We start from the raw sequence: 47,703 nt of genomic DNA on the forward strand, positions 1-47,703 counted from the left end.
CATCTCCAGCACCGCCATACAGCATGTCGGTGCCGTCGCCGCCTTCCAGCACATCGTTGCCATTGCTCCCAGACAGGATGTCATTACCAGCACCCCCTATTACAGTATCGTTGCCTCCTGCGCCATTCAAGGTGTCATTGCCAGCCAGGCCATCAATCATATCGTTGCTGGCAAAGCCTGTGATGTTGTCAGCCCCTGCCGTGCCTTGCAATACTTTCTGTTTAACGGTAATTACATCCCAGCTCGTGCCATCATTGAACTCAATGGCATCCAGTACATAAGCGCCGGCTCCATCTTGATAAAAGTAGTTGCTGATGGTGATTTTCTCACCGGTACTTTGCAGGGTCAGGTAGAGATTGCTGGTATCGCCTGTCACCGTCACATCACCAGGAGTGATCCCTTCCATAAAGCGCAAGACATCATGGCGACCGACACTGGTATCATAGTTATTGATGCTGGTATGGCCCTCCCCGGCAGTAAATAAATAGGTGTCATTGCCGGCATCTCCTGTCAGGTAATCGTTGGTGCCTGCGCCACCTCTCAGCACATCATCTCCGCTGCCGCCATACAGTGTGTCGGTGCCTTCGCCTCCTTCCAGCACATCGTTGCCATTGTTCCCAGACAGATTGTCATTACTAGCACCACCTATTACAGTATCGTTGCCTTCTGCGCCATTCAAGCTGTCATTGCCATCGCTACCGCTCAGGTGGTCATTTCCTCCAGCGCCAGATAAAATGTCATCACCTCCCATGCCATCAATGGTGTCATCCGACTCAAAGCCTATAATATTGTCGTTACCCAAAGTACTTCGCATGACCATTTGTTTGACAGCTGCAATATCCCAGCTGGTGCCATCACTGAACTCAACAGCATCCAGTACCCAAGCGCTGGCAGCATCTTGATAAAAGTAGTTGCTGACGGTGATTTTCTCACCGGTACTTTGCAGGGTGAGGTATAGATTGTGGGTATCACGCGTTATTACTACATCGCTAGGATTGATCCCTTCCAAGAAACGCAAGACATCATAGCGGCCGGCACTGGTATCGTAGTTATCGATGGAAGTATTGCCGTCACCAGCGGCAAATAGGTAAGTATCGTTACCGTTATCACCTCTCAGATGATCGTTTTCTCCCATGCCACCGCGCAAAATATCGTCACCGTCGCCACCCATCAATAGATCGCGACCACCGCCACCTTGAAGAATATCGTTACCGTTACTTCCCCCAAGAGTATCATTCCCAGTACCACCATTGAGGATATCGTTACCGATATAGCCGTTTAACGCTATATTGCCTGGTTCACCAAAAATGATGTCATCATTGTTACCGGTGGTAATATCCCGCTCAATAATACTTACACCTAACTCCTGAAGAATGATTTCTGCTTGCTCACCACCGACGCCTTCATCAATCCAATTTCGCAGCATCTCAAGACCAGTCCAGCCATTTTGGTATAATATTTGCCCCGCATATTTGTTCAATTCGATTAAGTCGGTCAGCGCTGAAGCAGGATCCACATCTTTCTGATTATTAAGCAACAAATTCATTGCAGAAAAATCCACAGAAACTCCCGCTGTTTCGGTCACATTCAGGGTAATCTCATTCGAGTATGGTGAAAGGCGCGTCTGTAAAACCAGACTTCCATACACAGATTCTTTCAATGTTTCATAGCCTTGCTGCATCATCTCTGTTTGCGCAATTGATAAAGATACGAATACTCTTTTTGTACTTGTACCATCACTATTCCGCACCAGATTCACTATGTTCTGGGACCCATTGCCCAACGTTACTCGGTCCGCACCTACCGCTACAAAAGGCGAAGCATTAAAGCGCTCCAATATGCTGAGAATTCCTACTGTTTCCTGCTGCTGTTGCAAAAGTGATTGATATTCTTCACGCCCCTCTGCGCTAAGCGTATCCAGAACACTGCTATCTGTCGTACTCCAATAGCCAAGATGTTTATCATGATCTGACCATGATTGACCCGGTATCAAATAAAACAGGTAATAACCTTTGTCTGCAGCCCGCTCGACACTGGTTTTCATGGTAGAAGTTTCAGCCCAGGCAGTTAACAAGTCATCCAGCAATGCTTTCTGACCAGCATAGCTTGTCTGGCTGGCGTAACTTTTTACTAAACTAACTAGGACTGGGGACAAACTGACTGCTTCTCGCAGATCGCGCACCCAACCAGATCCTCTTGCCTCTGGCAGACCGAATGCTTCTTCTGTAAGTGGAATGCTATTAACAAACTCCCGATAAAATGGATTACTGGCAAGGTCCAAGTTGCCTGTCTGTCCCTCACCATCCACAGTCAAATGCGCCGCTGAGGCTGTTTGCACATTGCCATTGCCAAGATTGACATTTTTGCTGGTGGCGTTTAAATCAATACTGACTACACTCAGCTGTGATAATGAAAACAACTCATTAGCTGTTGAAATACCATTCTGGTTCAGGTCCCGCCAAACTCGCACCTGCGAAAATTGCGCATCGTTCTGGTTAAATAACCTATCCGCATTGGAATCCAGATCCGATAATGCATCAAAACCATTGATAGCTAATTTTCCATCAGATTTAACGGTATCAACCCCAAACAGCTCTGCCCCTGTATCGATGGTGCCATTGCCATTACGATCCAGCACCAGGAAACCATCATCTCTGTTCACCCAGCCGGTACCAGTTTTAATACCATCACCATCGTGATCAAAGACAATCGAGCCATTAATGCCAAAGGTTTCGATACCATCATTATCCAGATCAAGCACCAGCGGGTCTGTCCGAGGTGGCACCCAGTTCTTGAATTGGAGAAAGAGATTATTGACGGTATTTGGTACACCAACAAGATCACCCAGATCTTGCATGATATAAGTACCGAGACGACTAATCGCCCAGGAAAAGTTTTCTGCAACATTCTGGAAAAAGCGCGTCATATCGAAACTTGTAATATTCATATACAGATCTTCGAAAAGCTTCTCCCCAGCCAAACTACCAAAATAGCCACCGGTAAATCCAGCCACTCCCGTTATCACCATGCCGGTTCCCACACCAACATTGATACCAGGCGCAAGCAGAAGTCCAGCCACGAGCGCAGCAGATGCCGTTCCAGCGGCAAAGCCACCCACTAAACTACCAGCATGCGCAGCTAAAATAGCGCCTGCCTCGTTATGATTCCCATTGTTATAGGCATGCTGCGCCTGAGCTATAGCCAAACCAGTGCCTAAAACATCTCCGACTAAACCTGCCTTGTTGAGCAAATTGCCGTATTTGACGTACAGAGCCATATCGGTATTGGTCAAACGCATATCTTCTAATGATGCTAAGCGGGTAACATCAACGCTCGCAGGAATTTCCTTGGCAGGCAGGCTAAGCATTCTTCCCAAATAACTGTTCGTGTCAACATGTAACTTGCCTGTGCTATCGCGCCCCAAATTCACATCTGCTAGATCTGCATTGGATGTGGTACGAATGAGATCGACTAGCTCTGCCTTTGCAGCATTCTCACCGTATAACAGTTTCTCCACCTGATACCGATCTTGCCAATCCTTGAGATCAATACCGTTGACTTTCTGTCCCGGCTGGATAGTTTTGCTCAATAGGGCTGGAATTTCCGTTGCCACAGCAACACTGCCATCTGGCGCATGCGGCATGATCAGGCGAAAATCACCTGCATGGCTGTTCACAAGCCGTGCTGATGCCTCATCCCAAAAACTGGCGTTGTTGATGCGAACACCATTCGCATCGACTCCAAGATATAAAGCACCATAACCAATTCCTTCAGAATCAGCAGCCTTTCTTAATGCCTGGATAAAATCATCACTTTTTAAAAAAGTACTTATCTCTGTATCTGCAATTGTCTTTACAGTGGAGCCATTTGATAGAGATTCTGCAAGTTGCATAGCTGCAAAATTTCTAAATCCAGTAATTGGATCTGTAATTTCACCTACGCCCCCGCTATACAGCAATATTGTTGAATTTCCTGTACTGACATCTACGGTATTTGCCAACGCTCGAAGTTCATTAACGGACATTGGGTTATTGGCAGCATTTCGGGCAATAATTTCATTAACTGCGGATTGCGCATCCATTTTCCGAAGTTCCTATAGATTAGCGGCAAAAGTAACTATCAAGGTTTCGACATATTCGCGAGAAGAAGCAAAACCATAACCATTCAAAGCTTCCTCGATAAGAGGATGCAATTTAGATCTATCTGATTTCAGATTAGGAGGAGCAATAATTTCTACGACACGCCACTCTATATGATCTTTACCGCTTTCCAACTGCTTTATTCTTTGAAAAGCATAAAATCTGACATTCTCACCACTGATATTTAAATTAAATTCTGTAGGCTCTTGTGGTCTACCCCCACCTACCTTTTGGAGAACAAGATTCCGCTCCCGGTCAATGGTCTGCCATGTTCCATCTTCTTTTCTTTCATTCACAAACGCCATCTCATGATCTCCCGCTGCTATAAGTCATCATCACAAATGAGTATTAGGACTAGGAGCAAAGTTTCTCATCCTTTGCATCAACAATTTTTCTTGTTTCATTTTTAATTAGCTTTTCTGTTGTTGGGTATTAATCAATCTACACAAATATGCATGCAGCATAGCCATTTTATTCATGAAAAATCGGGTTATGGCGTAGAGAAATAAGAAAACAATTCAGGCCGGCAAACCCACAAGTAGCATCAATTTATCGAGATTATTAACGCCATAAAAAAACTTTACTTGAGGGTCAATTGATATTTTTGTTATGACAAATGCCGTGAGATCCAATCCCAGTAAAAGCTGGGTCAAATAAAATAGTAGAGACCTAAAACCGACTATCCCCGCCGCAAGCAGCGAGGTATTACGCCGTTTTTTCTTTGGGATGTCTGCTTTATGATTTCCCAACGCCCCAAAGGCGAGGAATGGGTAAATAGAAACCCTGGCATCCCAGGCCGGTGCTCATATCGGCCGATAGTTTCATGGAAAAAGACCATCAGAAGCGAACTCACTAGATACCATTGGATACCAAAATGGTGATTCAGGGGCTTCTGGCAGAAAGAAACGAAGAGCAGTGAGTCTATGTGGTTATGGTCAACACGCCCCCTCAATATCACTGGATACATGATCGCTGGCCTCTGTTGGTTAAATTGCCGCACCAAGGCGAAGCAGCGATTAATGATTGATCAGGTGAGAGACTAGTCGATTACTCACAAATACAGGGGGTAAGGTTGTGGATAACTGCTCTATGTCGTGCAAGGCAAATGCAAATTAGCGCTGCCTAAATAATAGGCAACGCTAACCGAGCTAGATAATTTTGGTTCTTCCGAAGAGATGATGTACTCTCTAGATTTTAGCCGTACGTGAGGAGGAGCTTACAATTATCGAGGTAGTAGCTCAGTTTAGGGCTCGGTTTAGTGTTGGGATTGCAAGCTGGCGAGCTTAGTTGTATCTTGCCCAACGATGAGCGCGCGACTAAACCGCAACTGATGATCGACAAATTCGTACTTAAATAAACAAAAGTTCATATAAAAAGAGAGTCACGCTATGCGCTATGTACTGGCCATGGATCAGGGTACTACGAGTTCGCGCGCGATCGTTTTCGATAGCGTCGCGCGCATTCACGCTATCGCGCAGCAGGAATATCGGCAAATCTATCCGAAGCCAGGTTGGGTAGAGCACGATCCGCATGATATTTGGCAGAGCCAGCTCGCGGTGGCGCAGCAGGCGCTCGTCAAAGCGAACATCACTGCGCGCGATGTCGCGGCAATCGGCATCACAAATCAGCGCGAGACTACATTGTTGTGGGATCGGCACACTGGCAAGCCGATCGACAATGCCATCGTCTGGCAGGATCGCCGTACGGCTGATTTCTGTGCGCAATTAAAATCACAGCATGAGCAATTATTTCGTGAGCGCACGGGGTTGTTGCTTGATCCGTACTTTTCGGGAACTAAGCTAGCATGGCTGCTCGATCATTATCAGGATGCACGTAAGCGCGCTGAAAATGGCGAGCTTGCTTTCGGTACGGTCGATACGTGGCTGTTGTGGAATTTGACGCGCGGCAAAATGCACGCAACCGATGTGACGAATGCATCGCGCACATTGCTGTTTGATATTCATCATAATCGCTGGGACGATGAATTGCTTGATGTGCTCGATATTCCCGCGCAGGTATTGCCACAGATTTTTGCTTCGAGCGCGGATTACGGTTACACCGCACCCGATATATTCGGCGCTCCGATTTTGATCGGCGGCGTCGCTGGCGATCAACAGGCTGCATTATTTGGGCAGGCGTGTCATGCGCCTGGCATGGTGAAAAATACCTACGGCACGGGTTGCTTCATGCTTATGCAAACGGGTGATCGCGCCTGCGAATCACAGCATGGTCTGCTCACGACAAGTGCAGCGCAGCTCGATACGCAACCGGTGTTTGCGCTCGAAGGCAGTGTGTTTATCTGCGGCGCTGTCGTGCAATGGTTGCGCGATGGCCTCGGCATTATCAAAAGTGCGGCGGAAATCGAAGCGCTTGCAATGTCAGTGCCCGACAGTGGTGGTGTGTATTTCGTGCCCGCATTCACGGGCCTTGGCTCGCCGCATTGGGACCCACGCGCGCGCGGTGCAATTTTCGGTTTAACGCGTGGCACCACACACGCGCATATCGCGCGCGCTGCGCTCGAAGCCATCGGTTATCAATCTGCCGAACTGTTGCTCGCGATGCAAAAGGACGCCGCTACACCGATCAAAGAATTGCGCGTCGATGGCGGTGCAGCTGCGAATAATTTACTGATGCAGCATCAAGCCGATTTGCTCGGGGTACCCGTCGTGCGCCCACGCATTATCGAGACCACCGCGCTCGGCGCTGCGTATCTCGCGGGATTGACTGCGGATGTGTGGAATGGCACCAAAGAAATCGCTGAGCATTGGCAGATCGATCGCGTCTTCGAGCCGATGATTTCGCGCGATGAAGCAGCGCAGCGGATGTTCGATTGGAGTAAGGTAGTAAGGGCGTGTAATCCGTGGGGAATGGATTAACATTGTGGCGCAACCCACCGCTTCACGAAGCAGCTACTCATTATTCCATTTCTATTATAGAAGAATTACTTTGAAGTTTATTTCTACCCATTTTAATGAGGCGTTAACAATATTTAATGAGGCGTTAACAATACTGACCCTGACACCTTACGTAAATGTACGGATTTAAATCTGTTAAAGCCGTTAGACTCGGTGATTTAGTTTTTAAAAGGAAAATTAAAAATAAAGTGGGAAATATATGAACACTAATCAAATTCTTTCATCCACTGCTTTACGTGCAAGCACGCAAGCGACCATTACAGCAAACTCAAGCCTAGAAATCTCATCTAAGGGTTGTTTTTTAAACGCGATTTTTTGTTTGGAGAGTGTCATGAAACGCTTTGGTTTGATGCTGTTTCTAGGTATGACTGCTTTAGTAGCTGGTTGCACCCAGCTGGGAGGAATAAAACAAAACCCCAGCATCTCTTTGGCTGACATCGAGCTTGTAGAACTCGGTCTCCTGGAGCAACGCTTTAACCTCAAGCTACGCATTCAGAATCCCAATGACATTGCTCTACGTATTAATGGCATGACTTTTGATGTTGAACTTAATGGAGTGGATTTCGCTAAGGGCCTGTCCGATCAGGTCGTGACCGTGCCCCGCATGGGTGAGAAGGTGATGGAAGTAAAAGCGACCAGCACTCTAGGAACGTTATGGAAGCAATTAGGCGAATTGGAAAAATCTAGCCGCGAGAAGGTGGAGTACCGACTCTCTGGGCGACTCTTTCTGGAGGGGCTAGGCAGCGTCCCCTTTGAGCGGAAAGGTGACGTATTTATGCCATTTAACGGTGCTGACTATTTGCAGAAGTTTTAACTCGCCATCATATGATCAAACTACTCCTACCAAGGCTAGCGTTGAGCAAGTGTCGAGCTTGATCCAAAGTAATCAGTTCTTTCTCCAGATGGAAGCCATCATGACCCTGAGTGATCAGTGCGCTGAGCTGCCCTGCCGAAATATCGATCACTCCCTCTCTCAATTGCTCGAGCAGTCCAAACAGACCGATTAGAATCACGCTTTCTTTTATCACCTAAATAACGCTAAATTTTCAGCAATAAGAACCGTTTAAGTAACTCATCATGCAGTAGCTCTCATCAATCCTATTGAGAAGAAATTGGAGCCCTGTGCTCGAAGCTCATACCAAAGTTCCAGAGGCAGGAAATGCGTGATATTCCACAGTGGCTCCATGGCGTAACAAATAAAAATCGCTTTTATGAGTCACTTTTATTTGTATCTGTATTAGGAGAAACGGACTTCTGCAGCTGAATGCAGCCTATTTGATGCACAAGGTATTGTAAGCGCCAGCTCAACAGCTGGCGCGGTCATCAATAAAACTATGTTAACAGTGCAACAGGTACGAGCAGCAAAAGGCGGTGTCATAGATGCCGAAATAATCGAACCTTAAAATCTACTGGTTTAGAACAATTCATTCATAAAAACTACATGGAGAAACAATAATGAATAAAAAGATCTTCAATAAGGTCTTCGCTGTCTGTGCGGTATTCGCTTTCACGACTGCATACGGTGGCGATACTACTTCTTCAAAATCAGTTTACCTGAGCGGATATACTTATAACCCTGATACCTATGAATATCTCTCTGTGTTCGGATCGTCCGACCAGCGCTTCCCTGATAACAGCTATGTATCAGTAAACGGGTTCAGTAATGAACAGTTTTTTTATTGCTATGGCTATGGTTCAGCTTTTGTGAATGCGATCGATGTGTCCGCCACTGTTTCTAAAGGCAGTATGCAAGTGGACTCTACTCAGCTCACTTGTTATCAGGGCACCCCACCCCAGACGATTACTATGAACTGTAGCGAGGATGAGCAGTACTCCGACAGTTATGTCGCTAATGGCTCAAGCACATACAATGGAGTCAGCTACAAGTATCATTCGAATTCAAAAAGTAACTCGGCTAAATGCACGCTAACGACCGACCAAGTAAATATTGATTACGGTCAGTCAGGAGGATGGATGTCTCGAACTCAGTACGTACAGAAGTCAAATTAAACCCATGTTGATTACTTTGGTTAATAACAGGCAAACCATTAACTAAGGGTTCTTAAATTCATCAGCAGGGTGGGCAACACAAACACCCTGCCAGCTTTCGCTCAATAACCTGCTTTCGCTCAATAATATGTCATCTGAATTTATGACAAAAGTAGAGGACAGATTCTAAAGCATCCTCATGAACAAGTAATTAATTTCAATAATTTATCAAATTTTTTATTAATAAATGGAGAATATATATGGTGCTTGTAGATCTGATTATGATATCGACATCAACAATGAGACTGCACCATATATGCCAAGAAAGTATCTCACAGAACCCTTGCTAACACCTGCGCCTGGATGCTGCACACTGCTCGCCGGAATGTTTTATCGGTTGCAGTCTTAGCGACACCGCGCTCAGCCAATCGATTACAAATCCTGCTATTGGTAGCCATGATTGCTACCTTTGCACTCTGTTACTGGGAATGACTGCACGATATAGCAACCGACATCTGCATTATCAGGCGAATACTGTTAAAGATCGTCATGTACTCTCGGCTAGCTATCTTGGTCTGAGCGTAGCAAATGATCAGCGTTTTGAGTTTCAGCTTAAAGACTTGAAAACGACACTAATTCTCTTAAACCAAATAGTGAATGCCCATAACGAAGATAGGTAATGTCGTAGGTATGCTTCAGGGTCTGTTCTATTTTGCTCGCTTCACATTCTTACAAGAGCAAAGTCTGGAGGAAAACACCCACAAGCAGCAAGAACACCTAATTTCGCTGTAAAGGAGATCGCGAAACACCAAACGTTGCTGGGATCTCGTGACCTGCCAGATGTTAAACTTAGATTGCTCATTAACTTTTAAGCTAGATTCTTTAGTTGATCGCTTATACTGTTATTAACAGTAGAAGCGATCAACTGAGGAATCTAGCTTAATATTTCTAATGGAAAATCTGAGCTAATCTAATTCGCCATCAAATTGACTTGAGATATTCGACGAGATCTGCCTTCTCTCCATCTGTCAAATTCAGCCCAAAGTGCTTGTCATAATGATTGACCACGGCAGGCAGGTCCGCTGCGCTCCCATCATGAAAATAAGGCGGATGTAGCTGAAGTCCTCGCAACGGCGTTGTCCGGTATTTTCCTGTAGCACTTCTGCTAGCATATACTGGTTCCGCACCCACTTCGGCTGGATCATGTAGTAATGGTTCGTCCCGATTCGGTCCTCGCCTTACATCAGTGAATTTCCGCCCCGCATGACAGCTAACACAACCGGCTTTGTTGCGGAACAAAAGCTTGCCCTGCAGAGCAGCTGCTGGATCAAAGCTATCTTTTGCAGCCTTCGGAGTTAGCAGGCTTAATTGATACTCAAGCAGTGCCGGTAGCTTCGGTGTAACCAGATCCGGAGTTTGCGTGATGGTGACACCTGCAGGAGGAAGTCGTGGATCGCTGAAGTTTCCTTTCCCACCCATCTGCCCTACGCCAACATAGCTATTCCAATAAGAGATAGGCCCATCCCCTGTGAATGTCTCGAAGCCGACGCCCTGCAATCCGAAGATCGAGGGAATAACAACCGGCAGCGTCGGGCTATTGAGCGGAACGATGCTGGTACCATCAAAGAAATGATGACGCGGATCATACTTACCTGGCCCCCAGGTCAAGAACTGTGCTTTAGTAGCATCGTCTATCGCTGGTGACAGTGAAACAATCGCACCCACATTCAAGTTGATGTTGGCCCATCCATCAAGCCGCTTGCCAATACCCGGCGCGAGCGAGTTATCGACGGTGGAGTGGCACAGGGCACATGTGATGCCAACTTTAGTGAGCTGGCCTGCTTCATCCACGCTACCCTGCACGCCGACGACTGCATTCAGGCGTAACAATTCCACTGTAACCGCTGGTTTTGTAAGATCAACCTGACCGGCCTTAAGCGCATTAATAAGCTCCTGCGGCAAGGCTTCAACATCGACCTTGAGGCCGACAGCTAATGCAGTAGCAGGAGAAACCTCAGTCTCTATGACCTTATGCATTCCAAATACGTCAGTCCACAACTGCTCACTGCCAAAGGTATCGAAGCGAAAAATCTCTTGACCTTCTTTTAGCTTCTGTACGCCATCAACAGAATTAATACTGAGTATAATTTTCCGTTCGTCATCATTACTAACTCTAATTTTCTGTTGGTCATCATTAACAGAAATATTAGCTTTAATTTCTTGTGCTATTGAATTTACCGGAGTAAATCCCAAAATACTGGAAGCCATTGCTAAAATGAACACGGTCGAAGTAATCGTTACATTCATTATGTTTCCTCCTCTTCAGCGGTTGTTATTTATATTCATTATGTTTTCTCCTCTTCTGCAGCATACCAATCATCTAATTTATGCTTCGGTTGAAATCCCCTCACTTGCGCTTTATGATAAGCCGAAACAGCGGAACGAGAGAAAAAATCTTCGTCTCTATACATGATCTCAGGACCACTGCCTGGAATAAATTTATTTTTCCTGACATTCTTGGTAAATGGTTTAGTTAATCTCATGTAGCCTCCTTCATTTACAAAAACAATTTCAAAATAATAAACCAGGTCATACCAGGTCATATTTGATAGAAAAATAGAAAATAATTAAATACGTGCAAACACGTACGGAGTAACCCTTATATTTCATGTTACAAGTTATAATCTATAAATAAATCAATGCCTTAAATAAAAATATGATCAGTCATATTTATTAAAAATTATTTCGATGTATCGAAATTTTTTTTCATTTCAAAAAATCAGAAGAATGAAAAATGCATCAAGAAAAATTACAAAGCGTTTGGCTTTCTTACTGTTTTCTTTGTTGGATTGAAAAGTTCTGTTCCTTTAGCCATTTCATTCAGTCAGGATTAAGCCAATTGCTATACAATGAGGCGATTAGAAGCATAATGAAGATTGAGCATTCCATGGTATGGCATGAAGAAATCAAAAAAAATGTTGGTCTGGCATTAGCAGAAGATATTGGCACAGGTGATCTGACTGCATTACTGGTCCCTGCAGATAAAGCTCTGACTGCTAGCGTTATCAGTAGGGAGCAAGCAGTATTGTGCGGTGCTGCCTGGTTTGAAGAATGTTTCCAGCAACTATCACCCAGTATCAAAATAAGCTGGCTAGCTCAGGAAGGCGAAACAGTTCAAGCAGATCAAAAGCTGTGCGAAATAACAGGAAACGCCAGAGCTTTGTTAACGGCAGAACGCACTGCATTGAATTTCCTGCAAATGCTTTCTGCTGTTGCTACCCAGACGCGGCGCTATGTCGATGCCATTTCAGGCACAAACGCAGTCATTGTCGATACGCGTAAGACTTTGCCCGGATTAAGATTTGCACAAAAATATGCAGTAAAATGCGGTGGCGGTAGTAATCATCGTTTTGGACTGTACGATGGTATTCTCATCAAGGAAAATCACATTCTGGCCGCTGGTGGAATTGAGCCAGCTTTACGAAAAGCAAAGGAAATCGCATCTCCTGACGTCTTTATCCAAATTGAGGTTGAAACACTGGATGAATTGCAACAAGCACTCAATGCTGGTGCAGCCATGATCCTGCTGGATAATTTCGATCCTGAAAGATTGCGCCAAGCTGTCGCTTTGAATCAACAATTCACGAGTAAACGCGCTATTCTTGAAGCCTCAGGCAATATCACTCAGGCGAATGTGCGCACAGTAGCGGAAACAGGGGTAGACAGAATTTCTATCGGCAGTCTGACTAAAGATATCAAGGCATTGGATTTATCCATGCGTTTCCTGCCGACTGCCTAGTTTATGTCAACAAATACAGAATTTTTTAATTTATATCACCATAGTTTTGTCCGTGTCGCTGTTGGCGTACCCGATATGCGCGTGGCTGATCCAGCATTTAATGCCTCTGCAACCATTACACTGATGACCCAAGCAGCTGAGCAACATGCCATCCTTGCCCTCTTTCCGGAGTTAGGATTGACGGCTTACTCATGTGAAGACTTATTCCATCAGCAGACTTTGCTTGCAGGCGCGATTGATGCACTCAGCAGGGTGTTAGAAGCTTCAGAGCAACTTGATCTGATCACAGTAGTCGGCTTACCTTTGCAAGTGAATCATCTGCTTTTCAACTGTGCAGCAATTGTTTATCGCGGCCGTATTCTCGGTGTCGCCCCTAAGACTTTCCTCCCCAATTATCGGGAATTCTATGAATTGCGGCAGTTCGCCCCTGCCACTGCAGCAGGCTGTGACACCATTACCCTATGCGGTCAAAGCGCGATTCCGTTCGGTGAAAAATTGTTGTTTCAGGCAAAAAACCAACCCCACTTCAGTTTCTTTACAGAAATCTGCGAGGATCTGTGGGTTCCTATTCCACCTTCATCTCATGCAGCACTGGCAGGTGCCACCCTGCTGCTAAATCTTTCAGCCTCTAACGTCACGATCGGCAAGCATGAATATCGCCATAATCTAGTGGCCAATCAGTCTGCGCGCTGCCTTGCAGGATATCTTTATACAGCAGCCGGCACGGGCGAATCGACTACGGATCTCGCCTGGGATGGTCATGCCATGGTTTATGAGAATGGTGTTCTTGTGGCTGAATCCAGCCGGTTTCATGAAGGTTCACAATTAATTTTTGCGGACCTGGATTTGGATCACCTGATTCAGGAGCGTATGCGGCAGAATAGTTTTGGCCAAAGTGCACAGTATTATCAAGAAAAAATTCGACAATTTCGTGAAATTTCCTTTGAGGTCAGCTTACCAACTACTATCCGGTTACTTTGTCAGCGCCACTATGATCGTTTTCCTTATGTTCCCGCTGATCCAGCCACACGCGATAGTCGTTGTTATGAAGCTTACAATATCCAAGTGCAGGGATTAGTGAAACGACTGAAACACACGGGTATCCACAAAATCGTTATTGGCGTCTCGGGAGGACTGGATTCCACGCATGCGCTCATCGTGGCAGCCCGAGCCATGGATGTATTGCACTTCCCGCGCACGAATATTCTCGCTTATACCATGCCCGCCTTTGCCACGAGCGAACATACTCTGGCCAATGCCAAAGCACTCATGCAGGTCCTTGGCTGCACTGCGCATGAACTCGATATCCGACCAAGTTGCGAACAAATGCTGCGGGATCTTGACCATCCATTCATTCACGGTGAACCAGTCTATGACGTCACATTTGAAAACGTGCAGGCAGGTGAACGTACCAATCACCTTTTTCGCCTTGCAAATCATCACCATGCCCTGGTGCTTGGCACCGGGGATCTGAGCGAATTGGCTTTGGGTTGGTGCACTTATGGTGTCGGCGATCACATGTCACATTACGCCATTAATGCCAGCGTACCCAAGACACTGATTCAATTTCTGATTCGCTGGGTTGTTGATACTGATCAGCTCGGTAATGAAGTAAGTTGTGTCCTTCGTGCAATCCTGGACACAGAAATCAGTCCTGAACTAGTTCCAGGAAAAATAGATAGCACTCAGCCTGCTCAGCGCACAGAGGCCATCATCGGTCCTTATGAGCTGCAGGATTTTAACTTGTATTACATTACACGATTTGGTTATCTGCCGACCAAAATTGCTTTTCTGGCCTATTGTTGTTGGCGTGACCGTACACAAGGCCGCTGGCCTAACATACCCGAGAACAGGCGCAATCAATACACTATTGGTGAAATCAAGCACTGGCTACAGGTTTTCGCCTACCGGTTCTTCCAGATCAGCCAATTCAAACGCAGTTGCATCCCCAACGCGCCCAAGGTGGGTTCAGGTGGCTCACTTTCCCCGCGGGGAGATTATCGAGCACCGAGCGACAGCGAAGCAACAGTATGGCTTGATAACATTGCGCGCATTCCTGATGTTGTGCCAGAAGACGATTTGTCCAGGCATGAAATGATTTGATTGCTAAGAGCTCACTACCTAAGATTTTATGAAAAAAATCATCCTCAAGGCAGGAAAAGAAAAATCCCTGTTGCGTCGGCATCCATGGATTTATTCGGGTGCAATTGGTCGGGTAGAAGGTAATCCGAACGATGGCGATACTGTGCAGATATACACGAACCAGGATGCTTTCCTTGCGCATGCAGCCTATCATTCCAAAGCACCGATTGCAGCCCGTGTATGGTCGTGGCAGCAAGATGAGCGTATTGATGAAGTATTCTTTTACCGGAAATTAACTCACGCATTGAGATTTCGCGAAGATCTGGGTTTGTCTCAATTTAGTACGGGTTGCCGCCTAGTGCACGGTGAATCCGATGGCTTGCCTGGCTTAGTAATCGATCAATACGATCGCGTGCTGGTTATCCAGATTGGCAGTGTGGGGGCAGAACGCTGGCGTGAAGTGATCCTGGATATTTTAAAAAATTTATTTAACCCAACCTGTATTTACGAACGTTCCGATACTGAGGTACGCGAATTAGAAGGCTTGACCAAACGTACCGGTGTGCTGTGGGGTGGATTGCCCCATGATCTGATAATTAAAGAATATGGTCTACATTTTGCAGTGGACGTAGTCAGAGGACAGAAAACAGGATTTTATCTGGATCAGCGCGATAATCGCGCCAAAATTGGCACATTGGCAAAAGACAAAGAGGTACTCAACTGTTTCTGCTACAGCGGCGGGTTTTCTGTATATGCCAAGCAAGGAGGGGCCAAATCACTCCTGTCCGTGGATTCATCGGAAGATGCATTGAAACTGGCACAACACAATTTTGCCCTGAACGGACTGGCAACGGATTCCCAAGAATGGCAATGTGCCGATGTATTTCAGATGCTGCGTAAATTGCGTGATCAGAATCGGAAGTTTGATCTGATCATTCTTGATCCACCTAAATTTGCGCCCACTGCTTCATTTGCAGCCAAGGCAGCGCGTGGATACAAGGATATCAATCTACTCGCTTTCAAATTACTCAGATCGGGTGGCATATTGGCAACCTATTCCTGTTCCGGTGGAATTAGTAGCGATCTGTTTCAGAAAATCGTTGCCGGGGCTGCTTTGGATGCAGGTGTTAGCGCACACATTATTGACCAACAGATGGCAGCACCTGATCATCCCATCTTACTTAGTTTTCCGGAAGGTGCTTATCTCAAGGGACTCCTGTTGAGAGTGACAGATTAAACTTTGCCGTAGCTGTAATTACTGGCAAATGAGCGCACATGCTACTATTGTCATGATTGAGTAATATAGTATTAAGGTATTTTCTTCCAATTTTCTATGTAATCAAACCACCCAATCAAATTACCCTTCGAAAGCTTTTTATACACTTTGCCAGATCAAAAAATATATTCCTAAGCTGGAGTTTTAAAATTGAATCCGCATGCAGCACGATCGATCTCTCCCTTCGTATTACTTAACACGCTCAAGGTCAACCGGGGCCTGATTTACAATCTGATCAAACGAGAAGTGATTGGTCGCTATCGCGGTTCCGTCATGGGCTTATTGTGGTCATTCTTCAACCCTATTCTGATGCTGACTGTTTATACATTTATATTCAGTGTGGTTTTCAAGGCGCGCTGGGCAGGTGGCACTGAATCCCGAACCGAATTCGCCTTAGTACTTTTTGCCGGGCTTATGCTTTTTAACTTATTTGCAGAGTGCTTAAATCGTGCACCCAGTCTGGTGCTGGGTAATGTCAATTATGTTAAGAAAGTTGTATTCCCGCTGGAAATACTTCCTGTCGTGGCCATGGGTTCTGCTGCTTTTCACCTATTGATTAGCTTATTTGTCTGGTTGGTTTTTTACTTGATTTTTTTTGGTATTCCCCAAGCAACTATTGCACTGTTACCTGTGGCGCTGATTCCTTTCTTTTTGATGACGCTGGGATTTAGCTGGTTCTTGGCCTCACTGGGAGTATATATGCGTGATGTCAGCCAGATTATTGGGGTAATGACGACTGCGCTCATGTTTTTATCACCAATTTTCTATCCTATTACTGCTTTGCCTGCGGAATATCACTGGTTTATGCAAATCAGCCCGTTAACGTTCATCGTTGAACAAGTCCGTGATGTGATGATTTGGGGCAAAGGATTGGATTGGGGTGCTTGGGCTATCTATATGTTGCTTGCCGTGATCAGTGCTTGGTTAAGTTTTGCCTGGTTCCAGAAAACACGCAAAGGATTTGCTGATGTCCTCTGAGATTGCCGGCAAGGTTGAGAATCTGAGCAAACTTTATTCAAAATGAGTGAAGATTTTGAAATTCAAATACCCTCAAGCAATTAGTTTTTAGATTCAATGCGAATAGGCTCGAGAATCGCTCGCCATGCCTCAAGCTTACGCCCAAAAGATATCGAAGCATTAGCCGGACTGGTTGAAGGTAATCGGTTATAGCAGAGTGCGTCGCTCTTAATTCTGGACATCACCAGCTGCTTGAAACAGGTTTCTGCTTTGGTACCATTAAAGAAAACATGGGTAATATTGCGATGGCTATGGAAAAAGTTCTCAAAATCGTTGGCTATTTGCGTTTCAATCTCAATCTTTGCGTCCAGGCTGCCGTTTCTTTTACAGGAATGAAGTACATCCCATAACGCAATACGCGCCGATCTCAGCACCTGAACCTTGTCGGCATAAGGTATCGCGGGATCAAATGAGAGCAATTCAGCCATGATACGCCAGAAAGCATTCTGTTTATGTGCATAATATTGTTCTGCAGCTAATGATGCGGGTCCCGGCATACTGCCAAGAATGAGGATCTTGGCATGCTCATCCGCTATCGGTGCAAAACTATAAATTCTTGTCATTAACTATCTGTTTATTGCTTGAAATACGTTATTCCCAGGGTCGTACTTGCGCCTGAAGCATCAACCTGAGCGCCCGCGTTAGCCGAGATGCGCAAAAAACTGCCCTCGCCGAAACGAATTTCCCAGTCAGTTAACGGTTTGCAAGCGCGCGCTTTCTTAATTTCATCCCGCACCTGCAAACAAACCAGTTCATAAATCGTTTTTGCCCAAACCGCCTCATTATCAGGAACAGGTCTATTTTTTTCTACCAGATTTTTATTTCTGCCACTACTCTCTGCGCGGAGATACGTAATACTGCGATGCCTGGGGGTGTCTTCCACTTCAATTAGGTAAAGCAATTTCCGGCCGCCAGCAAGAGGCACTTGCTTGATGAAAGTTGAATTCTCCCGCTGGAAATAGCCCGCTGCTTCCAGGATGACCGGAATATCTTCTGGTAAGGTACTCAGTGAAATACCTTCGATTTCAAGATCAAGAAAACGCTGCAACGGAAAAGAATCGCTGGATTCGGCACCTGTCGTTGCGAGCACGGTTGATGGCTTGAGCAGCAATAGAGTCATTAAAAAAAGCATACTGGAACATTGGTAAAGAAAATGAAGCATCTGTTAGTCCTCCCTTCATGTATGGGAAAGTCAGCAGCTGCTATCAGCTTATCACAGGAAATTTCAGCCTGGAAACTACCGTTGCCAGATTGCAATACGTTTCTCATTCCGGAATCTTAGCTGGAGGCAGTTTTCATCATCCGTCGATACCGGGCAAGATAAAGCGGTGCCCAGGCGTGCGGATTCAGTATTACGCTTTTACGCGCATAGATTCTGTCCGCCGCGAGCGATAAAAATACTCCCTGCACCTGCGTTACCCTGCAAAGCCGCCAGGATGAACTAGCGGGTATTGGTGATGATGATTCGTACCAGATCATTCATGGCATTGATGTTACGCCAAGATTCATCAGCGGGACTCGCTGCATGTTCGATCAGATTGAGATGAATGCCATTTGACCAGAAATCCGAACTACCCATCAGTACGACTACGCGCACGTCGCTTTGGCTAGCAGCCAGATATGCTTCCCGTAAGCGCCCACATTGGCTGCTGCTCATCGCTCCGTTATAAAACGCAAAATGCCGATAACCCACATGATTTCTCTGCTCGAACCAGATATCGCAGTACAATAAGTTGCATAGAGCTACCCTCATTACTAGTGGACAACGACTCGCCTCATCGAGCGGTATTGGCTGATAGAACCTGACAGGAGACGATTCCTCGCTGCTAATGTAATTTACTCATCCAAACCTGAATACTTGCAAGTTGTGCAAAATTTTTGGCATCCATCTCAAACTAAAAAATATTGCGGTTAAGTCATTTCAAACATAATTTCTGAGTCTAGCGGGACGTAGCGCAAGCTTGGCACCGATGAGTTCAGTGAAGTGGAACGGCTATGCAGCGCGTCATTCGTCAATATCTCTTTCCTTACCTTTTTCCTGCTTTAATCAATCCTATATATTGGAACTTTCCCAGGAAACCTGCATCTTACCTACGTCTCTTGGATTCAAGTTGTTAAATGTGATGCCCCTGGTTGACCCTTTTACCTTGATATTCGATAGTCATAAACGAATCGCCGTAAGCATAAATTTCATTATGAAGGAGAAATAACATGGCAACAGGTATTGTAAAATGGTTCAATGATACTAAAGGTTTTGGTTTTATTACCCCAGATAACGGTGGAGAAGATTTATTTGCACACTTCTCTGCAATCAATAGTAAAGGTTTTAAAACATTGCGTGAGGCTCAACGCGTGACCTTCGAAGTTACGATGGGACCGAAAGGGAAACAGGCAACAAATATTGTGCCTCAATAAGTATGAACACAGCTAAATAAAAAATAAAAACCCCGGATTAACCGGGTTTTTTATTTCTACTGAAAATAAGTAATTGCGTAACTTTACTTACTTTTTCGTTTCAATCCCTTCGCAGCAGATTCAAGTTGGAAATGTAAATGAAAAGTAAGCAAAGTTACCTTTTACTTGAAAGTTGTGACTAATGCGCTTGTTGCCACGCTTGAGCAGTAGCACTACTTAGCAAATACGAAGCAACAAAAGAAGGTGTCAGTCATTGCATCTTGCAAAATGAACGAATTGACCGACTCACAGTACTGTAATGAACATTAAAATATGCTGCAATTTCAAACATTGTGTAATGTCCCGTTTTGTATATCGCATTCATTGCCTCCCCTCTATCAGTAATGCCGGCAGCAATTTCGTCCATTGATTTCTTGGGCGATTTCTTCGATCGCTTGGTAATATGAATACTATTACTTTGCTGTAAACTAATATGTTTTTGTACCTCACCAATAAAAGCATTATCGCCTAAATAGGTTTGTTGTAATACTTTTCCAGAAAAAGGCTGATCAACACCCTGGCTGACATACACCTTGTATAAGCGAATGGCCTCTTTTCTTCGATTATCGAACAAACTGAGTAAATTATCAGCAGCAAGCCAGTCAGGACATGCATACTGACCTATGGTTGCGCTATAACTGGACCAGCTATAGTTTTCTGGAACATCAATTATACCGGCACGTACTGGATTGAAAATGATATAGCGCGATAGTTCAAGTAAGTAGTTATCCTTTTGCACAATAATCGCTTTATACCGACCCTGAAACACATGTCCCATTCGTTGACGCGTTTTGTTGAAAAATCTTGTATAACGTCCGTTTAGTCCTCGCATTATTTGCGATAGATTTGCCTTGGGCGTTTCTAGTAAAAGATGATAGTGATTATCCATCAGGCAGTAGGCATAACATATTGCTTGATAACGTGTTATCAGCTCTGCTAATAAATCAAGAAACTGCTGTCTATCTTCATCTTCAGCAAAAATAGCTTCTCCACCGTTCCCCCTTGACATAACATGGTATAAACCATTCGAAAATTCCAGTCTGATCGGACGTGCCATAAAACTATTCTTCCCTATATTCATTTATGGCTACGTATCATAAATGCACTTCATGCACTATACAATGACTGACACCTTTTTTCTGCTTTAATTTAGAAGGGTGCGCCCAACTTTGAGTTAACCCACGCCTGCGGACGTGGTGCTGCCGAAGGCGCGGTGCATTGTCGTTGAAGGCGCTGGACGGAGCCACAGTCGCGGGCGTCGGGTTCAACGACGAGTTAGCCACGTGTGAGTTCCAAGGCTAGTTCTTCAAGCTTTCGCACTATTGGGGCGAGAGGTATCCATTCTTTAGGCAGCTCGCCCCACCATCTGAACGTGGCTTGATTCATGCCTTTGGACACGGTGAGCGTGCTCGTAACTCCGTCATGGCCAAGCACAAATGGTGGCAGTGCAGGAAGAGAGACGTCGTCAAGAACCCTGAGAATGTCCAGGACCCGTGCCGCGTCGATGCGCTGACGTGGACGCTTTTTGAGTTCAGTCCAGGGAAGTAAATCCATCCAATGGCCCCGCTGAGCCCAAGCGAAATATTCACTTCCCTGCTGGCGCCGCGGTAGTTCGATTACGAAGACGGCATAGCCTTCCTTGAAGGCGGGTTCCACCTTGAATTCAAGTGCCAAAGTCATGGTTGAAGTGGTTAACTAGAATTAGACTTCCGAGATGACGCAATACATTACGTCAAGAATGACATCTAACACGACAAGGTACATGCTATCTCCTTATATTTTATAGAATTGCGTCGATTTAGCTTTCATCATAACAAACTTTGTTAGATCCACAAATATGATAAATGGGTTACGATTTCCGGGCCAGTATGTGATAAACCAGGGCTCAAACATTACAGCTATCGTACCGAGCAATCTTATATTGCCTGGATAAAGCATTTTATTTTCTTTCACAATAAACAGCATCCCGATACGATGAGAAAAAGGGAAATTGAATCGTTTCTGATTTATCTCGCAGATAAACAAAAAGTTGCTGCATCCACACAAAATCAGGCGCTGTGCGCGCTGCTGTTTTAATACAAGGAAGGATTAGGCCATGAATTAGCATGGCTTGAATCGATGCAACGAGCCAAGCGCCCGGCACGGTTACCTATTGTTGTATTGTTGTGCTCACAACGCTGTGTTTCCCTCTATAGTGTGAGAATTCTCAGCAAATACGCGGCAATTGTTCTCCGCTCAGCCAATCGATTATCCCTTGGCCACCAAAATTCGTTTCCATCTGCATGAAATGATGAGGATTTTCGATCACTTCCCCGATAATCGCTGCCTCACTGCCTAGGGGATGCGCTTGCATTGCTTGCAGCAAAATGTCTGCCGCTTCAGGTGCGCAGATGGTGACTAGTTTATCTTCATTGGCAATATAAAGCAGATTAAATCCCAAAAATTCGCAGGCAGCTCTCACTTGCTCACATGGGGGAGTTTAATTTCATTCAGCATCATACCCACACGCCAGACTGGTGTGCAATCTCATTCAGCGTAGTCGCGAGTCCACCATGTGTTGGGTCACGCAGCACATGAATCGTGGAAACAGCTTCGATCATGCTGGCTACCAATCCATGCAAGGCGGCGGTATTGGACTGAATAGTAGTATGAAAGGTGAAATTTTCGCGCAATGATAATATAGCAATGCCATGTCACCGAACGTGCCAGACACTAAGATCTTGTCACCAGCCGAGCACGTTCGGCTGAAATTTGAATACCATCCGGCACGATCCCTACACCGGTGGTGGTGATGAATATCCCATCACCTTTCCCTTGTTCCACTACTTTGGTATCGCCAGTAATAATGATATACCCGCATGTTGTACCGCTTTTGCCATCGATTCAACAATGCGCTTGAGATCAGCCAGAGGGAAGCCTTCTTCCAGAATAAATGCACAATAACATAATCGCCAGGCTCATCATCTTCAACCAAAGATAGCGAAACTTCTCGGCGCACACCGCCTGGATTGACGATTGCATAATCTTCCGCGACAATTCCTTCCACGCAAGCAGGGAGAGCAAAACACATAATGAAATTAAATAATCAGACAATAATAATGCATTTGAATAAAACAACCACCCGGATTATTGCCAGACCACCTCCAAAAATATAGTGACGTGATTCACCAGTATTAGTCAGATTAGAAAAATTTTCTTTACCATCTTGTCATTTTTTTCAAATGTATAGCAAATTATTTGTATTAATTTTATGCCTGGTAGGATCCAACCCATCCAGCGCACATGACCATATCTGGATTAATGTAGATACTCAAAATTTGACCTTATCAGTTATGAAAGGACGGGCGATACAAGCTGTTTTTGACAATATTGCAATTGGACGCTTTGGTGCCAGCAAAACCAGAATGATGGGTGATAATAGAACACCACTCGGTAGTTTCAGGATTGACCGGGTAAAAGAGCCAAGCCGTTACTACCGTTTCTTTGGCTTGGATTTTCCGAATCGAGAAGCCGCTGATCTCGCTCTGACAGAAAGCAGGATTACTAAAGAAACTTGGCAATCCATCATTAACGCAATTGAAACAGGAAGAACCCCTCCGCAGAATACTCCATTGGGCGGTCATCTGGGTATTCATGGACTCGGGCAAGGAGATCACGAGGTTCATGGGCTGTACAACTGGACAAATGGTTGTATTGCGCTAACTAATGCTCAGATTGATAAACTCAGCAAATGGCTTAAACCGGGGGTGGTTGTCGAAATTTGGTGAGAATCTGGTAGTTTCGATAAAGAGCAAAAAATATATTGAAGCAGTCAACACCGAATACCCCGGACAGGGTAAAAGTCTGAACTACCAGCATAATATCAGGTGGTCATTATTCCATTTCTAAATCAAACATGACGCGAAGGCGAGCCGCAGACAGTATAAATAATACGGCAAGGAGAAGCCGACAAAGTCAGGCTTGTTTTAGAAATGGAATTAGGCCACCTGCTAGAATATTTCGTTAAATTTCAAAATTTATTTTGCTTTTAAGCGTACGATTGCAGCGTAGGGATCACTGAGATTTTTCGTTCCTTCCATATCCAAGATAGTGGTAGTTAGTACATGGACCAGTATACCGCTCATCAAGTCGGGCGACCGCCCGGTATCACGAAAACATGCTGATTTTTGACTTCTGCGCCACTTTTCACCATGCTCATTCCTCACTCTCAATTTTTTCTATAATCTGGGCTAGAAAAAAATTCCATTTGAGTCACTCGTCCATCTGATTTGACAATACAGTCGATTCTCCGTAACTTTATATTTGATGGAAAAGATAGGAGGAGCATTCTCATGACCTTTCTTAAACTAGTCCCCTTTTTCTTCTTCGTTTTACTCTCGCCAGACATTTGTGCACAACCAGTACCGGCAGCTAAGCCAGCGATAGCGACAACGACAACGACCACGACCACTAAGCAATCTACTGAATCACCCTCGTCAGAAGAATCACTGCATGAGCTTCTAGTTACTATCAAAGAAACTGAAAAAGAGCGCGCTGCTCTCAGTGAGCAATTGAAACGCACTTCCGATCCAGCAGGCGTGCAGCAAATCCAAGAACAATTAGAATCACTCAATCAACGTTTACTCGATTTGAAGAACTCTTTTGAGGAGATGGTAACTGGAGGGCTAAGTCTTGCAACATTAACCCGGAAGTCCGAGGAGGCCCCGTTTGACTGGCAAAAGGAATTAGAGAAGATCGTACGGCCACTACTGGATGAGCTAAAGCAGTTGACCGAGCAACCGCGCAAGATAGAACAGCTAAAAAGTGAGCAAATGGTGCAAGAAGATCGCTTGCAGCTCGCTGACACAGCAATTGCCAAATTGGAGAAGGCCCTTTCGCAAACCACGGTATCATCGGTCAAGCGCGCTCTTAAAGAGCTGCTTAATCAATGGCAGGAGCAACGTGAAAATGCCGAAAACCGTTTACAGCGAATTAATACCCAACTGCAACGTTTAAGTACACCTAGTGACGAACTGGGTGAGGAATTCGTCGCCAGACTGCAAAAGTTTGCCAGCGGGCGTGGACTTAATTTAGTACTGGCGCTGAGTGGCTTTGTGTTGATCTATGTGGCGCTGATGGGCCTCGGGCGAATAATCAGTCGATTGCCAAGCCGAAAGCATGAACCTGGAACACGACGGCTTGCTCGGGCCGTTGCCCTGTTGCTCCGGGCGCTGACTGTGATCCTGGCTTCGCTTATCGCCATGCTTATTTTGTACGTTCGCGGCGACTGGCTGTTACTTGGACTCATGATTCTGCTGATGATCGGATTAACTTGGGGATTACAAAAGTCGTTGCCACGTTATATCCGAGAAATTCGCCTTCTGCTCAATATGGGCGGCGTCCGAGAAGGTGAGCGCATCCTATACAATGGGATACCTTGGAGAATTGCTTCACTTAACCTCTTTTCAACACTGTACAACCCTTTACTTCACGGCGGATTACTGCGTCTACCTATCGACCGCTTGGTGGATTTGCAGTCACGCCCCTATTCCCCGGAAGAATCCTGGTTTCCTAGTCAAGAGAGCGATATCGTTATCCTAGAGGGCGACATTTATGGCAAGGTATTGCTTCAAACCCCAGAAATAGTGCAAATTCAAATAATTGGAGCAACTACCACATTTAGCATAGCTGATTATCTTGGCAAAAATCCTCGTAACTTGTCGCGAGACGGTTTTGCGATACCGATCATCTTCAAGCTGGATTATCAGCATCAAGAGGTTATTCTGACCGACATTGTGCCGACACTACGTGCCTATCTGGAAGAGCAGTTAGCGCAACAATCCTTTCATCCTCATCTAACGGGATTGCTGGTAGAATTCAATGAGGCGACGAACTCTTCATTGAATCTGCTGATCGTTGGTGTGTTCACGGGCGCTGGCGCTGAAGACTACTGGTCGATCCATCGTTTCTTGCACCGCACCATACTCAGCGCCTGCAATCATTATAATTGGGTAATTTCATTCGATCAGTTGACGGTTCATTTGCCACCGACGCAGCAGTCATTGCTACCTTTAGTCAATAATCCAACATAGCGCGCGTTGCTGACTGTTAATCAGTCCTGGCTGCTTCCAACGCTACGCTAGACAATAAAACCCAGCGGATCAAAAACGATCCCGCTTTCCCTCAACTCGGCCAGCTTTATATTCGCTTGATTGAGTGGGTGCTCTGCCGCGAACACACCCAATTCTCCAATGGATGTGCCTGAATTCAGCAAATCAATGTATGGCTGCGCCTGTTCCGCTGTTGGAGGTGAACCCATGAGGTTGTTCCAGAGTAATGAAGTCACTTGCGCGGGCGTATTTGCACCGGTTGCCGCGATAGCGAAGGCAGCGAGATCTTTATAGCCAATACCTTTATCCAACTCGGAAAGGCCGATTGCCTCATAATGGGCATTAGAAACGCTTCCCGCGCCAAAAACAGCTCCAATCAATTTCGCAACCATCCCAGCCGAACCATCCACATCGAGCGCAAAAGCCATATCAGCGAAAATGATTCGCTCGATACCTTGAAGTATATCGGTTCCTTCATTATTCGACGCTGTCCGTTGATCAATTACGATTAACTCACCGGCTGGCGAAACTTGGTGAGTAAAATTGGAGCGGGCACCACTGTAGAGGACATAATCGATTCCTCCACCACCATGAATAGTATCGTTGCCCAAGCCACCTTTGAAAATCTGTATATGTTGCTCACCCGACACCTCGCCCGTCATGCTGTCAGCGCCACCGCCGCCCAGCAGGACCTCAATGTTTTGGCCTTCTTTTGCATTCAAATTGTCATTGCCATTGGTACCAGGGACAATATTCATATCCCGAAACAAAGTTTTCGCATCCAATTGAGAAGTTATAAATTCAATGCTTTTCCGGTAGCTGATTTCCGAGTCATCCAGCGGGATGAACAGTGCGTGTTCTGATAATCCATCATCATCGACCCGTACATTGATAATCGAACCACTAACTTCATATCCCCGTGCATCTCCTGCTATCACCGCTTCATCGTCATTATGACGAATATTGGCAAAGCGTTCTTCCGGTAATGCTTGAAAACGATTGGTACCGGGCGATCCAAAAGTTATCCCGATATATCTGGCATCGGTGACACCATAGTCTTGCATGAAGAATTGCGCGGCTGCTCCCCCGAGGCTATGGCCAGTCACGAGCACCTGTTCAATACCTTGACTATTAATATAGTTGACAATCGCTCGAAGGAAACTGATTTCGTTATCGCTGCGAGGGTCGTTTAAAAGATCGTAGTAACCCTTAATGTTGAAAACATTATTATTCCAGTCCTTTCTGCCGTTTTCTGTAGAAAAATCATTAGAGCCCTCAAATGAAATGCCTAACGTGCGTTTGCCGCCCAGTATGGTTAAACCAACAGTTACCGAAGCATTCTCATTGTCATATCGCAACAAACTCCCGTTTATTGTGCTGAATCCCGGATCGTTTCCTGCAAAACCCAAAGCTGTCGCTTCTAAAGGTACCCAGCTTTGAATACGTGCATTCACAGTATCGATGACCGGCTGATCGTCGAGATGGTTATCGGAATAGGCTCGTGCGGAAAGATTAAGCGCAGCAAGCATAATGTTGTCGGAAGTTGTTTTAAGTTCGGGAATGGAACTGGCACTTTCGGCTGTCATTGCCATCTTTTATCCTCCTTTATATGGAATCTCGCTAACAGTTACGTGGAAGCCTATAACGCATCTATAAAAAACCATTGAACTCAATCTATAGACCATTCTAAAAAACTGCTTTTAGGATCATATCGCCTGGATAAATTAAGTGATGACGCGAAGATATTTACCTACGCACAAATGTATCAATGATGACTTTACTTATTGATTCATAAATCAATTATTCAACCATCTGTCAAATTGCAGGTTCATATAAGCACTGGCTTGCGACCAACTTGTATGTAGTTACAGCTCATTCACTCAAAACGAAGTAACCCAAGATAAGTTGGATATTGACTATACCAACATCTCCATCAGCTTCCTAATGCGCTTGACTCGCTCTGCCACATCTGGAATTTTTACCTGGACTTTCAGGCGATCTGGGCCGGCCAGGCTGTACTCTCGCCCACTCTGAATTAGCACGATGATTTTGCCCGCTTCCACAGGGGGGTTGGGCGCAAATTGAATGAGGATATTGTCAGCGCTGGCATCAATCCGCACAATGCCAAGCGGTTTGGCGGCAATGCGTAGCCGATGACAGTCCAGTAGTGCTCGGGCAGGATCAGGCAGCAAACCGAAGCGATCGATCAGTTCGCGGTGCATATCATCCAGTTGCGCATCATCGGTGCAATTCGCCATGCGTTTATACAGCACCAGGCGTTCATGGATATCATTGCAATAATCTTCTGGCAGCAAGGTAGGCACATGCAGTTTGATTTCAGTGGCAATGCCGAGCGGATGCTGCATATCTGGCTCACAACCTGCCTTGAGCGATTTGATCGCGTTCTCCAGCATAGTACTGTAGAGATTAAAACCGACTTCCTGCATTTCACCGCTTTGTGATTCACTCAGCACAGCGCCAGCTCCACGAATTTCGAGATCATGCATTGCCAAGTAAAAACCTGAACCGAGCTCTTCCATCGATTGAATTGCCTCCAGTCTTTTTTTAGCTTGCGCACCGAGCGCTTCCTCATCTGGCGTCAGCAGGTAAGCATAGGCTTGATGGTGAGAACGCCCCACCCTGCCGCGCAACTGATGCAATTGCGCCAAACCGAATTTATCTGCACGGTGGATGATGATAGTGTTGGCGGTGGGAATATCGATGCCGGTTTCGATAATGGTGGTGCAAAGCAGCAGATTGAAGCGTTGCTGGTAAAAATCGCGCATGACATGCTCCAGCTCGCTTTCACGCATCTGCCCATGGGCAATGTGGATGCGTGCTTCCGGCAAAAGCTGCGCCAGCTTGTCATACATGCGCTGAATAGTACTGACTTCGTTATAGAGAAAATAAATTTGTCCACCGCGTTTCAATTCCCGCAGGCAGGCTTCACGGATAATGCCTTCCGAGAAAGAATGAACAAATGTTTTAATAGCCAGTCGTCTTTGCGGAGCAGTAGCGATGATAGAAAAATCGCGCAGCCCTTCCAGCGACATGGCGAGCGTGCGAGGGATGGGTGTAGCCGTCAGTGTCAGCACGTCCACTTCGGTACGCAGCTTCTTTAACTGTTCTTTTTGACGCACACCAAAGCGATGCTCTTCGTCGATGATTATCAAGCCAAGATTCTTAAATTTGACCTTTTCCTGGATCAGCTTGTGTGTCCCGATGATGATATCTATTTGCCCTTTAGCTAGTCCTTCCAATGCTTGCGCCTGTTCTTTGGCAGAACGAAAGCGTGATAGCTCGGCGATTTTCACGGGCCATTGATCAGCAATCAAGCCAAAGCGATCCGAGAAATTCTGAAAATGTTGCTCCGCCAGCAAAGTGGTGGGAACCAGCACTGCCACCTGTTGACCATCGGCTACAGCAACAAAGGCAGCACGCAAAGCAACCTCAGTTTTACCAAAGCCGACATCGCCGCAGATCAGCCGATCCATCGGCTTGCCCGAGGTCAAATCGTTGATAACTGCTTCAATAGCCGCTGCTTGATCGACGGTTTCTTCGAAACCGAACCCTTCTGCAAACGCTTCATAATCATGCTGTTTAAATTTGAAAGCATGGCCTTGACGCGCTGCGCGCTGCGCATACAGATTCAGCAATTCAGCGGCCGTATCGCGCACTTGCTGCATGGCCTTGCGCTTGGCTTTCTCCCATTGCCCGCTGCCAAGTTTATGCAAAGGGGCTGATTCAGGCGAAACCCCACTGTAGCGTCCGATCAGATGCAGTTGAGAAACAGGCACGTACAGCTTGTCGCCGTCTGCATATTCCAGCGCAAGGAACTCACTGGTTTGACCGGCTTCCCCCTCACCTAGATCCATATTAACCAGACCGAGATAACGGCCAATACCATGCTGCTCATGTACCACCGGATCGCCGGGCTTAATTTCCGACAAATCGCGCAGCATGACGTCAGTCGAAGTAGTCTTACGCATCTCACGCTCACGTCGCCCATGTACGTGGGTCGCGTAAAGCTCACTCTCGGTAATCAATGCATAGCGGCCGGCATTGAGGATATATCCGTTATGGAGTGGCGCAACGCTCAGCATGAAAGATTCACCGCTTGTCCGAAATTCTGCATAATCTTTACAGAGCATCGGGAACAGACCATATTCATGCAGATATTCAGCCATCAATTCGCGTCGCCCCATGCTCTCAGCCAGTAATAAGATCCGCCCGCCCGATAGCGTAAATTCGGCAATAAATGCACTCAATTTCTCAAGCGGATTAGCCGCATGACGATCCACCCGCACGACTGGCAAAGGTTGGGTAAATGATTCAGTACCCAGGTCTTTGCCAGCCTGAATTTGAATGCGCGCATAAGGTTTCAGTTTGCCAAAAAAGCCATCGGCGGTCAGAAACAGCTCAGTTGGCGGTAGCAGGGGACGATTGATATCCCCGCGCAATAATTGGTAACGCGACTGGGTATCGCGCCAGAAATTTTCGACCACTGGGTAAATGTCCTGATGCAGACATAACAAGCTATTCTGAGGCAAATAATCGAACAAGGTAGCAGTTTGTTCGAAAAAAAGCGGCAGATAATACTCAATTCCTGCGGGCGTGCTACCTTTGCTGATTTCTTTATAAATCCGGCTGCGAGAGGGGTCGCCTTCAAATTTTTCTCGAAAATTGATACGAAAGCGCGTGCGCCCTGTCTCATCCAATGGAAACTCACGCGCAGGCAACAATCTGATCTCTTTGACCGGATAAATACTGCGTTGGGTATCCACATCGAACGTCTTGATCGACTCTATTTCGTTATCGAGCAAATCCATACGATAAGGCAGCGGACTGCCCATCGGGAACAAATCAATCACTCCTCCACGTATGCTGTATTCACCCGGTGACAATACTTGTGTCACATGCGTATAGCCAGCCAAGGTCATCTGGCCGCGGAATATAGATAAATCAAGTACACTGCCTTGTTTGATAAAGAAAGTGTGAGCTGCCAAAAATTCCTTTGGCAGCATGCGATACAGGGCAGTCGTTACAGGCACAATTAATACATCACAGGTACCGTTCATGACCTGATAAAGTGTCGCGAGTCGCTCAGATATCAGATCAAAGTGCGGTGAGAAGGTGTCGTAAGGCAATGTTTCCCAGTCTGGCAGCAGATGCACGTTTAGCTCAGGCGCAAAAAATGGGAACTCTTCGAGCAATCTTTGTGCATCCAATGCATTGGCAGTAATGATCGTCAGCGGCTTAGCCAATTGCCCCGAGTGCGCCAGCTCGGCAAGGGCAAAGGTGTCGCCGGAACCGTCGAAACCGAAATAACGCGTCAGCATTCCTGGCGCGGGTAAAGCAAGTTTAAATGGCATGATCTACAGCTTCATTTTCCAAATAATATTAGTGCGCACCCCAAACCGATCGCAGTAATGATCATGCCTAAAGCGCTGCGCTTGGCTAGCAGCGAACCACCAATAGCCAGTATCAATCCTAGCTTGAAGATGATATTTGAAATGACAGCCAGCGTAATGGCAGTTACTGCTTCCGTCGCCTGCAGCTTACCCAGATCGAGCAAGCGCAAACTACTGAGCGTGATGGCATCAACATCGGTCAAACCGGAAATGATAGCCACCATATAAAGCCCGCTGCTACCCGCAATGTCCGATAACCAGGCGCTCAGCAGCAATACAATTCCGTAAAGCATCCCAAACCCTGCCGCAGTAGTCAGTTCAGCCGGATTCCTGGTTTCTGGCATAGGCAGCTCTGCTTGCCGGGTTAGCTCACGCCACCAGAAAGCAGCGGCCATCAACCCAAGCATAAGACCCGTCCCCAATATCGGCAACAATTTTGGCAATATGACCGGAGAAATGATTGCGCTGATGACGCTCAGTCTTACCAAAACTGTCAGGTTAGCAAGCAGAATCACCACCACCGCCAGTTTCGCCAGACTTGAATTATCTTTGCTATACCGCGTAAACACCATGGTGGTGGCGGTGCTGGACACCAGCCCGCCAAATACCCCCAAAAGGACGGTCCCATAACGCTGTCCGACAACACGCAATGCGATATAGCCCATCAGACTGACACCCGATATCAGGACGATCATCAGCCAGACTTGATAGGGGTTGATGGCATCGTATGGACCGTAATTCTGATCAGGCAAGATCGGAAGAATGATAAAAGTGAGCACGGCAAATTGCAGCATCGAAATCAGCTCACGTCGATCCAGATTCTGCGTCAGACCATGCAGCTCAGCTTTAAAGTACAGCAAAATGGTTGTGATAATGGCAAGCATGACCGCCAGCGTGGATTCCCCGTACCAAACAGTAGCCCCTAATCCATAACACACCAGGATAGCTGCAACTGTGGTGGTGCCTGGATCAGTCAATTCATCCAGCTTACGAAAATACGCAGCGATCATCATGATTCCCACTAGGAACAGCCCGCTCACTAGTAACCACGGTGAGTTTGTTTTTTGCGAAAGCATGGCGCTGAGTGTGCCAAACAGCGCTACTAGAGCGAAAGTCCGCAATCCCGCTCTTGCCGCCGGGCTACGCTGACGCTCCAGCCCAATCAGAAGACCAATGGCGAGACTGGTCACAAATGTAGTGAAATGCTCAAGCTCTCCCCCTGGTAAGAATGCATTATTCATATCGTCATCGGGTCAATTGGGAACCAGTGTTCAAGGAGTAATTGCAGGGTAGTATTACCATTGTATTCATTGGCTTGGACACGAAAGACTGCGTTAATCATTGGCGGCAGCAACTCCGCCTGGAAAAACAATATAGCATCGTAGCTGCAGTGCGAATCAAATTTCTTCAGTCTTAATTTTAAATGTTTCTCACCTACCACACGCTGGCTTTCCACGTAAAAATGGGCATTAAAGCTTGGCTCGGGAAAACCTTGTCCCCAGACACTGTCAGCCAGACAGTACGCCAGATCCAAATTTAATTCAGCTTCATCCAGCTCCCCATCGGTCTCTATGACACGAGTCAAATCTGCAGGCGTGAGCAGTGCTTGCGTAATTTGCTCAAACGCATCCCGAAAACGCTCAAAATTTTGCTCATGCACAGTCAAGCCGGCTGCTGCGGCATGACCACCAAATTTCAGAATTAATCCAGGATACCTTTTAGAAACAAGATCCAATGCATCGCGCAAATGAAAACTTGGAATTGAACGCCCTGAACCTTTGATTTCACCTTCATTACCTGGTGCAAAAGTAATCACCGGACGATGAAATTTTTCCTTGATGCGCGAAGCGAGTAAACCAATCACACCTTGATGCCAGCTTGAGTCATACAAGCATAAGCTGTAGCAAGAGCCGGTTGCCGATTCCTGAGTTTCGACGACAGTTGCCAGTTTGCTTAACGCATCACTCTGCATATCTGCTTCGATTTCCCGCCGCTGACGGTTCAGCTCATCCAGCTGGGCAGCAAGCTGACTCGCTCTGGATTCATCATCTGTAATGAGGCACTCGATGCCCAGGGTCATATCATCGAGTCGACCGGCTGCATTCAATCTTGGTCCAATGATGAAACCCAGCTCATAAGTGGACACCTGTCGGCAATCACGTTTTGCCACTTGTAACAAGGCATTAATACCAGCACATGCCCGTCCCTTGCGAATACGCTGCAAACCTTGCTGAACCAGGATGCGGTTATTGCTATCGAGCCTGACGACATCCGCGACCGTCCCCAACGCAACCAGATCAAGCAAACTCGCCAGATTGGGCTCTTTACCAGCGGCAATGAACGCACCCCGCTTGCGCAGCTCCGCGCGCAATGCGAGCATCACGTAGAAAATGACTCCTACGCCAGCAAGATGCTTGCTTGGAAAATTGCAGCCAGGCTGATTAGGATTGACGATAACTGCCGCAGCAGGTAACTGATCTGCCGGCAGGTGGTGATCGGTAATGAACACTTGCATACCCAGCTGATTGGCTTCCTGTACTCCTTCCACACTCGCGATACCGTTATCGACGGTAATGAGAATATCCGGTTGTCCAGCAGGAGACGTAGCCGCAAGATGCACGATTTCCGGCGTCAAGCCATAACCATACTCAAAACGGTTGGGAACGAGATAATCTACGATGGCACCAAATTTTCTCAGTGCACGGATTGCCACCGCACAAGCAGTGGCACCATCTGAATCATAGTCCGCCACAATGAGCAAACGTTTCTGCCCGGCAATGGCATCAGCAAGCAGTGCGGCCATACGAGAAACATTGTTTAACTGCTCAAATGGAAGCAACTGGGATAATTCTGTCTCAAGCTGCTGGGGTTGTTCAATACCACGCGCGGCATAAATACGTGCCAATACGGAAGGTAAACCGTATTGATTAAGCGTGTTAAAAGCATGTTGAGAAAAACTGCGGGTAGTGATGTTGGGCATTTGCCAGTTATTTTAACATCTGGCATTCTGAAGCGTTAGCCCAGATAAGTATTTTCCGCTAAGCTAATGGGTAGTCAGTCATACTAAAAATAAAAATACAGATTGAAAAATCTTAAGAGTTTGATTCCGCTCTTTCAACTTTTAGCAGATGCAAGCGGCGACTGTCGGCACGTAACACCGTAAATCTGAAATTATCTATCACAATAGATTCCCCATTCTTGGGCAGCCGGCCAAATTTGCTGGTAACGAGCCCACCAATCGTATCAAAATCTTCGTCACTGAAGGTAGCAGCTAGTACCTCATTGAAACTGGCGACTTCCGTGATCGCTTTAACACGAAAATAACCGCTGGTATCGGCTACGATGTTCGCTTCCTCTTCATCAAAGTCATATTCATCTTCAATCTCTCCCACGATCTGCTCCAGCACGTCCTCGATGGTGACCAAACCAGCCACACCGCCATATTCATCTACCACGATGGCGATATGATTGCGACTACGGCGGAAATCCTTGAGTAAAATATTGAGCCGCTTGGATTCAGGAATAAACACAGCTGGACGAAGCATATCACGTACATCGAACTCTTCTTCTCCTGCATAGTAGCGCAGTAAATCTTTTGCCAGCAAAATGCCAATCACATGATCTTTATTGCCATCAGTGACAGGAAAACGTGAATGTCCCTTTTCTATGACATACGGAATGAATTCTTCCGGTTTTTCACTGATATCAATGGTATCCATCTGTGCGCGCGGCACCATGATATCGCGCACCTGCATTTCGGATACATGCATCACCCCTTCGATCATGGTCAGTGCATCGGCATCGAGCAAATTGCGCTCAAATGCAGAATGCAACAAAGTCACCAACTGCTCACGATCTTCGGGTTGGCGCAAAAGGAGTAAACCAAGATGTTCAAACCAGCTGATTTTAGGTGAGGAATTATTCATGATTAGTTTCATCATCGATTGATGTGTACGCAAAATAGCGCTCTAAAAAACCTGAACTGTAAACGAAAGCAATCGCAACCTTATTGTTCATGATAAGGATCGGCGTAACCTAGCTTGGTGACAATTTCTGTTTCAAGCTGCTCCATGATCGCCGCATCTGTTTCATGCTCGTGATCATAGCCTTGCAAGTGCAATACACCATGTACTGTCAGATGGGCGTAATGCGCAGCCAAATCTTTTTGTTGTTGTTGTGCCTCGCTGATTACGACCGGCGCACAGAGCACAATATCGCCTGACAATAGCTGCAGCTCATCGTATACGAATGTCAATACGTTAGTCGCTTTGTCTTTACCACGAAAATGGCGGTTGAGCTCTCTGCCTTCCTCCTCGTCAACGATCCGTAAGACGATTTCCGCATTCCGCATCAATGCCGCATTCACCCATTTACGGAACTGTGACCGAGTGGGAGTTCCGGGAAATTCGGTCGCATATTGCAGCACTAATTTAAATTTTTTATGATTTGTAGCAGGTGAAGGTTCGGGAACCTTACTGGCGTTTTTCATGTTTCTCGTAAGCATCGACAATACGCTGCACCAGCGGATGGCGTACGACGTCTTCGGTTTTGAAATGGGTAAAGGCTATCCCTCGTATCTTTCCCAAGACACTTGCTGCATCGACCAAACCACTTTTCTGATTCTTGGGTAAATCAATTTGGGTAATATCGCCTGTAATGACTGCTTTGGAACCAAAACCTATCCGTGTCAGGAACATTTTCATTTGTTCCGGCGTCGTGTTCTGTGCTTCATCCAGAATAATGAACGATTGATTTAAGGTACGTCCACGCATGAATGCCAACGGGGCAATTTCAATGGCATTACGTTCAAACTGCTTACCGGTTTTATCAAATCCCATGAGATCATAAAGCGCATCATAAAGCGGGCGTAAATAGGGATCGACTTTCTGCACCATATCTCCTGGCAAAAAGCCCAAGCGTTCACCCGCCTCGACCGCAGGCCGCACCAGGATAATGCGTGAGACCGTTTCGCGTTCCAATGCGTCGACCGCGCTGGCAACTGCTAAATAGGTCTTACCGGTACCTGCCGGACCAATGCCAAAGGTAATATCATGATCCTGGATTTGCTGCAGGTATTGCACCTGCCGTGGCGTGCGACCATGTAAATTGCTACGTCGCGTGATCAGTTTTGGTACTGCTAACTCAGTAACCGCTGATTCATCCACTGTCGGCTGCAAAGAATGAGGTGCGTTGGCTATCTCGATCAAACCGAGTTGCACTTGCTCTATACTAAGATGATGGTGTGATTGGTTATAGAAATTCTTCAGGACTTGGGCAGCAAGCTGCGTCTGATTTGCTTGACCATGTAGACTAAAATGTTCACCACGCCGTGCGATCACGACATCCAGCGCGTTTTCAATCTGTTTAAGGTTTTCATCTAGCGCACCACAGAGATTGGCTAGACGTCGGTTATCAACCGGAGAAAAAGTAATCTCGACAGGTTTAGGTTTCAAAACTTTTGCTAAATAAATACGACGTATTGATTCTGGCAGGGGTTACGATAGATTGCAAGTGATAATAAAGCTTTTATCGACTACTTGATCGCTATTCATGGATAATTTCCCCTCGCAATGAATGAGAAAGTGCTGCTGTAATCCTGATATTTATAAAATGACCAACCAGTTCAGGCGCCGCTGCAAAGTTGACTACGCGATTGTTATCGGTTCTACCACAAAATTCATCAAGGTTCTTTTTGGAAGGCCCCTCTACCAATACACGCTGACTCGTTCCCACCATGCCTTGACTAATGGCTTGCGCCTGCTGAGCAATTTTTTCCTGTAAGCGATAGAGCCGCGCCAATTTGGTTTCATGAGGGGTGTCATCAGGCAGATCAGCAGCAGGCGTACCAGGTCGTGGGCTGTAAATGAAACTGAATGATTCATCAAAATTCACGTCTTCAACCAGCTTCATGGTCGCTTCAAAATCGGCATCGGTCTCACCCGGAAATCCAATAATAAAATCTGAACTAATCGAAATATCAGGACGAACTGCACGTACTTTGCGTATGATCGATTTATATTCGAGTGCGCTATAGCCACGTTTCATCGCTGCCAGAACTCTGTCTGCACCAGATTGAACTGGCAAGTGCAAATGGCTGACTACTTTGGGTAACTTCGCATAGGCCTCAATCAAACGGCTGGTAAATTCCCGGGGATGTGACGTTGTATAGCGGATACGTTCAATGCCAGGGATCTCATGGATATACTCAAGCAACAGTGCAAAATCAGCGATTTCACCATCATCCATTTTACCAAGATAGGCGTTGACATTCTGTCCGAGCAAGGTAATTTCCTTAATACCCTGCATAGCCAGTCCGGCAACTTCAACTAGCACATCATTGAGGGGGCGCGATACTTCTTCACCGCGCGTATACGGAACCACACAAAAACTGCAGTATTTGCTGCAGCCTTCCATGATGGAAACAAAAGCCGTAACCCCTTCTGTACGAGCAGGCGGCAAATGATCGAATTTTTCAATTTCAGGAAAAGAGATATCGATTTGCGGTTGACCCGTTGACTCCCGTTCCTCGATCAATTCCGGTAAGCGATGCAATGTTTGTGGTCCAAACACCAAATCCACAAAGGGCGCGCGTTTGACGATTTCTGCCCCTTCCTGACTGGCCACACAGCCTCCGACGCCAATTAACAGATTCGGATTAGTTTTTTTCAGGTGCCGCACCCGTCCGAGATCATGAAAAACCTTTTCTTGCGCTTTCTCACGAACAGAGCAAGTATTGAACAAAATCACATCGGCTTCCTCGGGGTTATCGGTCAACTCCATACCCCTTGCAGCATGAAGTATATCCGCCATTTTATCCGAGTCATACTCGTTCATCTGGCAACCAAAAGTCTTAATATATAATTTATTACTCACGGAATATTACAAGTAGCTTAGCTGGAAATTGAATGGGTTATTTTGAAACGTCCGGTAAGTATATAACGGAAGAACGGGTGATTCCATCATCGATACTGCAGTAGAGACGGCTTGAAAGTACTTCATTTTTCTCAAAGCTACAAATCTATCGACCCCAACAAGGGGAAAAAGTTCTATGATTTCCTATAATTTAGAGGAGTACAATCTTTTCTCTACTGCCCGGGCACCTTGCAAAATTATTCTGACTCTAAAAATACCCTCATTATACAACCCAACCGACTAGACAGGATGACCATGCCTCACCAACCCGATTTATTCACTGATGAAATACCCGCTTCTTCCGAGCAAACTGTAAATAATTCCGCAACTGCACTGAAACTGACCACACAAGATTCCCAGCTAACGCCTGGTCAGCAGCGCTTCAACCGTTTACTCGAACGTATCGAGAAGCTCAAGAAACAGCTTCTTGAATTACAAGCCATCAGCGATGCGTATCGTCCGCTATACCACCAGACGATTGCACCGCTGCGCGAACGTCAGCTGGTGCTCACGCGTGAAATGGTGTTATGGCTGGATGAGCGATTGCAACGCAAGGGCTTAACCCCCACACAAAAACGAATCGCCACTACGATTCTATGCAATCTCTGTGAACAGCTCGCGGCGCATGGAGACGAGGAAATGCAAATCCTGCATGACAAATACAGCGTCGAAAGCCTGTCGCAGAAAGAACAAACCCGCATCGTGGAAATGCGCGCGATGATGGAAGACATGTTAGGAGAACCTTTGGCTGACGATGACTCGCTAGAGACTATGCAGGATGTATTTAACGCCGGCATGGCGCGGTTACGTGAGACTGCCGCTGAAGAAGAAGCACGCCAACAGGCTCGTGCGCGCAAAAGGAAACCCACTGCTGCCCAGCTCAAGGTCAAAGCGGAACAAGAGGAAGCAGAAACTACCCTGCGCAAGGTTTTCCGCCAGCTCGCCAGCGCACTGCACCCTGATCGCGAAAACGACCCTGATGAATATGCCCGCAAAACGGCTTTAATGAGTGAAGCCAATGCTGCTTATGATCGCCGTGATTTAGTGGCCCTGCTGCAGATTCAGCTGCGCACTGAACTCACTGACACGGCATCCATCGCCAAAATGGCAGAAGAAAAAATTGCCTCGCTCACGTTGTTACTCAAGGAACAGGCCCAGGAACTCGAAGACGAATTGCATCATCGCCGTCACGCTGTACGCAACGAATTGGGCCTCGAGTCTTATGAAACCCTGAGTACAGCTAATCTAAAACGCAACCTAAGGAGAGAGGAAGCTTCGCTCAAAGAAGATATAGACGCCATGCGGGAAGATTTGCAACTGATACAAGACGACAAGTTTTTCAAACGCTGGCTAAAAGATCATCATCAGCTATCTCGCGCAATCTCTATTGATGACTTTGATGATTGGGAGATGGAGTCGTTTAGATATAAATAGAATACAAACTACAAACTGTATCAAATGATCACTCCTCCGCGCAATGAGAGGGATAGGCCTGTAAAGACTCTTGCACAACTTCCTCCGTTAGCCAAATAAACAACTAAAATGGCGGTAGGTAAAAAGCAGTTGGAGCAGAAGATGCAGATGAGTTTTGGATCAATAGAACTGGCGCAACGTCTGAGAGGCTGTGAAAACGAAGTTTCGCTAGTTTCGCTAAAAAATCGTGCGAGCGCCCAAAGCGCGGGCTATCGAATGGTGGGGGAGAGGAACCGTTTGATTGCGTTGATGATGTTCAAGGCGATCCCGCTTGATCAGTGACATAGTTTGTCGGATGCTGCATTGCAGGGTACACACCACCCCTGCAATGCAGAGTGAAATAATGCATTTCGAAGCGGCTATCGAGAATGCACACATCGAGGCAAATCGGGCGTTGCAGATAAAGGTTCAGCAAACCAACGCCATGGGTAATGTGCATAATGAAGTACGCCATAACCTGATGGTATCAGACAGCCTTCAATTATGTGGCACACTAACGAGGGATCTGGTCATACCCATGATGGTGCTCAATATTGGCGGTATTGAGGATATGCGCCGCTCCCTCGCTTCACCATCGATCTGCGTGAACCGGAGGACTTTGGCTTGAAAAGGTGTCAGTCATTGTGGCTTGCACAGCCTGATCGGACGTGCCATAAAACCATTCTTCTCCATATTCATTTATGGCTACGTATCATAAATGCACTTCATGCACTATGCAATGACTGACACTTTTTTGAGTTCAAAGTCTTTTGTTCGAAAGAAACGGAACAAGCTCTTAACATCTTCGGTTAATAGCCTATGTTCAAACGCGTGTTCCACAAGCGACGCGTAATCAAAACGTTCGTCAACCGCTCTGCTAGCGCCATTTCCAAGCAGCAACGTACCTCTGTAGTTATGAGATATTTCATTCCAATAATGAATTCGAAAGGGCATTCTGGACCTTATTTATAACGCTTAACGCTCAGCATCAATAAGCGGGGACAGACCAAGGTTTCTAACTAAGCTCTGTTAACTCAGGAAACAATCGTGGTCTATCCCCTATTCTACCTATGGTCTTCATACCTCAACCCTTCCTATAGTTCTATGCTACTATGTGATTTCAGATGATTAGAGTCTAATAATAGTTTTAGGGTTTAGCCAAAATGCCCTAATTATTTTTTCTGCTTTGTCATTATCTATACTCTGCTCTGTTGGTACGGGATGATGAACACCAAGCTCCTTTGCTGGAATTGCATTATCTAAAGACTCAATATAATAAAGCCATCTAATGTCTCGTTGATGAGGATTTTTTGACAAATAATCTACTGGCAGTTCTGTTAATAATTTGTAAGTTTCACGTCTTGCTGCCAATCCTACACCAACATATCCGTATTCACTGGCGTATGCAAAAATCCAATCACCTTCTCCAATTCTGTTCCGAAGAATGCGTGTCCCATCATCACCCAATTCACCATCAAAACCTGCCACAATAACGTTTTTGTCTAAAAGATATGTCCACCAATCACCAAGTCGATGTTTGTTTTCTGGTCTAAGGGAAGCAATGTTGCCGATATTAAAATCATGATTCATTACATTTCCTTCTGAATTAAGAGCCTAACGTTGCGATAAAATAGAGAATAGGGGACAGACCACGATTGTTTCCAAAATTAACAGAGCTTAGTTAGAAACCGTAGTCTATCACCTACTCTATGTGGCGCAGCTGCGGGTTAAAGTACTGGTTATGGTTTTTCCGCATTGCTGCCGCTCCCTCTGGAAAAATAGTAACCAATAACACCGCCTACGAGCGTTGTGCAGAATGCGAGGATTTCATGGAAATATTGACTCTTAAGTGTTCCGAAGATGAGGACCATTAAGAAAGCACCCACCACAAGAATTATTGAAAGGACTGGTTGTGTACGATGCTTGAGCCGATATGTAAGCGTGTCAGTTTTTCCCAAGCCCCCACAAGTTCCGCATGCTAGGCCACTGTAATTTCCTTTCTTCAGCTCATTTTTTTGACGCACGCAGCACAGCTCTCTCCTGATGCGCTCGACTTGCACGTGCCAGTTCCATTGCAATGCGCACAATCATGAAGTTCTGCTTCTGTCACTGCTTGTATTCTCCCGAGAACCCTAACAAGTAATTATATAGTTTTTGTATATCTTCCATACTTTTGGCATTAACAACAACTAAATTATTACGTTTGTCATATTTACTAACTGTATATCATCCTAAATGGAACAATATATATAAATATCCCTACATTGCTAGCTATATCATATTATTTAGATGGATTATTGGATTTATTAGAAACAACTGGCTGTTTTAGTCGTGCGGAGCCATCACATCTGAAAAAATAATAGGAGACAGACCACGGTTTCTAACTAAATTTTGTTAATTCTGGAAACAATCGTGGACTGTCCCCTATTATCGAGTCGCGCCTTGCCCTGGAGCGTAGCAGAAGGGTAAGGCGTCGGACTCGAAGCACTTGTTATGTTCTCAGCCGCCCACCGTTTCGTGTGCTAGAAGGGAATATCATCGTCAAAATCGTCTAAGGCAGCGGAGTCCGCTTTCCGAGGTAAAGGAATGTTGCTCACTGTGTAGAGATTCAGAATGTCTTCCCGATCCATGAACATGATTTGGCTCCGCTTGGTAGAGTCAAGCTTTCCCCCGAGCCAGTTTCTCGCTTGTTTTGTAATTTCCCCTCCAGCAACAATGAAGGCATGATCTATCAGTACCTTCTTGTTTGTCTCTGGATCGAAAATCTCATGCCCAAGCATCATAAGTACCTGGTTGTGGATCTCTGCAATATTCACATTTGAGGCCTTGGTTGCTCCCGATGCGTCCAATTTTCCCTTCTTAGCTTGAATACCAAAGTAGAGCACATGCTGCGTAGGAAGAGCGTACCGCATCCAGACGTCCTTACCGTATTCTAGAGCCTTGTCTTTGTGCCCCGCTGCTGTAATTCGGTGAAAACCCAGTTGGCGAAATAGAGGAAGAAGAACCTCTTCAATTAGCTCATCTTCCGAACAGGACTCCAGATATTCGATTAGTTGCTCCCTGCGCTTAATTTCTTGCGGCGTAAACGGTCTATGAGGGTTGGTAGCTACCGATAACGTTTTTGTACCGATATGGCGAACATAAAGCAGATTGTCTTCGCCATAGAACGCCTCATAGCCCTCTCGTCCCAGAGGTTTATTAAGCTCTTCCAAAGCACGAGACCTGTCTGGATCGTCATCAGGAGCATCCTCTTTCATCATCAGCGTACGCAATACATGTACGAACATTTCGGGCAAGGCATATGCTTTCGGCTGTGGCTCCTGTAAAAGCTCTGCGAGCCTATCGGCAGTCCAAGCCCATCGAGTCGAGCCATCGTGCGCAAAATCGAGGTCGCACTCCTCGAAGAACTGAGTTATGTAGCTACTGGATCTATAGGGGAAGCTGTCATTATCCCCAATGACACACTCGGCAAGTGCTCGAAGATTCCTCGGTTTGAAATTCATACTATTTCGGTGTTCCCATGCATCTTATCAGGAACATAACGACCAAGCTGTGTGGCGCAAACGAAGCGTAGCGCAGTTTGCGTCCGAACAAGTGTTTTGTTAGGCCTAGCCAATAACCGGAACACCAACTATGAAGGGCTTTAAACCACCCTCGTGACGCTTCACAAAATTCTGGTAATTTTTCTGATATAGCTCGGTATTCTCAACTGAATCTAACCATAGCCTAACCCCTAAGATCATTTCCTTGCAAAAAATTGCCAAATCAATATTTAAAGCGTCATTCATTGTGTTGTAATGAAAGGTATTGGTTGTAGCACCTGGCTCAACAAAAATGATTCGCGAATATTTATTTTTTGGGTGAATAGTACGTCCTTGATGCAATAGAGAACAGCGAAACAAATAGCAAGCCTCGCCATCAAGAGGATTCTCCATTTCAGATAAATGTTCCCTCATATGCTCAGGCATTGATTCTTTAAGAATATCCACGAACCGAGGCCTTGCCCATTTTTCGTACCATGCATTGTATTTTGCTCCACTAGCCACGCCGTCTTCTGAGTCCATAGCTCCAGCAATGTCAGGCAAGGTTAACGCTGTAAAAAGCGAAAGATAGTAATTGCCTGACTGAAGAGATTGTTCAAGTTGATCTATTAGTAACCTCATAGCACGATTCCTTTAGAATTAGACGTCAGAAATGACGCAATATATTACGTCAAAAATGAAATCTAACACGGCAAGCTGCATGCTATCTCCTTATGTTTTATAAAATTGCGGCGATTTAGTTTTCATCATAACAAACTTTGTTAGATCCACAAATATGATGAATAGATCATGATTTTTTGACCAGATACGCGACGATTAACCCCTTGCTGCTTCACATTTGACTGGCATGTTAGTGAAGTGCTAATCTGTTTTTAGTTAACTCTCTGTTTTAAGGAGGAAACAATACCTCCTTAATTCCTCTCAATGCTGCCGATACCATGGCGGCATGAATCGAAAACAACCCCAACAAGTTCACTTATCTACTGGCTTGGCCGCGTGCGCTATTTCCGTAACGCCCAGCCGTGAAATCCAGCTATTCCCTGCTGGCGAATTTCGCTCCACCGACGGTCGCCCGAAGGATACACCGCACTGGTATATCAATGCCACGTTAGCAGCCAGCATCATTGCCGAGTTTGAAAGCCGCATAAACCGCACAGTAGTGGACTACGAACACCAAACACTGCTCTCTGCACAAAACGGCCAGCCCGCTCCGGCTGCGGGCTGGTTTATTCGCTATCGATATTGAATGGACCGAACGTGCCAGTCAAATGATCCAAGCTGGCGAGTACCGCTACATCTCCCCTGTTTTTACCTATGACAAGAAGACCGGCGCAATCAAACGGCTGCTGAATGCAGCATTGACCAACAATCCTGCGCTCGATGGCATGGACGCCGTCGCAGCATCTCAATTTTTATCCACTGAAGGAGAAGACATGCAACTAGAACAGCTACTGGCTGCGCTACATAAACTCACAGACCAGAATGAAACTGCGGATGCTGAATCTGTACTGGCAAACCTGACCACTCTGTTCACCTCAAAAGATGATGCCATCGCCGCCCTCAAAACTGCTGCCGATCATCCCGATCCGGCCAAATTTGTATCGATTGACGTGATGAAATCACTGCAGAACGAAGTAACAGCCCTCAAAGCAGAAAAGATCGAGCGCGAGGCGGATGAGGTGGTGGAAGTGGCTCTGTCTGAAGGCAAGCTGCTGTCAGCCAGGAAGACTGGGCGCGCCGAGGAGCAAGTCGACAATACCGGCGGTGCTAATGGCGCTAAGTCGATCAACGTGCGCCGTAAAAAGTATTTAAGTGGAAAAACTTGGATGGAAAATTGGGGCAGACACAAAATCCGCACATGAACAAGTGTTACTCAAGTTTAGTTACAGCCAAGTCATCTGCCAACTCCTTAATAAGCGTTGAAACAACTTTCTCGCATGAGTGGGTTTCTTGATAAACAGCGTGCTGACGCTGATAGCTTATATTCCGTTCTGCCACGCGCTTGACGAATTGTTCAAAATATTCCGATTCTCCTATTTCACTGGCATAAGGTTGGATTTCAGTTTGCACTATCTGCCAAATTTCATAGATAGATTTGAATGAGCCATTCTTATCGACTACACAGTTTGCTTTCAGCCCCAACCGCGAAGCCATATAGTAATTGTCTTTCTCAATCCACCAAGGTAATGCATGGAGCATATTTTCAATGTTGGCTTCCTGGTGTGCTAGCAGATAGGCTGCCAACACTCGAATAAAACTAGCGAGTTGCATTGACTCGGTAAGAGTGGGTTGTGCATCCATCACTCTGACCTCAACTGTGCCCCAATGCGGTCGTACTCTGATATCCCAATGGATGTCATTGATGGTTTGTATCATGCCAGCATGTTGCGAAGTTTTATAAAAATCCATGAATTGCTGCCAATCATTAAAACTTGGCGGTATACCATAACTACGACTGGCTGCTAGAATGCGCAGGCGATAAGAGACAAAGCCTGTGTCATAGCCGCGCCAAAAGGGTGAACTAGCAGAAAGCGCAATTAAAAGTGGCAGATAAGCCTTTAATGCACGCATCAGATAGATCGCTTCGGCTGCATCCTTGACACCAATGTGTACCTGGGTCGAGAAAGTGATCTGGGTATGACCTAAATAACCTGTGTCCTTTTCCATTCTCAGATAACGGGGCAACGGTGTAAACAAGGCTAATTCCTTGTCAAAGGGATGGGTGCCGGCAGCGCATAGCTCCATTCCCAGCATGAGACAGGTCTGTTTCACTTCTTTGACAAGTTGTGCGAGGTGTTCATGGACCTCTGCAGTATTTTCACCGACCTTGGAAATCACCTCGACGGTATTTTGGATAAACTCCGGTTTAATATAGGGTGACTCTTGGTAACACTCGAGCAAAGGCCCGATGCCGTTTATCAAGCTGAGATTTTCCTTATCGAGCAATTGCAGCTCGAGTTCTACCCCGACGGTTAATGGTTTTGAGGGAATGAATTCCAAAGTGAAATCAACTCAAATAGTCTTGTGCCGCCTCTCTGACGACTTCATCGAAAAATGCAGCCCCCACTTTCAATACCTCCTCATTGATATCAAATTCTGGACTATGTAACGGAATATATTCATTCTCATGCCGTCTTGCGCCAAAGCGTACATAGCAACCGGGTATTTTTTGCAGATAATAAGAAAAATCTTCTGATCCCATGCTCGGATGATCAAGGGTCATTAAGCCTGCGTGTCCGACCACTTTTTCAGCCGCGCGATAGGCAATATGGCTTTCCCGGGTCGTATTGACAACCGGTGGATAACCTTGTGTGATGTCAACGTCAACTTTGGCATTGTGTAATTCACCGATAGCTTTAGCCATACGCCTTAATCCCGTATGAATGTGATCACGCACTTGAGGCAAGGTGCTACGAATCGATCCCTCCAAGATAGCCTCCTCTGCAATCACATTAGGCGCACTGCCCGCGTGAACCGTGCCAATCGTCACCACAGCAGGATAGACTGGATTAATTTCTCGCGAGACTAAGGTTTGCATAGCAGTAATTAACAAGCCAGTAATCACGATGGCATCGGTCGCTTCATGCGGTCGCGCGCCATGCCCTCCTTTGCCTTTAATATGGATTTTAAAACGATCGGACTGGGCTGTGATCACCCCATCAGCTACCATGATTTCTCCCACACGATAGTGATGAGTCACATGTCCGCCAAATATTGCGCTGACCCCTTGCAACGCACCCGATTCCAGCACTATCCGTGCTCCACCCCCTTTTTCTTCAGCAGGTTGAAAGATAAACAACACGTGGCAAGGAGGGAGTGATGCTTTCAGCAAGGCAGCAGCACCCAGCACCATAGTCATATGCGCATCATGACCGCAGGCATGCATTTTACCTTTAATGCAGGAAGCAAAAGGCAAATTGGTGTTTTCGGTACCAGGCAGCGCATCCATGTCCGCACGAAGAGCAATGGTCGGCACCGCAGGATTCTCACATGACAGTTTGCCAATAACCGCATTGCCAGGACCCGTATAGTCATAAGGAATACCCAATTTGGTTAATTGCCTCATTAATACCTTGGCAGTCTCGATTTCTTCAAAAGCTAGTTCAGGGTGACGATGCAACTTGCGTCTAATTTCTACCATCCACTCATAAAGATGTTCGGATTTATATTTCTCTATCATCATCAGCACCACTCCTTATGAATTGATTCTTTTTTGCTAACTGATTATCGCTCTGGCTTTGCCGGCGAAAATGGCATAGTGAGAACTATATCCAGCCTGATTTATTGGCTTAATTACATATTTCTCTTTCCTTACTAGTGTTTAATTGCATTAATTTATTACAAGCTTTCCGAGATCTATATTTATAAAAAACAGTTGGTTAGCCAAGATAATAAAATAATTTATTTTTGCAATTAAACATCTCTAGCGAACCAATCATTATGTACAGGCTTCTGCTGTTCCATACCACTTTTGTCACTTTATCAAATTCGTCTCCTTTTCTTTCGCAATGCAATTCATTGTTTTTTGATTTTCCTAAATAGTCGTCCCTGAAAAAACCTTTTTCTCAACTACTAAGTTGTAGGTTAGGCATATTGCCAATCAATAGCCGATTAATATTGATTCCC

The 47,703-nt window shown here is 45.9% G+C and carries 42 protein-coding genes and 1 pseudogene; 15 read left to right on the top strand and 28 right to left on the bottom strand.

Annotation, left to right across the window (positions count from 1 at the left end; all coding sequences use genetic code 11):
* Together R2Q26_RS11170 and R2Q26_RS11175 are read right to left on the bottom strand one after the other, a co-directional pair.
* On the bottom strand, nt 1-4,081 hold a 4,081-nt coding region (locus R2Q26_RS11170; protein ID WP_317536351.1), incomplete at its 3' end, for a calcium-binding protein.
* Between the two features lie 12 nt (nt 4,082-4,093).
* A complete protein-coding gene (locus R2Q26_RS11175) occupies nt 4,094-4,444 on the bottom strand; it encodes a hypothetical protein (protein ID WP_317536352.1) in 351 nt (116 codons plus the stop codon).
* A 1,083-nt stretch (nt 4,445-5,527) separates the two neighbouring features.
* On the opposite strand from R2Q26_RS11175, the gene glpK reads away from it, so the two are divergent.
* Both glpK and R2Q26_RS11185 read left to right on the top strand, forming a co-directional pair.
* The gene (glpK, locus tag R2Q26_RS11180; RefSeq protein WP_317536353.1) at nt 5,528-7,015 is read left to right on the top strand and encodes a glycerol kinase GlpK; all 1,488 of its coding nucleotides are present in this window, start codon (nt 5,528-5,530) and stop codon (nt 7,013-7,015) included.
* Between the two features lie 238 nt (nt 7,016-7,253).
* The gene (locus tag R2Q26_RS11185; protein WP_317536354.1) at nt 7,254-7,868 is read left to right on the top strand and encodes an LEA type 2 family protein; all 615 of its coding nucleotides are present in this window, start codon (nt 7,254-7,256) and stop codon (nt 7,866-7,868) included.
* 7 nt (nt 7,869-7,875) lie between these two features.
* Here the strand turns inward: R2Q26_RS11185 and R2Q26_RS11190 are convergent, their stop codons facing one another.
* On the bottom strand, nt 7,876-8,082 hold the full coding sequence (locus R2Q26_RS11190; protein ID WP_317536355.1) for a hypothetical protein: 207 nt from the start codon (nt 8,080-8,082) through the stop codon (nt 7,876-7,878).
* Between the two features lie 427 nt (nt 8,083-8,509).
* Between R2Q26_RS11190 and R2Q26_RS11195 the strand changes: the two genes are divergently transcribed.
* Nucleotides 8,510-9,064, top strand: a complete 555-nt coding sequence (locus R2Q26_RS11195; protein ID WP_317536356.1) for a hypothetical protein — start codon at nt 8,510-8,512, stop codon at nt 9,062-9,064.
* A 311-nt stretch (nt 9,065-9,375) separates the two neighbouring features.
* Here the strand turns inward: R2Q26_RS11195 and R2Q26_RS11200 are convergent, their stop codons facing one another.
* The 3 genes from R2Q26_RS11200 to R2Q26_RS11210 all read right to left on the bottom strand — a co-directional run bounded on the left by R2Q26_RS11200 (nt 9,376) and on the right by R2Q26_RS11210 (nt 11,586).
* A complete protein-coding gene (locus tag R2Q26_RS11200) occupies nt 9,376-9,501 on the bottom strand; it encodes a hypothetical protein (protein WP_317536357.1) in 126 nt (41 codons plus the stop codon).
* Nucleotides 9,502-10,024: 523 nt separating this feature from the next.
* The gene (locus R2Q26_RS11205; protein WP_317536358.1) at nt 10,025-11,350 is read right to left on the bottom strand and encodes a hypothetical protein; all 1,326 of its coding nucleotides are present in this window, start codon (nt 11,348-11,350) and stop codon (nt 10,025-10,027) included.
* Between the two features lie 38 nt (nt 11,351-11,388).
* Nucleotides 11,389-11,586 carry a DUF2934 domain-containing protein gene (locus R2Q26_RS11210; protein WP_317536359.1) on the bottom strand — a complete coding sequence of 66 codons (198 nt, stop codon included), beginning with the start codon at nt 11,584-11,586 and terminating at the stop codon, nt 11,389-11,391.
* Nucleotides 11,587-11,972: 386 nt separating this feature from the next.
* Here R2Q26_RS11210 and nadC point away from each other — a divergent pair, with 386 nt between their 5' ends.
* The 4 genes from nadC to R2Q26_RS11230 all read left to right on the top strand — a co-directional run bounded on the left by nadC (nt 11,973) and on the right by R2Q26_RS11230 (nt 17,178).
* On the top strand, nt 11,973-12,842 hold the full coding sequence (nadC, locus tag R2Q26_RS11215) for a carboxylating nicotinate-nucleotide diphosphorylase (protein WP_317536360.1): 870 nt from the start codon (nt 11,973-11,975) through the stop codon (nt 12,840-12,842).
* 3 nt (nt 12,843-12,845) lie between these two features.
* Entirely contained in the window at nt 12,846-14,945 is a 2,100-nt protein-coding gene (locus R2Q26_RS11220; RefSeq protein WP_317536361.1) for an NAD(+) synthase, read from the top strand.
* 28 nt (nt 14,946-14,973) lie between these two features.
* Nucleotides 14,974-16,161, top strand: a complete 1,188-nt coding sequence (locus R2Q26_RS11225) for a class I SAM-dependent rRNA methyltransferase (RefSeq protein WP_317536362.1) — start codon at nt 14,974-14,976, stop codon at nt 16,159-16,161.
* 189 nt (nt 16,162-16,350) lie between these two features.
* A complete protein-coding gene (locus R2Q26_RS11230; protein WP_317536363.1) occupies nt 16,351-17,178 on the top strand; it encodes an ABC transporter permease in 828 nt (275 codons plus the stop codon).
* 80 nt (nt 17,179-17,258) lie between these two features.
* Here the strand turns inward: R2Q26_RS11230 and R2Q26_RS11235 are convergent, their stop codons facing one another.
* The 3 genes from R2Q26_RS11235 to R2Q26_RS11245 form a co-directional block, all read right to left on the bottom strand.
* Nucleotides 17,259-17,780 carry a DNA-deoxyinosine glycosylase gene (locus tag R2Q26_RS11235; protein WP_317536364.1) on the bottom strand — a complete coding sequence of 174 codons (522 nt, stop codon included), beginning with the start codon at nt 17,778-17,780 and terminating at the stop codon, nt 17,259-17,261.
* An 11-nt stretch (nt 17,781-17,791) separates the two neighbouring features.
* Nucleotides 17,792-18,337, bottom strand: coding sequence for a hypothetical protein (locus R2Q26_RS11240; protein WP_317536365.1), 546 nt, complete (start codon nt 18,335-18,337; stop codon nt 17,792-17,794).
* 321 nt (nt 18,338-18,658) lie between these two features.
* A complete protein-coding gene (locus tag R2Q26_RS11245) occupies nt 18,659-18,946 on the bottom strand; it encodes a hypothetical protein (protein ID WP_317536366.1) in 288 nt (95 codons plus the stop codon).
* A gap of 482 nt (nt 18,947-19,428) precedes the next feature.
* Here R2Q26_RS11245 and R2Q26_RS11250 point away from each other — a divergent pair, with 482 nt between their 5' ends.
* A complete protein-coding gene (locus tag R2Q26_RS11250; protein WP_090571683.1) occupies nt 19,429-19,632 on the top strand; it encodes a cold-shock protein in 204 nt (67 codons plus the stop codon).
* A gap of 250 nt (nt 19,633-19,882) precedes the next feature.
* On the opposite strand, the gene R2Q26_RS11255 is transcribed toward R2Q26_RS11250, so the two are convergent.
* On the bottom strand, nt 19,883-20,728 hold the full coding sequence (locus R2Q26_RS11255) for a transposase (RefSeq protein WP_317536367.1): 846 nt from the start codon (nt 20,726-20,728) through the stop codon (nt 19,883-19,885).
* A 218-nt stretch (nt 20,729-20,946) separates the two neighbouring features.
* On the bottom strand, nt 20,947-21,351 hold the full coding sequence (locus R2Q26_RS11260; RefSeq protein WP_317536368.1) for a hypothetical protein: 405 nt from the start codon (nt 21,349-21,351) through the stop codon (nt 20,947-20,949).
* A 174-nt stretch (nt 21,352-21,525) separates the two neighbouring features.
* On the opposite strand from R2Q26_RS11260, the gene R2Q26_RS15550 reads away from it, so the two are divergent.
* Complete coding sequence (locus tag R2Q26_RS15550) at nt 21,526-21,747, top strand: phage integrase N-terminal SAM-like domain-containing protein (protein ID WP_090571248.1); 222 nt, start codon at nt 21,526-21,528, stop codon at nt 21,745-21,747.
* 130 nt (nt 21,748-21,877) lie between these two features.
* Here the strand turns inward: R2Q26_RS15550 and R2Q26_RS11265 are convergent, their stop codons facing one another.
* The 3 genes from R2Q26_RS11265 to R2Q26_RS11275 all read right to left on the bottom strand — a co-directional run bounded on the left by R2Q26_RS11265 (nt 21,878) and on the right by R2Q26_RS11275 (nt 22,741).
* Nucleotides 21,878-22,132 (bottom strand): AIR synthase-related protein, encoded by a 255-nt coding sequence (locus R2Q26_RS11265; protein ID WP_317536369.1) that lies wholly within the window; start codon nt 22,130-22,132, stop codon nt 21,878-21,880.
* 34 nt (nt 22,133-22,166) lie between these two features.
* Nucleotides 22,167-22,343, bottom strand: a complete 177-nt coding sequence (locus R2Q26_RS11270) for an AIR synthase-related protein (protein ID WP_317536370.1) — start codon at nt 22,341-22,343, stop codon at nt 22,167-22,169.
* Between the two features lie 131 nt (nt 22,344-22,474).
* Nucleotides 22,475-22,741 carry a HypC/HybG/HupF family hydrogenase formation chaperone gene (locus tag R2Q26_RS11275; RefSeq protein ID WP_317536371.1) on the bottom strand — a complete coding sequence of 89 codons (267 nt, stop codon included), beginning with the start codon at nt 22,739-22,741 and terminating at the stop codon, nt 22,475-22,477.
* A 151-nt stretch (nt 22,742-22,892) separates the two neighbouring features.
* Here R2Q26_RS11275 and R2Q26_RS11280 point away from each other — a divergent pair, with 151 nt between their 5' ends.
* Together R2Q26_RS11280 and R2Q26_RS11285 are read left to right on the top strand one after the other, a co-directional pair.
* Nucleotides 22,893-23,438: a L,D-transpeptidase gene (locus R2Q26_RS11280; RefSeq protein WP_317536372.1), complete on the top strand. Its 546-nt coding sequence runs from the start codon at nt 22,893-22,895 to the stop codon at nt 23,436-23,438.
* Between the two features lie 564 nt (nt 23,439-24,002).
* The gene (locus R2Q26_RS11285; protein WP_317536373.1) at nt 24,003-25,742 is read left to right on the top strand and encodes a hypothetical protein; all 1,740 of its coding nucleotides are present in this window, start codon (nt 24,003-24,005) and stop codon (nt 25,740-25,742) included.
* 47 nt (nt 25,743-25,789) lie between these two features.
* On the opposite strand, the gene R2Q26_RS11290 is transcribed toward R2Q26_RS11285, so the two are convergent.
* The 8 genes from R2Q26_RS11290 to miaB form a co-directional block, all read right to left on the bottom strand.
* Nucleotides 25,790-27,352 carry a lipase family protein gene (locus tag R2Q26_RS11290; RefSeq protein WP_317536374.1) on the bottom strand — a complete coding sequence of 521 codons (1,563 nt, stop codon included), beginning with the start codon at nt 27,350-27,352 and terminating at the stop codon, nt 25,790-25,792.
* A 324-nt stretch (nt 27,353-27,676) separates the two neighbouring features.
* Complete coding sequence (mfd, locus tag R2Q26_RS11295; protein WP_317536375.1) at nt 27,677-31,132, bottom strand: transcription-repair coupling factor; 3,456 nt, start codon at nt 31,130-31,132, stop codon at nt 27,677-27,679.
* An 11-nt stretch (nt 31,133-31,143) separates the two neighbouring features.
* Complete coding sequence (locus R2Q26_RS11300) at nt 31,144-32,412, bottom strand: MgtC/SapB family protein (protein WP_317536376.1); 1,269 nt, start codon at nt 32,410-32,412, stop codon at nt 31,144-31,146.
* Complete coding sequence (gene recJ / locus R2Q26_RS11305) at nt 32,409-34,151, bottom strand: single-stranded-DNA-specific exonuclease RecJ (RefSeq protein ID WP_317536377.1); 1,743 nt, start codon at nt 34,149-34,151, stop codon at nt 32,409-32,411. Before recJ ends, R2Q26_RS11300 begins: the two co-directional genes overlap by 4 nt.
* 112 nt (nt 34,152-34,263) lie before the next feature.
* The gene (locus tag R2Q26_RS11310; protein ID WP_317536378.1) at nt 34,264-35,097 is read right to left on the bottom strand and encodes an HlyC/CorC family transporter; all 834 of its coding nucleotides are present in this window, start codon (nt 35,095-35,097) and stop codon (nt 34,264-34,266) included.
* An 80-nt stretch (nt 35,098-35,177) separates the two neighbouring features.
* Nucleotides 35,178-35,660, bottom strand: a complete 483-nt coding sequence (ybeY, locus tag R2Q26_RS11315; protein ID WP_317536379.1) for an rRNA maturation RNase YbeY — start codon at nt 35,658-35,660, stop codon at nt 35,178-35,180.
* The gene (locus tag R2Q26_RS11320) at nt 35,644-36,624 is read right to left on the bottom strand and encodes a PhoH family protein (protein WP_317536380.1); all 981 of its coding nucleotides are present in this window, start codon (nt 36,622-36,624) and stop codon (nt 35,644-35,646) included. Before R2Q26_RS11320 ends, ybeY begins: the two co-directional genes overlap by 17 nt.
* Before the next feature lie 91 nt (nt 36,625-36,715).
* Complete coding sequence (miaB, locus tag R2Q26_RS11325; protein WP_317536381.1) at nt 36,716-38,044, bottom strand: tRNA (N6-isopentenyl adenosine(37)-C2)-methylthiotransferase MiaB; 1,329 nt, start codon at nt 38,042-38,044, stop codon at nt 36,716-36,718.
* 294 nt (nt 38,045-38,338) lie between these two features.
* Here miaB and R2Q26_RS11330 point away from each other — a divergent pair, with 294 nt between their 5' ends.
* The 3 genes from R2Q26_RS11330 to R2Q26_RS11340 all read left to right on the top strand — a co-directional run bounded on the left by R2Q26_RS11330 (nt 38,339) and on the right by R2Q26_RS11340 (nt 40,163).
* A complete protein-coding gene (locus R2Q26_RS11330) occupies nt 38,339-39,517 on the top strand; it encodes a hypothetical protein (protein ID WP_317536382.1) in 1,179 nt (392 codons plus the stop codon).
* 108 nt (nt 39,518-39,625) lie between these two features.
* Entirely contained in the window at nt 39,626-39,838 is a 213-nt protein-coding gene (locus tag R2Q26_RS11335; protein WP_317536383.1) for a hypothetical protein, read from the top strand.
* A 61-nt stretch (nt 39,839-39,899) separates the two neighbouring features.
* Nucleotides 39,900-40,163, top strand: coding sequence for a DUF935 family protein (locus R2Q26_RS11340; protein ID WP_317536384.1), 264 nt, complete (start codon nt 39,900-39,902; stop codon nt 40,161-40,163).
* A gap of 104 nt (nt 40,164-40,267) precedes the next feature.
* Here the strand turns inward: R2Q26_RS11340 and R2Q26_RS15555 are convergent, their stop codons facing one another.
* From R2Q26_RS15555 to R2Q26_RS11355, 4 genes are all read right to left on the bottom strand, one after another.
* Complete coding sequence (locus R2Q26_RS15555; protein WP_411182338.1) at nt 40,268-40,489, bottom strand: DUF4917 family protein; 222 nt, start codon at nt 40,487-40,489, stop codon at nt 40,268-40,270.
* A gap of 174 nt (nt 40,490-40,663) precedes the next feature.
* Nucleotides 40,664-41,125 carry a hypothetical protein gene (locus R2Q26_RS11345; protein WP_317536385.1) on the bottom strand — a complete coding sequence of 154 codons (462 nt, stop codon included), beginning with the start codon at nt 41,123-41,125 and terminating at the stop codon, nt 40,664-40,666.
* A 932-nt stretch (nt 41,126-42,057) separates the two neighbouring features.
* Nucleotides 42,058-43,038 carry a hypothetical protein gene (locus tag R2Q26_RS11350; RefSeq protein ID WP_317536386.1) on the bottom strand — a complete coding sequence of 327 codons (981 nt, stop codon included), beginning with the start codon at nt 43,036-43,038 and terminating at the stop codon, nt 42,058-42,060.
* Nucleotides 43,039-43,143: 105 nt separating this feature from the next.
* Nucleotides 43,144-43,698: a hypothetical protein gene (locus R2Q26_RS11355; protein ID WP_317536387.1), complete on the bottom strand. Its 555-nt coding sequence runs from the start codon at nt 43,696-43,698 to the stop codon at nt 43,144-43,146.
* Nucleotides 43,699-44,023: 325 nt separating this feature from the next.
* Between R2Q26_RS11355 and R2Q26_RS11360 the strand changes: the two are divergent.
* A pseudogene (locus R2Q26_RS11360) lies at nt 44,024-44,939 on the top strand (phage protease).
* Nucleotides 44,940-44,946: 7 nt separating this feature from the next.
* On the opposite strand, the gene R2Q26_RS11365 reads toward R2Q26_RS11360, so the two are convergent.
* Nucleotides 44,947-46,077, bottom strand: a complete 1,131-nt coding sequence (locus tag R2Q26_RS11365) for a YbdK family carboxylate-amine ligase (RefSeq protein ID WP_317536388.1) — start codon at nt 46,075-46,077, stop codon at nt 44,947-44,949.
* Between the two features lie 7 nt (nt 46,078-46,084).
* Complete coding sequence (locus R2Q26_RS11370; protein ID WP_317536389.1) at nt 46,085-47,260, bottom strand: amidohydrolase; 1,176 nt, start codon at nt 47,258-47,260, stop codon at nt 46,085-46,087.
* Nucleotides 47,261-47,703 lie beyond the last annotated feature (443 nt).

The sequence above is a fragment of the Nitrosomonas sp. Is37 genome (assembly GCF_033063275.1).
Lineage (GTDB): Bacteria > Pseudomonadota > Gammaproteobacteria > Burkholderiales > Nitrosomonadaceae > Nitrosomonas.

What these genes read in the sequence shown, in the direction of transcription:
- R2Q26_RS11290 (WP_317536374.1), bottom strand. Translation starts at nt 27,352, where the DNA reads ATGGCAATGACAGCCGAAAGTGCCAGTTCCATTCCCGAACTTAAAACA.
- R2Q26_RS11175 (WP_317536352.1), bottom strand. Translation starts at nt 4,444, where the DNA reads ATGGCGTTTGTGAATGAAAGAAAAGAAGATGGAACATGGCAGACCATT.
- R2Q26_RS11300 (WP_317536376.1), bottom strand. Translation starts at nt 32,412, where the DNA reads ATGAATAATGCATTCTTACCAGGGGGAGAGCTTGAGCATTTCACTACA.
- R2Q26_RS11220 (WP_317536361.1), top strand. Translation starts at nt 12,846, where the DNA reads ATGTCAACAAATACAGAATTTTTTAATTTATATCACCATAGTTTTGTC.
- R2Q26_RS11240 (WP_317536365.1), bottom strand. Translation starts at nt 18,337, where the DNA reads ATGACTCTATTGCTGCTCAAGCCATCAACCGTGCTCGCAACGACAGGT.
- R2Q26_RS11255 (WP_317536367.1), bottom strand. Translation starts at nt 20,728, where the DNA reads ATGGCACGTCCGATCAGACTGGAATTTTCGAATGGTTTATACCATGTT.
- R2Q26_RS11205 (WP_317536358.1), bottom strand. Translation starts at nt 11,350, where the DNA reads ATGAATGTAACGATTACTTCGACCGTGTTCATTTTAGCAATGGCTTCC.
- R2Q26_RS11285 (WP_317536373.1), top strand. Translation starts at nt 24,003, where the DNA reads ATGACCTTTCTTAAACTAGTCCCCTTTTTCTTCTTCGTTTTACTCTCG.
- R2Q26_RS11185 (WP_317536354.1), top strand. Translation starts at nt 7,254, where the DNA reads ATGAACACTAATCAAATTCTTTCATCCACTGCTTTACGTGCAAGCACG.
- R2Q26_RS11335 (WP_317536383.1), top strand. Translation starts at nt 39,626, where the DNA reads ATGGCGGTAGGTAAAAAGCAGTTGGAGCAGAAGATGCAGATGAGTTTT.
- R2Q26_RS11210 (WP_317536359.1), bottom strand. Translation starts at nt 11,586, where the DNA reads ATGAGATTAACTAAACCATTTACCAAGAATGTCAGGAAAAATAAATTT.
- R2Q26_RS11225 (WP_317536362.1), top strand. Translation starts at nt 14,974, where the DNA reads ATGAAAAAAATCATCCTCAAGGCAGGAAAAGAAAAATCCCTGTTGCGT.
- mfd (WP_317536375.1), bottom strand. Translation starts at nt 31,132, where the DNA reads ATGCCATTTAAACTTGCTTTACCCGCGCCAGGAATGCTGACGCGTTAT.
- R2Q26_RS15555 (WP_411182338.1), bottom strand. Translation starts at nt 40,489, where the DNA reads ATGCCCTTTCGAATTCATTATTGGAATGAAATATCTCATAACTACAGA.
- glpK (WP_317536353.1), top strand. Translation starts at nt 5,528, where the DNA reads ATGCGCTATGTACTGGCCATGGATCAGGGTACTACGAGTTCGCGCGCG.
- R2Q26_RS11310 (WP_317536378.1), bottom strand. Translation starts at nt 35,097, where the DNA reads ATGAATAATTCCTCACCTAAAATCAGCTGGTTTGAACATCTTGGTTTA.
- R2Q26_RS11195 (WP_317536356.1), top strand. Translation starts at nt 8,510, where the DNA reads ATGAATAAAAAGATCTTCAATAAGGTCTTCGCTGTCTGTGCGGTATTC.
- R2Q26_RS11330 (WP_317536382.1), top strand. Translation starts at nt 38,339, where the DNA reads ATGCCTCACCAACCCGATTTATTCACTGATGAAATACCCGCTTCTTCC.
- nadC (WP_317536360.1), top strand. Translation starts at nt 11,973, where the DNA reads ATGAAGATTGAGCATTCCATGGTATGGCATGAAGAAATCAAAAAAAAT.
- ybeY (WP_317536379.1), bottom strand. Translation starts at nt 35,660, where the DNA reads ATGAAAAACGCCAGTAAGGTTCCCGAACCTTCACCTGCTACAAATCAT.
- R2Q26_RS11355 (WP_317536387.1), bottom strand. Translation starts at nt 43,698, where the DNA reads ATGAGGTTACTAATAGATCAACTTGAACAATCTCTTCAGTCAGGCAAT.
- R2Q26_RS11350 (WP_317536386.1), bottom strand. Translation starts at nt 43,038, where the DNA reads ATGAATTTCAAACCGAGGAATCTTCGAGCACTTGCCGAGTGTGTCATT.
- R2Q26_RS11260 (WP_317536368.1), bottom strand. Translation starts at nt 21,351, where the DNA reads ATGACTTTGGCACTTGAATTCAAGGTGGAACCCGCCTTCAAGGAAGGC.
- R2Q26_RS11200 (WP_317536357.1), bottom strand. Translation starts at nt 9,501, where the DNA reads ATGGCTACCAATAGCAGGATTTGTAATCGATTGGCTGAGCGCGGTGTC.
- R2Q26_RS11345 (WP_317536385.1), bottom strand. Translation starts at nt 41,125, where the DNA reads ATGAATCATGATTTTAATATCGGCAACATTGCTTCCCTTAGACCAGAA.
- R2Q26_RS11280 (WP_317536372.1), top strand. Translation starts at nt 22,893, where the DNA reads ATGTATAGCAAATTATTTGTATTAATTTTATGCCTGGTAGGATCCAAC.
- R2Q26_RS11235 (WP_317536364.1), bottom strand. Translation starts at nt 17,780, where the DNA reads ATGACAAGAATTTATAGTTTTGCACCGATAGCGGATGAGCATGCCAAG.
- R2Q26_RS11275 (WP_317536371.1), bottom strand. Translation starts at nt 22,741, where the DNA reads ATGTGTTTTGCTCTCCCTGCTTGCGTGGAAGGAATTGTCGCGGAAGAT.
- R2Q26_RS11340 (WP_317536384.1), top strand. Translation starts at nt 39,900, where the DNA reads ATGCATTTCGAAGCGGCTATCGAGAATGCACACATCGAGGCAAATCGG.
- R2Q26_RS11370 (WP_317536389.1), bottom strand. Translation starts at nt 47,260, where the DNA reads ATGATGATAGAGAAATATAAATCCGAACATCTTTATGAGTGGATGGTA.
- R2Q26_RS11250 (WP_090571683.1), top strand. Translation starts at nt 19,429, where the DNA reads ATGGCAACAGGTATTGTAAAATGGTTCAATGATACTAAAGGTTTTGGT.
- recJ (WP_317536377.1), bottom strand. Translation starts at nt 34,151, where the DNA reads ATGCCCAACATCACTACCCGCAGTTTTTCTCAACATGCTTTTAACACG.